A 55,476-nucleotide genomic window follows, 5' to 3' on the forward strand; every position below is an offset into this window, starting at 1 on the left:
CGTGGAAAAGTGTTCGTGCTGCAGCACTTGCAGCCAGATGAAGCGCGTGAGCAGCACCAGGAACATCAGCACGATCAGCGCGTAAGCGACGATCAGGCGCAGCTGGAACTGGCTGTCTTCGGCCTGCGGGTTCTTGAAGCGGGTGGGTTGAGGCATGGACGGTCCGCGGCGCTAGACCGCGTTATGGCGGTAGGGCATCAGCATCAGCTTGGTCAGCAGCGGCCAGAGCAGGGCGCCGATCAAGGGCGGCAGGAAATAGCCCCAGCCGACGAAGGCGGAGCCGGTGAGCATGCGCACCACCACCATGATCAGCTGGTTGGTCAGCAGCAGGCCCAGCACCACCAGCGTCTGCTGGCCCAGGTTGAACATCACCACCTGGCGCTGGCGCGCCAAGGCCAGATAGGCGGTGATCGAATAGGCCAGCGCGTGCTGGCCGAACAATCCCGCGGTGGAGATGTCGGCCACCAGGCCCAGCAAGAAGGCGGTGCCGATATTGACCCGGCGCGGCTGGTTGATCACCCAGTACAGGATCAGCATGCCGATGAAATCCGGCAGCCAGCGCGTGCTGCCGTGCGGCAGCGGGATCAGTTCGATCAGGACGGCGAAGATGAAGGTGAACAGGATGAAGCGGCGCTTCACCGGTTTGAGCAGTTCCTTGGGGCGCTCGAACGTCATCGGGGCTTACTCCTCGGCGGCGGCTTTCTTGCCGCCCCTGCTCTTTTTGACGATGGGGGCCGGTTCCGGCGGACGCGGCGGCGCCTGCTTGTCGCCCAGCACCAGCATGTAGCGGGTTTGCTGCACGCCGGCCAAGGGCGCGGTGGCGATGCGGGCGAAGGTGGCGCCCTGGTTGCGCTCCACCCGGGTTACGCGGGCCACGGGGATGCCGGCCGGATAAACGCCGTCCACGCCGGACGTGACGATGTGGTCGCCGTCCTTGATGTCCGCGCTTTGCGGCAGGTAGCGGATTTCCACGCCGCCGCCGTAGCCGTACAGGATGGCGCGTTGGCCGGTGCGGGCCACCATCACGGGTACCATCTGGTTCTTGTCTATGACCAGGGTCACTTCCGCGGTCAGCGGCTGCACCCGGGTGACCTGGCCCAAGAGGCCGCTGGCGTCCACCACCGGCTGGCCGGCTTTCAGATTGGCGTCGCTGCCCTTGTCGATGATGATTTTGTAGGAAAACGGATCGCGGCCGGTGTACAGGGTTTCCGCCATCTGCGCCTGCTGGTGGTAGCTGGACTTGATGCCGTTGAGCTTGCGCACTTCGTCCAGCTCGCGCTGCAGGGTTTGCAGCCGCGACAGCTGCGCCGACATTTCCAGCTGGCGCACGCGCAAGGCGGTGTTTTCCTGCTTCAGTTCAGTTTGGGAGCTGAGAAAATCGCTGACGTGGCGCATCGCCTGCGCCGGCATGTTCACCGCGCGCTGCACCGGGTACAGCGCCAGCGAGGTGGCTTCGCGCGCCTGTTCCATCAGGCCGAAATAGCTGTCGCCGACCAGGAGCGCCACCGAGGCGGCCACGGCCATGGCCAAGCGCGCGCCGGGCGGCGGCCCGGAGCGGAAAAAGCTGGGGGTGTTGGCAAAGTCCATCGGCTCAGACCTCGCCCCTTGACGCGGGGCGCTGTGCTTCAAAAACGGGCGCGCTTGTCGCGCGCCCGCCATCATCGCTTGCTTTACGAGCGGCCGCCGCCGCCGGAGCCGGGCTCAGGCGGTCGTCGGTCGTTCCGGTTTAGGGGACGTTGGTGAAAATGGTGCCAATCTTGTCCATCTTCTCCAGCGCCTTGCCGGAGCCGCGCACTACGCAGGTCAGCGGTTCTTCGGCCACGAACACCGGCAGGCCGGTTTCTTCGGCCAGCAGGCGGTCGATGTCTTTCAGCAGCGCGCCGCCGCCGGTCAGCACCATGCCCTTGTCGGCGATGTCGGCGCCCAGTTCCGGCGGGGTCTGTTCCAGCGCGATCTTCACCGCGGACACGATTTGGTTCAAGGGCTCGGTCAGCGCTTCCAGGATTTCGTTGGAGGACACGGTGAAGGCGCGCGGAATGCCTTCGGCCAGATTGCGGCCCTTGACTTCCATTTCACGCACTTCGGCGCCCGGGAAGGCGGAGCCTATGGTCTTCTTGATTTCCTCGGCGGTGGTTTCGCCGATCAGCATGCCGTAGTTGCGGCGGATGTAGTTGATGATGGCTTCGTCGAACTTGTCGCCGCCGACGCGGACGGAGTTGGAGTACACCACGCCGCCCAGCGAGATCACGCCGACTTCGGTGGTGCCGCCGCCGATGTCCACCACCATGGAGCCGGTGGGCTCCTCAACCGGCAGGCCGGCGCCGATGGCGGCCGCCATCGGCTCTTCGATCAGTTCCACGCGGCGCGCGCCGGCGGCCAGCGCCGAATCGCGGATCGCCTTGCGTTCCACCTGGGTGGAGCCGCAGGGCACGCAGATCACGATGCGCGGGCTGGCGGCGAAGAAGCGGTTGGGGTTCACCTTCTTGATGAACTGCTTGAGCATCTGTTCGGTGACGGTGAAGTCGGCGATCACGCCGTCCTTCATCGGGCGGATCGCCTGGATGCTGCCCGGGGTGCGGCCCAGCATGCGCTTGGCTTCCAGGCCCACGGCCAGGATGGATTTCTTGTTGGTGGGCGCGTCGCTGTGAATGGCGACGACCGAGGGCTCGTCCAGCACGATGCCTTTGGCGCGCATGTAGATGAGGGTGTTGGCTGTGCCAAGGTCAATGGCGAGGTCGTTGGAGAAGTATCCGGTCAGCGAACGAAACATTGGGCGATCCTGGTCAGTTTTCGTCATGTGGCGGACGCGCCGTCGCGTCCGCGCTTAATCTGTTGTTTGTTGTCTACTCGTACGACCCGAGTCTAACCGCCGCGTGGCAAAACGACGCTTGGCGCCCACTGGGCGACGCCGGCTAAGCGGCTTCGCCCGCTGGCCTTGCGCATCATTTTCCGACGCCGTGTCGGTTCGATAAGGCCTGCACGATCCGGCCCCGGCGCGGCGGCTTGCCGCCTGTCGGCCGCGCGGTGAAAGCGTTGCCGAAATTACGCCGTGGCGTGATGTCGATCTTGGGAGAATCAAGCGGGCTATGATACCCTATAACGCTTGAAATATTAAAGGTTTTGAACGAGGACACCATGTCGCTGACGCATCAGGATGTCGCACGAATTGCCAAGCTTGCCCGCATCAATGTCAATGAAGCGGAAATTGCCGCGACAAGCAAGCAACTCAATAATATTTTCGGCCTGATCGAACAGATGCAGGCGGTGAACACCGACGGCATCGAGCCGATGGCCCATCCGCAGGATGTCTCTTTGCGTTTGCGCGAAGATATCGTTACCGAAACCAATCAGCGCGAAGCTTTCCAGGCCGTGGCCCCGCAAGTGGAAAAGGGCTTGTTCCTGGTCCCCAAGGTCATCGAGTGATGCTCTGATTGCCTGCGCCGGTTTAGGTTCCCGCCCGCGCGGGAGGCCGGCGCCGGTCGCTGTCTGAAAGGACGGCGACGCCATTCCCGGATAGCTAAAGATTCCATTTGAAATGACACAGTCTACTTTAAAGCAACTGTCGCGGCAGCTGGCGGCCAAGGAAGTCTCCAGCCTTGAGCTGGCCACCCAATATCTGGACCGCATCGAGGCGCTGAACCCGGCGCTCAACGCGCTGGTCACCGTCGACCGCGCCAAGACCCTGGCCGAAGCAGCGGCCGCCGACGCGCGCATCGCCGCCGGCAACGCCCATGCGCTGACCGGCGTGCCCATCATCCACAAGGATCTGTTCTGCCAGCAGGGCTGGAAAACCAGCTGCGGCTCCAAAATGCTGGACAACTTCGTGTCGCCGTACAGCGCCCACGTGGTGGAGCAGTGCCAGGCCGCCGGCATGGTGACGCTGGGCCGCGCCAATATGGACGAGTTCGCGATGGGTTCGTCCAATGAGAACTCCTTCTACGGCGCCGTGAAAAATCCCTGGGATCAGAACGCGGTGCCGGGCGGCAGCTCCGGCGGCTCCGCCGCCGCCGTGGCCGCGCGGCTGACGCCGGTGGCCACCGCCACCGACACCGGCGGCTCCATTCGCCAGCCGGCCTCCCATTGCGGCGTCACCGGCATCAAGCCGACCTACGGCGTGGTGTCGCGCTACGGCATGGTGGCCTTTGCCTCCTCGCTGGATCAGGGTGGCCCGATCGCGCAGACCGCCGAGGACTGCGCGCTGATGCTGAACGTGATGGCCGGCTTCGATCAGCGCGACTCCACCTGCTTGGAGCGCGCCCGCGAAGATTACGCCCGCGACCTGAATCAGCCGCTGGCCGGCCTCAAGGTGGGCCTGCCGCGCGAATACTTCGCCGCCGGCCTCAGCGCCGACGTGGCGCGCGCGGTGGACGAGGCGGTGACGGTGCTGAAACAGCAGGGCGCGCAGGTGGTGGACATCAGCCTGCCCAATACCGAGTTGTCCATCCCGGCCTACTACGTGATCGCGCCGGCCGAGGCCTCCACCAATCTGTCGCGTTACGACGGCGTGCGCTACGGCCATCGCGCCGCCGAGTACAAGGACCTGGTGGACATGTACGAGAAGACCCGCGCCGAAGGCTTCGGCAGCGAGGTCAAGCGCCGCATCCTGGTGGGCAGCTATGTGCTGTCGCACGGCTATTACGACGCCTATTACCTGAAGGCCCAGAAAATCCGCCGTCTGATCGCCAACGATTTCAAAGCCGCTTTCGAGCAGTGCGACGTGATCCTGGGGCCGGTGGCGCCGACCGCGGCCTTCGACATCGGCGCGATGAACGACGATCCGGTGCAGATGTATCTGTCCGACATCTACACGTTGTCGGTGAACCTGGCCGGCTTGCCGGGCATGAGCGTGCCGGCCGGCTTTAGCGCGAATGGCCGCCCGATCGGCTTGCAGATCATCGGCAACTACTTCGGCGAAGCCAAGATGCTGAACGTCGCGCATCAGTTCCAACTTGCGACTGATTGGCATAGCCGCGCGCCGGTTTTGTAATTGAATGAATTAGCCGCGGAAGCGCAGAGAAGGACATGGACAAACCCCGGCTCCCAAGAGGTGGGAGAGCTAGGGGCAACCGTTTTTCTTCCGTGTTTTCCGTGTGCTTCCGTGGCAAAAAATAATAGAAGGATTTTCCAACCATGAAATGGGAAGTCGTCATCGGTATCGAGGTGCATGTGCAGCTCAATACCGTCTCCAAGATTTTCTCCGGCGCCAGCACCGCCTTCGGCGCGGAGCCGAACACCCAGGCCTCCGCGGTGGAGCTGGCCTTTCCCGGCGTGCTGCCGGTATTGAACAAGGCTGCGGTGGACAAGGCCATCCGCCTGGGCCTGGCGTTGGACGCCAAGATCAACCAGAAGAACGTGTTCGCGCGCAAGAACTACTTCTATCCCGACCTCCCCAAGGGCTACCAGATCAGTCAGATGGATCTGCCCATTGTTGAGGGGGGCAGGCTGAAAATCCTGGTGGGCGAGCAGGAGAAGGTCATCGGCGTGACCCGCGCCCATATGGAAGAGGACGCCGGCAAGAGCCTGCATGAAGACTTCCACGGCCTGTCCGGCATCGACCTCAACCGCGCCGGCACGCCGCTGCTGGAAGTGGTGTCCGAACCGGACATGCGCTCGGTGGACGAGGCGCTGGCCTATGTGAAAGCCTTGTATGCGCTGGTGACCTGGCTGGGTATCTGCGACGGCAATATGCAGGAAGGCAGCTTCCGCATGGACGTCAACGTGTCGGTGCGCCCTGAGGGCCAGCAAGCCTTCGGCACCCGCCGCGAGATCAAGAACCTCAACTCCTTCCGCTTCCTGGAGCAGGCTGCCAAATACGAAATCCAGTGGCAGATCGACACCCTGGAAGACGGCGGCAAGGTGCAGCAGGCCACTGTGCTGTTCGACCCGGACAGCGGCGAGACCCGGATGATGCGCAGCAAGGAAGACGCGCACGACTACCGCTACTTCCCGGACCCGGACCTGTTGCCGGTGCGCATCTCCGACGAGCAGATCGCCCGCATCCGCGGCGAGATGCCGGAGCTGCCGGCGGCGATGCAAGTTCGTCTGGCCGAGGCCTACGGCGTGTCCGCCTACGACGCGGCGCTGCTGACGTCCAGCCTGGCTCTGGCCCAGTATTTCGAAGCCGCGGCCAAGACCTCCGGCCAGGGCAAGCTGGCCGCCAACTGGATCAACGGCGAGATCGCCGCGCGGCTGAACCGCGACGGCAAGGAGATCGCGGATTGCCCGATCTCGGTCGAGCGCCTGGTTGGCCTGATCGCGCGCATCGCCGACGGCACGCTGTCCAGCAAGCTGGCCAAGCAGGTGTTCGACGCCTTGTGGGACAGCGAACTGTCCGCCGACGCCATCATCGAGCGCGACGGCCTGAAGCAAGTGTCCGACGTCGGCGCCATCGAGAAAATGGTGGAGGAAGCGATCGCCGCCAATCCCAAGGCGGTGGAAGAATTCCGCGCCGGCAAGGAAAAGGCGCTCAATGCCTTGGCCGGCCAGGTGATGAAAGCCTCCAAAGGCAAGGCGAATCCGGCTCAGGTGCAGGATATTCTGCGTCAAAAGCTGGCCTAATCCGGCGGAACTCCAGGGCGGCGGCGCCGATCGTGGCGCCGCCGCCCTGTTTTTGTGTTGCGGCGCGACAAGTGGTCTTGCTCTGGACTGTCCTTGGAAATATTCCCAGGCCCGGGGTGTGGTGTTTCGGAAATGGTTCGAGTGTTAACAGCTCACTTTGACTGATGTTTTTAAGCCTCTGATTTGACAAGGAATCCGCTTTTTGCCTGGTCCGCTAAGTCATTGTCTCAAAAGGTGAATTAGAACTTCTCGATGTTGACCGTGGGGAAGTTCTTTCTTATAGTGGCGGAAAGTGGGGCGAAGTGGGTGAAAGTGGGGCATTTGTCCCGGGGGGCGACGGCCCCTTAGGTTTATTCGGTCAGCGGGCTCGAAATCATGATTGGTGGCGTCAGCATCTTGTCTCTCGATAGCAAGGGGCGTTTGGCTATTCCGGCTAAACACCGCGAGACACTGCTGTCCGCTTTCGGGCACAAACTGATCGTCACCCTCGAGTCCCAAGACCACTTGCTGATCTACCCCGAACCCAACTGGCGTCCGGTCGAAGCCCGCCTGCTAGCCCTTCCCACCGGCAATCCCACTCTGAAACGTTATCAGCGCCTCGTGCTCGGCCACGCGGAAACGCTGGAAATGGACAGCGCCGGACGCATTCTGCTGCCCGCGCGCCTGCGCGATCTCACCGGACTCGACAAAGACGTCGCGCTGGTGGGCATGGGCAACCGCTTCGAGCTGTGGAATGCCGAGGAATGGGACAACCAGACCGCTGACGCCCTGGCCATCGATCAAACCGATCTGGCCCAACACCTTGGAGACTTTACGCTGTGAGCACCACCCCTTTCGTGCACCTGACGGTGCTCTTGACCGAAGCGGTCGACGCGCTCGCCATCCGGCCGGATGGCACCTACGTCGATTGCACTTTCGGTCGAGGTGGCCACAGCCGCTTGATCCTGTCGCGACTGGGGCCGCAAGGCCGCCTGATCGCCTTCGACAAGGATCCCGAAGCCATCGCCGTGGCCACGCGGCTGGCGGAGGAAGACCCGCGCTTTCAGATCGTGCACAACGGTTTTGAAACGCTGGGGCAGGAATTGGACCGCCTGGGCGTGCCCCAGGTGGATGGCGTGTTGATGGATCTGGGCGTGTCCTCGCCGCAGATCGACGACGGACGGCGCGGTTTCAGCTTCCGTTTCGACGCGCCCTTGGACATGCGTATGGATACCACCCGCGGCATCACCGCGGCCGAATGGTTGGCGACGGCAGACGAGGCCGATATCAGAGAGGTCATCAAGACTTATGGTGAAGAGCGGTTTGCTCGCAAGATCGCAGCAGCCATTGTTGCGCAAAGGGCTGACGCCCCCCTCCAGACCACGCGTGAGCTCGCCGTGCTCGTTGGGCAAAACGTCCGTACTCGGGAACCGGGTCAGGACCCCGCAACGCGTACCTTCCAAGCGATCCGGATCTTTGTGAACCGCGAGCTGGACGAACTCAAGGCGGTGCTGCCGCAGGCGGCGCGCCGCCTGGCGGAAAACGGCCGCCTGGCGGTGATCAGCTTTCATTCGCTGGAAGACCGCATCGTCAAGCAATACCTGCGCGACGCCAGCAGCGAGGAAAAGCTGCCGGCGTGGGCGATGGTGCGCGCGTCCGATATGGCCCAGCCGCCGCTGTCCACCGTGGGCAAGCCGGTGCGCGCCGGCGATGAGGAGGTGCGCGCCAACGCGCGCTCCCGCAGCGCCATCATGCGCGTGGCCGAGCGCACCGCCGCGCCGTGGCGGGAGATCGACGCATGAACAAGCTCAACGCGATACTGCTGGTCATCGTGGTGCTGTCCGCCTGGTCGGTGGTCACCTCGACCCACGTGTCGCGCAAGCTCTACAGCGATTTGCAGAAGGAACGCAAATCCGCCCAGCAGCTGGAGATCGAGTTTGGCCAGCTGCAGCTGGAGCAGAGCACCTGGGGCGCGCACGCGGTGATTGAGAAAGCCGCGTCCAGCCGCCTCGACATGCATATCCCGGACCCGCGCCAGACCCAGGTGATCTCGCCTGGGAAGGGGATGTGATGCGCACTTACTCCCCTCGCCACCAGCAACGCATCCCGGACGCCAGCCCCGCGCTGCGCATGAAGCCGGGCCGCGTGCGCTTTGTGCTGCTGATGCTGGCGCTGCTGTTCCTGGCCTTGATCGGCCGCGCAGTCTATCTGCAAGTGGTGCAGCAGGACTTCCTGCAAAACCAGGGCGAGGCGCGTTTCCGCCGCGCGCTGACGCTGGAGGCCAACCGCGGCGTGATCACGGACCGCAACGGCGAACCGCTGGCGATCAGCTCGCCGGTGCAGACCATCTGGGCCAGCCCGGCGGACATGGAGCCGGTGCCGCCGGCCAAGCTGCGCGAACTGGCGGCGATGCTGGATCTGTCGCCGGAGGAGCTGTCGGCCAAGCTGTCCGACCGCAAGAAGGAATTCGTCTACGTCAAACGCCAGATCAGCCCTGAGCTGGCCGACAAGGTGATGGCGCTGGGCGTGCCCGGCATCGCCAAACAGCAGGAATTCCGCCGCTTCTACCCGGCCGGGGAAATCGTGTCCCACATCATCGGTTTCACCGGCGTGGACGGCAAGGGCCAGGAAGGCGTGGAGCTGGCGCGCGAGAAAATGCTGGCAGGCAAGGACGGCCGCCGCGTGGTGCTGAAGGACCGCCGCGGCCACATCATCGAAGACGTCGCCGCCATCGAGCCGCCGCGCGACGGCCAGAAACTGGCGCTGGCGGTGGATCACCGCATCCAATACCTGGCTTACCGCGAGCTCAAGGCCGCGGTGGAGCTGAACAAGGCCAAGGCCGGCAGCGTGGTGGTGGTGGACGCCCACACCGGCGAGTTGCTGGCGCTGGCCAATTACCCCTCGTTCAACCCCAACAACCGCAGCGGCGTGACGCCGGAAATGATGCGCAACCGCGGGGTGATCGATCTGTTCGAGCCGGGCTCGACGATAAAGCCGCTGTCCATCTCGCTGGCACTGGAGAACGGCAAGGCCGGACTCAACACGGTGCTGGACACCCACACTTACATGATAGGCCCGGCCACCATCCGCGACGTGGCGCCGCGCCCCAGCCTGGACATTCTCGGCATCATCCAGAAATCGTCCAACGTCGGCACCAGCAAGCTGGCGCTGATGAGCTCGCCGGAGCAATCGTGGAAGCATTACGACGCGCTGGGCTTTGGCCGCGCGCCGGAAACCGGCTTCCCCGGCGAAGCCGGCGGCCGGCTGCGCGACTGGCACAACTGGCGGCCCATCGAGCAGGCGACGATGTCCTTCGGCTACGGCATCTCGGTCAGCCTGATCCAGATGGCGCGCGCCTACACCGTGTTCGCCAACGACGGCGTGATGCTGCCGATCTCGCTGTACAAGACCGCCACCCCGATGCCGGGCAAGCGGGTGCTGAGCGAAAAGACCGCGCACGAGATGCGCGATCTGCTGATCGCCAACAGCCAGCCGGGAGGCGGCGCCGTCGGCGGCCGCATCATCGGCTACAGCGTGGGCGGCAAGAGCGGCACCGCGCGCAAGCTGGAAGGCCGCGCCTATGTGGCCAACAAGCACCGCGCGCTGTTCATGGGCTTCGCGCCGGGCAAAGCGCCGCGCGTGATCGTGTCGGTGATGATAGACGAGCCCTCCGCGGGCAAATATTACGGCGGCGCGGTGGCTGCGCCGGTGTTCTCGCAGATCGCCGGCGGCGCGCTGCGGGTGCTGAACGTGCAGCCGGACGAGCCCTCCAACAACACTTTATTGCCGGAATCCACCCCGGTGCCGGTGGATTTTTGATCAGATCATGAAAAGCCGTTTGACCCCCATGCCGGACTGGAATCCGGCCGACATCAAACAATTGGGACTGCCCGTCAAACGGGTGGAGACCGACAGCCGCCGCGTGCTGCCCGGCGACGTGTTCCTGGCGTGCCCCGGCCTGCATTCCGACGGCCGCGACTACATCCAGGCCGCGCTGGCGAAAGGCGCGGCCGCGGTGTTGTGGGACGACGCCGGCGGCTTCGCCTGGAACCCGCTGTGGCAGGCGCCGAATCTGCCGGTGCCGCATCTGCGCGACCGCATCGGCATGCTGGCGGCCGAGGTCTACGGCTATCCCAGCCGCGCGCTGCGCGTGATCGGCATCACCGGCACCAACGGCAAGACCTCGATTTCCCACTGGCTGGCGCAGGCTTTCTCGCTGCTGGGCCAGAAGGCGGCGCTGATCGGCACCGTCGGCAACGGCTTTTACGGCGAACTGACCGAAACCACCCACACCACGCCGGACCCGGTGACCATCCAGCAAAAGCTGGCCGAATACCGCCGCCAGGGCGCGCACGTGGTGACCATGGAAGTGTCCAGCCACAGCCTGGATCAAAGCCGCGTCAACGGCGTGGACTTCGCCACCGCGGTGCTGACCAATCTGACTCGCGACCATCTGGACTACCACGGTTCGATGGAAGCCTACGGCGAATCCAAGAAGAAGCTGTTCTTCTGGGAAGGCCTGAAGCACGCGGTGATCAACGCCGACGATGAATTCGGCCGCCAGCTTGCCGCCGAAATCGACCCGGCTGAGACTCAGGTGGTGACTTACGGCCTGGAGCAGGGCGATGTGCGTCCGCTGGCGCTGGCCGCCACGCTGGACGGCCTGCAACTGACGGTGACCACGCCCTGGGGCGTCGCCGATGTGCGCACCGGCCTGGTGGGCCGCTTCAACGCCGCCAATCTGTTGGCCTGTCTGGCCACGCTGTGCGTCAACGGCGTCAGCCTGCGCGACGCCGCCGCGGTGATGGCGCGCATCCAGCCGGCGCGCGGCCGCATGCAGAGCGTGGGCGGCGCGCACGAGCCGCTGGTAGTGATCGACTACGCCCACACGCCGGACGCGCTGGAAAAAGCCTTGTCCACGCTGGCCGAGATCCGCCCGGAAGGCGGCCGCCTGTTCTGCGTGTTCGGCTGCGGCGGCGACCGCGATCCGGGCAAGCGCCCGATGATGGGCGCCATCGCCGAGAACATCGCCGACGTGGCGGTGCTGACCAGCGACAATCCGCGCACCGAAGACCCGCAAGCCATTCTGCGCGACGTGCTCGCCGGCATGGACGCCGCGCGCACCCACGTCGAGGCGGACCGCGAAGCCGCCATCCACTGGGCGGTGAGCCAGGCGCGCGCCGGCGACGTGGTGCTGGTGGCCGGCAAGGGGCATGAGGAATACCAGGACATCGCCGGCGTCAAGCGGCCGTTCTCCGACTTCCGCGTGGCGGAAGAAGCGCTGACCGCCTGGGGAGAGCGCGCATGATGACGCTGCTGCAGGCCGCCGAACTGGCCCGGGGCGCTTTGAGCGGCCCGGACGGCGACATCCTGCGCGTGGTGACCGACAGCCGCGAGGCCGGCCCCGGCGATCTGTTCGTCGCGCTGAAGGGCGAACGCTTCGACGCCCACGATTTCGTCGCCGAGGTGACGGCCAAGGGCGCGGCCGCGCTGGTGCGCGCGGATTTCGAGCTGTCCGGCGCCAGCCTGATCCGCGTGGACGACACCCTCCTGGCCCTGGGCCGGCTGGCCTCCGGCTGGGCGCAACGCCAGCCGGCGCTGCGCATCGGCGTCACCGGCTCCAACGGCAAGACCACGGTCAAGGAAATGCTGGCCGCTATTCTGCGCCAATATGCAGGCGCGGACGCGGTGCTGGCCACCGCCGGCAACTTCAACAACGACATCGGTCTGCCGCTGACCCTGCTGCGGCTGACGCCGGCGCATCGCTACGCGGTGCTGGAGATGGGCATGAACCATCACGGCGAGCTCCGCTATCTGACCGGCCTGGCCCGGCCGCGCATCGCGCTGGTCAATAACGCGATGCGCGCCCACTTCGGTTATTTCGGCTCCACCGAGGAAGTGGCGCGCGCCAAGGCGGAAATCTTCGAAGGCCTGGACGCCGACGGCGTGGCGGTGCTGAACGCCGACGACGCCAATCTGGCCTTGTTCCGCCGCGCGGCGGACGGCCGCCGCCAGATCGCCTTCGGCCTGGGCGCCGAAGCCGACGTCCGCGCCGTCGACATCGAACTGAGCGCCTTGAGCAGCCGCTTCACGCTGCGTTGCGCCGACGGCGAACGGCGGATCGAATTGCCGGCGCCGGGCGAACACAATGTGCGCAACGCGCTGGCCGCGGCCAGCCTGGCCGTGGCCGCCGGCGTGTCGCTGGACGACATCGCCGCCGGCCTGGCCGCCTTCGGCGGCGCCAAGGGCCGTTTGCAGCTCAAGCAAAGCCCGCGCGGTCTGAGCGTGATCGACGACAGCTACAACGCCAACCCGGATTCGATGAAGGCCGGGATCGACGTGCTGGTTCGCCTGCCGGCGCCGCGCTGCTTCGTGATGGGCGACATCGGCGAACTGGGCGAAGCCGCCGACGCGCTGCACGCGGAAGTGGGCGAGTACGCGCGGACGCGCGACGTGGACCTGCTGCTGACCTTGGGCGAGGTTTCGCGTCACGCCGCCGCCGCCTGCGGCGCGCGCGGCAAACATTTTGATTCGATTGACGAGTTGTACGAGTTTCTCGACCGGCAGTTGCCGTCGGGTGCCTCCGTTCTGGTCAAGGGGTCGCGCTTCATGCGCATGGAACGGGTGGTGGAACACCTGATGCAACAATTTAGAGAGGAACAATAACGTGCTGCTCTGGCTGGCTGAACTGCTGGGCTCCCACATCCGGGCCTTCAACGTCTTCAACTACATCACGCTGCGCGCGGTGATGGCGGCGCTGACCGCGCTGGCGATCTCCCTGCTGCTGGGGCCGTGGGTGATCCGCAAGCTGACCGAACTCAAAGTGGGCCAGGCGGTGCGCAACGACGGCCCGCAAACCCATCTGGTCAAGGCCGGCACGCCGACCATGGGCGGCTCGCTGATCCTGCTGGCCATCGGCCTGACCACGCTGCTGTGGGCGGATCTGTCGAACAAATACGTGTGGCTGCTGCTGGCGGTGATGTTCGGCACCGGCGCGCTGGGCTTTTACGACGACTGGCGCAAGGTGGTGTACAAGGACCCGAAAGGCGTGTCCGCCAAGTTCAAGATGGCCTGGCAGTCCGCCATCGCCATCGGCGCCGGCGTGTTTCTGATCGCCACCGCCAAGCTGCCGGCGTCCACCGAGCTGATCGTGCCCTTCGTCAAGACCATCTCCTATCCGCTGGGCGCGATCGGTTTTTGCATCCTGACCTATTTCGTCATCGTCGGCACCTCCAACGCGGTGAACCTGACCGACGGCCTGGACGGCCTGGCGGCCCTGCCCACCGTGATGGTGGCGGCCGGCCTGTCCATCTTCGCCTATGTCGCCGGCCACGCGGTGTTTTCCAAATATCTGGGTCTGCCCTTCATTCCCGGCGCGCACGAGGTGGTGGTGTTCTGCGCGGCGATGTGCGGTGCCTGCCTGGGATTTTTATGGTTCAACGCCTATCCGGCCCAGGTGTTCATGGGCGACGTCGGCGCGCTGGCGCTGGGCGCGGCGCTGGGCACCGTGGCCGTGATCGTGCGTCAGGAAATCGTGCTCTTGATCATGGGCGGCCTGTTCGTGGTGGAAGCGCTGTCGGTGATGATTCAGGTGGCTTCGTTCAAGCTCACCGGCAAGCGGGTGTTCCGCATGGCGCCGCTGCATCACCACTATGAGTTGAAGGGCTGGAAGGAAACGCAAGTGGTGGTGCGTTTCTGGATCATCACCATGATGTTGGTGTTGGCCGGCCTGTCCACCATCAAGCTGCGTTGAGGAAGACTATGGACTACGCGAATCGTCACGTCGTGGTGGTGGGCTTGGGAGGTTCGGGCCTGGCGGCCGCGCGCTACCTGGCCGCGCACGGCGCGCGCGTGAGCGTGGCCGACGCCAAGCCGTCGGCCGAGCGCGTGGCCGAGCTGCGCGCCTTCTTGCCGCAGGCGGAAGTGCGTGCCGGCGATTTCAGCGCCCAGACCTTCGCCGACGCCGACTTGCTGGTGCTGAGCCCGGGCGTGCCGCTGAAACACCCGGCCGTCGCCGCCTACCGCCAAGCCGGCGGCGAGGTGATCGGCGATATCGAAGTGCTGGCGCGCGCGATCCGCGGCGACGGCAGCAAGGTGATCGCCATTACCGGTTCCAACGGCAAGAGCACGGTCACCAGCCTGGCGGGCCATCTGTGTGCCGCCGCCGGCCTGGACGCGGTGGTGGCCGGCAATATCGGCCTGGCGGTGCTGGAAGCGCAGCTGGAACGCGAGCAAAGCGGCAAGCGCCCGGACGTGTGGGTGCTGGAGCTGTCCAGTTTTCAACTGGAATCCACATTTACGCTGGAGGCCGACGCCGCCACGGTGCTGAATATTTCCGAGGACCACCTGGACCGTTACGACGATCTGCTGGACTACGCCCACACCAAGACCCGGGTGTTCCACGGCGCCGGCGTCCAGGTGCTGAACCGCGACGACGCGCTGGTGCGCGCGATGGTTCGCCCCGGCCGCGCGGTCAAATGGTTCTCGCTGACAGAGGATGCCGGATACGCGTTGCGGCAGGATGACGGCCGCTACTGGCTGAGCCTGGACGGCGAGCGGGCCTTCGATTGCGCCGAGATGCGTTTGCAAGGCCTGCACAACGCCGCCAACGCGCTGGCCGCGCTGGCCTTGTGCGAAGCCGTGGGCGCGCCGCGCGCCGCGCTGCTGCAAGGACTGAAAACCTTCCATGGTTTGGAACATCGCGTCGAGCTGGTAGACGAAATCGCCTCGGTTGCGTTTATCGATGATTCCAAGGGCACCAATGTCGGCGCCACCGAGGCGGCGCTGAACGGCATGACCCGTCCGGTGGTGTTGATCGCCGGCGGCGACGGCAAGGGCCAGGACTTCGCGCCGCTGGCGCCGGCCTGCCGCCGCATCGCCCGCGCCGTGCTGTTGATCGGCCGCGACGCCGGCAAGATCCGCGCCGCGCTGTCCGCCACCGGCTTGCCCTTGCACGACTGCGAGACGCTGGAAGAAGCCACCCGCCGCGCGGCGGAACTGGCGCAGCCGGGCGACGTGGTGTTGCTGTCGCCGGCCTGCGCCAGCCTGGACATGTTCCGCAACTACGCGCATCGCGCCCAGGTGTTTATCGACGCCGTGCGCGAGTGGAAGGCGCGGCAAGCGGAGGCGACGCGGCCATGATCGTGCACGGAGCCCGGCGCTACGCCGCCATCAAGCCGTTCGACGAGGCGCTGTCCTGGGCTCTGGCCCTGCTGTTGTCGATCAGCCTGGTGATGGTGTACTCGGCGTCAATCGCCTACGCCGAGGCCGACGCGGCCACGCATAACCGCTACTTCTACCTGATCCGTCACATGATCTTCATGACGATCGGGCTGAGCGCGGCCTATATCGCCTTCCAGATTCCAACGGCGTTCTGGCAGAAGTACTCCGGCAAGATTTTCCTGATCGGACTGGTCTTGCTGGTGCTGGTGCTGATTCCCGGCATCGGCAAGATGGTTAACGGCTCGCGGCGCTGGATCAATCTGATCGTGCTGAACCTGCAGCCGTCGGAGGTGATGAAGTTCGCCACCGTGTTGTACGCGGCGGATTACACCGTGCGCAAGAGCCATTTGCTGCACAGCTTGAAGGAAGGCTTCGCGCCGATGTTCGCCGCCATGGTGGTGGTGGCTTTCCTGCTGCTGCGCGAGCCGGACTTCGGCGCGCTGATGGTGGTGATGAGCATCGCGATGGGCGTGCTCTTCCTCGGCGGCATCAATATGCGCATCTTCAGCGGGCTGGCGGTGATGGCGGTGGGCGCCATCGTGGTGTTGATCATTTCCTCGCCATATCGGCTGAAGCGGGTGCTGGGCTTCATGGACCCGTGGGACGACCCGTACGGCAAGGGCTACCAGCTGTCGCACTCCTTGATCGCCATCGGTCGCGGCGAGTGGTTCGGCGTCGGTCTGGGCGGCAGCATAGAGAAATTGTTTTACCTGCCTGAGGCGCACACCGACTTCATCATGGCGGTGATTTCGGAAGAGTTCGGCTTCATCGGCATCTGCGTGGTGGTCGGTCTGTACGCCTGGATCGTGCGCCGCGCCTTCCACATCGGTGTGGAATCGAAAAAGCTGGAGCGTTACTACCAGTCGCTGGTGGCGCAGGGCCTGGGCATCTGGCTCGGCATCCAGGTGTTTTTCAACATCGGGGTGAATATGGGGCTGCTGCCGACCAAGGGTTTGACCTTGCCGCTGATGTCTTTCGGCGGCTCGGCGATGTTGATGAATTTGATCGCGGTGGCGGTGCTGCTGCGGGTTGATTATGAAAACCGCCGCATCATGCGCGGCTACAAAGTGTAGCCGCGCATGAGCAGCGCTGTCAGGCGCCTTAGGGCGTAAGCCCGTAGGGTGGCGGTTTCTGCGAGCCCGAAGGGCGAAGCAAAAACCGGCGCATGATGCGCGGCAACGAGAGTTAACGGAACGGATAGAGATGGCGAATCGCACGGTCATGGTGATGGCGGCTGGCACGGGTGGACACATCGTCCCCGGCCTCGCCGTGGCCAAGGAATTGCAAAGCCGGGGCTGGAAGGTGGTGTGGCTGGGCACCCGCCGCGGCATGGAGAACAAGCTGGTGCCGCCGACCGGCATTCCGCTGGAGCGGCTGAACTTCCATGGCGTGCGCGGCAAGGGTCTGCTGGGCTCGCTCAAGGGCGCGCTGCAGCTGGCCGGCGCTTTCTTCAGCAGCGCGGCGCAGATTTTCCGCCACCGCCCGGACGTGGTGCTGGGCATGGGCGGCTACGTCTGCCTGCCCGGCGGCGTGATGGCGGGCCTGCTGTGGAAACCGCTGGTCCTGGTCAACGCCGACGCCGGCCTGTTGTTGAGCAATAAGGCCTTGCTGCCCTTCGCCAAGAAACTGGCCTGCGGTTTCGACGGCGACGCGGCGCGCAACGGCAAGGCGTTGGTCACCGGCAATCCGGTGCGTGGGGAGATCGAGGGCATCGCCGCGCCGGCGGAGCGCTTCGCCGGCCGCAGCGGCCCGCTGAAGGTCTTGGTGGTGGGCGGCAGCCTGGGCGCCAAGGTTTTGAATGAAACGCTGCCGCAGGCGATGGCCAAGCTGCCGGCCGACAAGCGGCCGCGACTGACGCATCAGACCGGCGAGGCGAATTTCGCCGCGGTCGAGGCCGCGTATCAGGCCGCGGGCCTGCGGGAGCAAGTGGAACTGCTGCCCTTCGTCGACGATATGCCGCAGCGCCTGGCCGAATGCGATCTGGTGATCTGCCGCGCCGGCGCGATCACGGTCAGCGAATTGTGCGCGGCCGGCGTGCCCAGCGTGCTGGTGCCGCTGGTGGTGTCCACCACCGGCCATCAGCGCGACAACGCCGAGTGGATGGCGCAGGCCGGCGCGGCCTGGCATCTGCCGCAGAAAGAATTGAACGCCGACGGGCTTGCGGGCCTGCTGGCGGGTTTGGATAGAGAGCAGTTGCTGGACAAGGCCGAACGCGCGCGCGCGCTGGCGCGTTCCGGCGCGGCCGGCCGGGTGGCCGACCTGTGCCAGCAGCTGGCCCGGGAATGACAGAGCGTCATACGAGCGCTCAAGCAGAGACACAGACATGAAACACAGGGTCAAACACATACATTTCGTCGGCATCGGCGGCGTGGGCATGTGCGGCATCGCCGAGGTGCTGCACGGCCTGGGCTTTACCGTGTCCGGCTCCGACATGGCGGAAAGCGCCACCAGCAAGCGGCTGATCGATCAGGGCATCCGCGTGTTCTACGGCCACGACGCCACCTATATGCACGGCGCCGACGTGGTGGTGACCTCCACCGCGGTCAAGGCCGACAATCCGGAAGTGCTGGAAGCGCGCGCCAACAAGATCCCGGTGATCCCGCGCGCGCTGATGCTGGCGGAACTGATGCGCTTCAAGCAGGGCATCGCCATCGCCGGCACCCACGGCAAGACCACCACCACCAGCCTGACCGCTTCGGTGCTGGGCGCGGCCGGCCTGGACCCCACCTTCGTCATCGGCGGCAAGCTGACCGCGGCCGGCACCAATGCGCGCCTGGGCTCCGGCGAGTTCCTGGTGGCCGAGGCCGACGAATCGGACGCCTCCTTCCTGCATCTGACTCCGGTGATGGCGGTGGTGACCAATATCGACGCCGACCACATGGACACCTACGACCACAGCTTCGACAAGCTCAAGCAGGCTTTCGTCGACTTCCTGCAGCGGCTGCCGTTCTACGGCCGCGCGGTGCTGTGCGTGGACGATCCCCATGTGCGCGAGATCCGCGGCCGCATCACCAAGCCGGTGACCACTTACGGCCTGGACGACTCCGCCGACATCTACGCCGAGAACGTCCGCGCCGCGGCCGGACAGATGCATTTCGACGTGGTGGTGAAGAACGGCAAGGAAGTGCGTTTCCCGGTGGTGTTGAACATGCCGGGCCGCCACAACGTGCTCAACGCGCTGTCCGCCATCGCCATCGGCCTGGAGTGCGGCGCCAGCGTGGAAGCGATCCAGCAAGGCCTGGCCGAGTTCGCCGGCGTCGGCCGCCGCTTCCAGCGTTACGGCGAAGTGCCGGCCAAGGACGGCGGCAGCTTCACCCTGGTGGACGATTACGGCCATCACCCGGTGGAAATGGCCGCCACGCTGGCCGCGGTGCGCGGCGCCTTCCCGGACAAGCGTCTGGTGCTGGCCTTCCAGCCGCACCGCTACACCCGCACTCGGGACCTGTTTGAAGACTTCGTCAAAGTGCTGTCCAGCGTGGACGCCTTGCTGCTGTCCGAAGTCTACGCCGCCGGCGAAGCGCCCATCGTGGCCGCCGACGGCCGCGCCTTGGCGCGCGCGGTGCGCGTGCAGGGCAAGGTGGAGCCGGTGTTCGTCGAGGACATCGCCGAGATGCAGCAGACCATTTTCGATCAAGCTCGCGACGGCGACGTGGTGGTGACCATGGGCGCGGGCTCCATCGGCGCGGTGCCGGCCAAAGTGGCGGCGGGCGCGTGATGATGAATGACAAGGACAAGGCAATGAAGCAGTACGGCAAGGTGGCGGTGATGATGGGCGGCAGTTCCTCCGAGCGCGAAGTGTCGCTGATGAGCGGCGCCGGCGTGCTCAAAGCCCTGCAATCCCGTGGCGTGGACGCTCACAAGTTCGATCCGTCGGAACAGCCGCTGAGCGCGCTGAAGGACGAGGGTTTCGACCGCGTGTTCAACATCCTGCATGGGCCCTTCGGCGAAGACGGCACCCTGCAGGGCGTGCTGGAAAGCATGGGCCTGCCGTATACCGGTTGCGGCGTGATGGCGTCGGCGATCTGCATGGACAAATGGCGCACCAAGCTGCTGTGGCAGGGCGCCGGCCTGCCGATCCCGGCCTTTGAACTGCTGGACGAGAACAGCGACTTCGCCGCGGTGGAAGCCAAGCTGGGCCTGCCCATCTTCGTCAAGCCGGCCACCGAGGGCTCCAGCATCGGCGTGACCAAGGTCAAGCAGCCGGGCGAACTGAAGGCGGCGTTTGAAGAGGCGCGCCAATACGACAGCATCGTGCTCGCCGAGCGTTTCATCGGCGGCGGCGAGTACACCTGCGCGGTGATCGGCGACACGGCGTATCCGACCATCAAGATCGAACCGGCGACCGAGTTTTACGACTACGACGCCAAGTATTTCCGCGACGACACCGTCTACCGTTGCCCGTCCGGCCTGAGCGAAGACGTGGAGACGCGCGCGCGCGAACTGTCGCTGGCGGCTTTCCGCGTATTGGGCGGCCGCGGCTGGGGCCGGGTGGATTTCCTGATGGACGAAGCCGGCGGCATTTACCTGTTGGAAGCCAACACCAATCCGGGCATGACCAGCCACAGCCTGGTGCCGATGGCGGCGCGGGCGATGGGCATCAGTTACGAGGATTTGTGCCTCAAGGTGCTGGATATGGTGCATGTGGGATAACCATCGGCTGCTTAGAGGCCTGGCCAATCTGATGCTGGCCGCCGCAGCGCTGATGTTGCTGTATGCAGGAGGGTTCTGGTTGACGCACGCTCCGGTGTTTCCGGTGAAGAAGATCCAGATTCGCGGCGACATGAAACGCGTGACGCCGGAACAGCTGAAGTTCATTGCCGAGCATGAGCTGTCCGGCACCTTCTTCACGCTGGACATCGACAAGACGCGGGCGGCCTTCGGCAAATTGCCGTGGGTGCGGGATGCCCAGGTGCGGCGGCGCTGGCCGGACGCGCTGGACATTTCGGTGGAAGAGCATGTGGCGCTTGCGCGCTGGGGAGAGAACGGCCTGGTCAATACCCGAGGAGAGCGGTTCGACGCCGCCAGCGACCAGGACCTGCCGGTGTTTTACGGGCCGGCGGGGGCAGAGAAGGACATGAGCGAAATGCTGGGAGGGCTGCGGCAGGATCTGGCCCCGGCGGGCGTCAAGCCGGCGGCGCTGTGGCTGTCCAGCCGCCGCGCCTGGAAAGTGGGGCTGGACAACCAGGTGCAGCTGGAGCTGGGACGCAACGACGTGAGTCCGCGCGCCCGCCGCTTCGCCCAGTACTGGAAGAGCAAATTGGCGGCGTTGCCGTATCACGTGGAATACGTGGATATGCGCTACCCGAATGGATTCGCCGTGCGGATGCCCGATTACAAGGCGCCGCCGGCCAAGGGAAACAAGTAATTAGCAGTTGGAGCGACAGGTGAGCAAACCAAAGGAAAGCAAGAACATGCTGGTTGGCCTCGACATCGGCACATCCAAGATCGTGGCGATCGTCGCAGAAGTCCTGGAGGACGGCCAACTTAATATCGTCGGCATGGGCCACACCCCGTCGCGCGGTTTGAAGCGCGGCATGGTGGTGAACATCGAATCCACGGTGCAGGCCATCCAGCGCGCGCTGGAAGAGGCGGAACTGATGGCCGACTGCAAGATTCACGAAGTGTTCGCCGGCATCGCCGGCAGCCACATCAAGAGCGTGAACTCGCACGGCATGGTGGCGATCAAGGATCGCGAAGTCACCAAGATGGACATCGACCGCGTGATTGAAACCGCGCGCGCGGTGACCATTCCGCCGGACCATCAGGTGCTGCACATCCTGACCCAGGAATACAGCATCGACGGTCAGGAAGGCGTGCGCGAACCGCTGGGCATGAGCGGCGTGCGGCTGGAAGCGAAGGTGCACATTGTCACCGGCGCGGTGTCCGCCGCCCAGAACGTGACCAAGTGCGTGCGCCGCTGCGGCCTGGAAGTGTCCGACCTGGTGCTGCAACCGATGGCCTCCGCCATCGCGGTGCTGTCGGAAGACGAAAAAGATCTGGGCGTGTGCCTGATCGACATCGGCGGCGGCACCACCGATATCGCGGTCTACGCCAACGGCGCGATCCGCCACACCGCGGTGATTCCGATCGCAGGAGATCAGATCACCAACGACATCGCCATGGCCTTGCGCACCCCGACCAAGGAAGCCGAGGACATCAAGATCCAGCACGCGGTGGCGCTGGTGGCGATGGCGGACCCGAGCCAGATGATAGAAGTGCCAGGCGTGGGCGAGCGCGGGCCGCGGCAGATGTCGCGCGCCACGCTGGCCGAAGTGGTGGAGCCGCGGGTGGAAGAGCTGTTCCAGCTGGTGCAGCAGGAGCTGCGCCGCAGCGGCTTCGAGGATTTGCTGTCCTCCGGCATCGTGCTGACCGGCGGCGCCAGCCTGATGCCCGGCATGGTGGAGCTGGCGGAAGAAGTGTTCCACATGCCGGTGCGCGTCGGCGTGCCCAAGTATGTGGGCGGCCTGGCGGAAGTGGTGAAGACCCCGCGCTTCTCCACCGGCGTCGGCCTGCTGTTGTACGGCAAGGATCAGATTCAAACGCATGCCGGCCCCAAGGTGGAGACGGCGGGTGTGGGCCAGATGTTCACGCGCATGAAGGCGTGGTTCGCTGGCAATTTCTAAGCGCTACGCGGCCGGCGCACTCGCTGGCCACGATAGCGATCGGGCAGATGTATATGAAGTCGGTAGCTCATCTTTATTGAGGAGAGGAAAATGAGCGGAATGGTCTTTGAAGTTATGCAAGAAACCGCCAATGTGGCGATCATCAAAGTCATCGGCGTCGGCGGCGGCGGTTGCAACGCCATCGACAATATGATCGACGGCAATGTGCACGGCGTGGAGTTCATCTGCGCCAACACCGACGCTCAGTCGCTGCTGCGCAACAAGTCGCCGCAGAAGCTGCAGTTGGGCAACAATCTGACCCGCGGCCTGGGCGCGGGCGCCAATCCGGAAGTGGGCCGCAGCGCGGCGCTGGAAGACCGCGAACGCATCGCCGAGATGCTGCGCGGCTCCAATATGGTGTTCGTCACCGCCGGCATGGGCGGCGGCACCGGCACCGGCGCGGCGCCCGTGGTGGCCGAAGTGGCCAAGGAAATGGGCATCCTGACCGTGGGCGTGGTCACCCGGCCGTTCGAGCACGAAGGCAAGCGCATGAAAGTGGCGCAGAACGGCATCGAGGATCTGAAAAAGCACGTCGATTCGCTGATCGTGATCCCCAATGAAAAACTGATGGAAGTGCTGGGCGACGACGTGACCATGCGCGAAGCCTTCCGCGCCGCCGACGACGTGCTCAAGGGCGCGGTGGCCGGCATCGCCGAGGTGATTACTTGCCCGGGCCTGATCAACGTCGACTTCGCCGACGTGCGCACCGTGATGAGCGAAATGGGCCTGGCGATGATGGGCTCCGCCTACGCCTCCGGCATCGACCGCGCTCGCGTGGCCGCCGAACAGGCCGTGGCCAGCCCGTTGCTGGACAACATCACGCTGGAAGGCGCGCGCGGCGTGCTGGTCAACATCTCCACCGCGCCTGGCTGCCTGAAGATGAGCGAGTATCGCGAAATCATGGGCATCGTGCGCCAGTACGCGGACGAAGACGCGCAGATCAAGTTCGGCACCGCCGAAGTGGAAGACATGCCGGAAGACACCATCCGCGTGACCTTGATCGCCACCGGCCTGGGTCAGAAGAAGACCGCGCGCAATACCGAGGAGCGTCCGGAATACATCAAGATCGTCAAGACCGGCACCGACGACCGCGCGGTGGAAGTGGTCAGCTACGACGACTTCGACACCCCGGCCATCATGCGGCAGGGCCGTCGCCGCGCCGCGCCGTCCATGGACTTCTCCAACCCGGAAGTGAGCGAAAGCTACGACATCCCGGCCTTCCTGCGCAAGCAGGCGGACTGAGGCGGAGCCGCTATAGAAGAAAGCTATTTAATACTGCAAATCAATCAATAAAGTGCGGTTTTTGACTGTGCTAGAATCGGGCATTCCCATTCGTTCGAGAAGCCCGACATGATATTGCAGCGCACGCTGAAACAAGCGATAAGCGCCACGGGTGTGGGTTTGCACTCCGGCGAGCGGGTGAAGCTCACCCTGCTGCCGGCCGCGCCCGACACCGGGATCGTCTTTCGCCGCACCGACTTGCCCGAGCCGGTGACGGTGAAAGTGGATCCATCGCTCGTCAACGACACGCGACTCTCCTCCACGCTGGTGACAGACACCGGCGTGCGTGTCGGCACGATCGAGCATTTGATGTCGGCCCTGGCGGGCTTTGGCATCGACAACCTCGTGATTGAGGTCACGGCGGCGGAGATCCCCATCATGGACGGATCCGCCGCCCCTTTCATTTACCTGTTGCAGACCGCGGGCGTGGTCGAGCAGCACGCCAAGAAGCGCTTCATCCGCGTCACCCAGACGGTGGCCGTGGAAGAGCGCGGCGTGTGGGTGAAGCTGGAGCCGCACGAGGGCTTCAAGGTCACGCTGTCCATCGACTTCAACCATCCGGCCTTCAATCTGGCGCCGCAGACGGTGGCGGTGGATTTCGCGCGTCATTCCTATACCGACGAGATCAGCCGCGCGCGCACCTTCGGCTTCATGCACGAGGTGGAGTACATGCGCAACCATGGCCTGGGCCGCGGCGGCAGCCTGGACAACGCCATCGTCATCGACGACGAATACGTGCTGAATCCGGAAGGCCTGCGTTTCCCGGACGAATTCGTTCGCCACAAAATCCTGGACGCCATCGGCGACCTCTACATCATCGGCCACCCGTTGATCGCCGCCTTTTCCGGCCACAAATCCGGCCACGCGATGAACAACAAGCTGTTGCGCAAGCTGCTGGAGACGCCGGAAGCCTGGGAATACGTCAGCTACGACGACCCGCTGGACGCGCCGTCCAGCTTCCACCGGCTGCCGGAGGTGGCCTAGCGGTGTTTGGTTTCTGGCGCCTGTGGCTGCTCGTCACCATCCTGCTGCTGGGCTGGGCAGGCGTCAGTTACCTATTGACCCGCAATCCGCTCTACCTGCGCTATCTCGGCCGCATCGCCCGCTGGAGCGGCGGCCTGGTAGTGCTGGTCAGCGCCTTCTGGCTGATTTACCGGCTGCTGTCCTAAGAGCCTGTTCAAGGTCTTGCGAGCAAGGGCGAGACAAGGCGAAAACGAGCGAAAAAGCGGAATGTACGAGTGGTACATGAGCATTTTGAGCTGGTTTTTAACGCCGTATCGCTGAAGCGCAGCAGACTTCGAACAGGTTCTAAGCGGGCCGGAGGAGTAATGAACCCATGTCAAAATTGACTCATTTCGACGCCGGCGGCCAGGCCCATATGGTCGACGTCGGCGCCAAGGCGCACAGCCGCCGCCGCGCGGTGGCCGAAGGCCGCATCCACATGTTGCCCGCCACCTTCGCGCTGGTGAAGGACGGCGGCCATAAAAAAGGCGATGTGCTCGGCATCGCCCGCATCGCCGCCATCATGGCGTCCAAGAAGGCCGCGGACCTGATTCCGCTCTGCCACCCGATCGCGCTGACCCGGGTGGCGGTGGACTTCGAACTGCTGGAGGCCGACAACGCCGTGCGCATCGAGGTCACCGCCGAATGCAGCGGCCAGACCGGGGTGGAGATGGAGGCGCTGACCGCGGCCAACGTCGGCCTGCTGACCATTTACGATATGTGCAAGGCGGTGGACCGCGGCATGGTCATCGACGGCGTGCGGCTGCTGGAGAAAGAGGGCGGCAAGAGCGGGCACTGGCGGGTGGAAGGCTGACGGTCCACGCAGGGGGGCAAACAAGAGCCTTACCTTGTATGCTGTGTATACATTGTGGTTTCTGGAGGTGTTGCCATGAGTGTCATGTCCGTGAGAGTGGCTGATGATGTCGCCCAGCAACTCGAAGCTTTGGCGCATGCGACCGGTCGCAGCAAATCATTCCTGGTGGCGCAAGCCATAGGCGATTATCTGGAGCGTGAAGCCTGGCAAGTACAGGCTATTGAGGCGGGCCTGAAGGAAGCGGATGCCGGCGATTTCGCTTCTTCCGACGAAGTGAGCGCATTCTTCGCCAAGCATGGAGCATAAGTGCGGCTCGTCTGGCTACGGAGCGCGCTGCAAAATCTCCAGCAAGAGGCGGAGTTCATCGCCGAGGAAAACCCCGCCGCGGCCGCCGCCCTGGTGAGGGCGGTCAGAGCCGCAACCAAGCATCTGGCGGATTTCCCCGAAACAGGCAGACCTGGACGCGTGCCTGGCACGCGCGAACTGGTGCTGGAAGGCTTTCCCTACCTGATTCCCTATCGGGTCAAGGACGATCAGGTTCAAATTCTCCGCATTTTCCATACCCGTCGTCGGCCGCCCAAACGTTGGTGAGTATTGGCGCTGGTTTGGGGTTTACGGCGTTTGCTGCGCGCCGGCCCGAGACGCTTGACGCCCCCGCTCGGCGGGCTTGTCCCGCCAATAGCCGGCCAAGAGCGAGCCGGAAATATTGTGCCAGACCGAGAACAGCGCGCCGGGCAAGGCCGCGAGCGGGCTGAAGTAGGCCTTGCCCAGCTGGGCGGCCAGGCCGGAGTTCTGCATGCCCACCTCGATCGCCAGCGTGCGGCACACCGATTCGTCGAAGCCCAGCAAGCGTCCTCCCCAATACCCGCCCAACAGGCCGATGGCGTTGTGCAGCATCACCGCCAGAATGGTCAGCCCGCCCACCGCGGCGATATGGTTCTTGCTGCCGGCGACGATGGCGGCGATCAGCGCGACGATGGCCAGCATCGACAACAGCGGCAGCAGCGGCTCCAGCCGGCGGACCTGGGGCGCGAAGAAACGATGGGCCAGCAGGCCCAGGCCTATCGGCAGGATGACGATCTGCAGAATGCTCAGCAGCATCGCCGCCACTTCCACCTTGATCGCCGCGTCCACGTACAGCCGGGTCAGCAGCGGCGTGGCTATCACCCCAACCAGCGTCGATAGCGAGGAAATGGTGACCGACAGCGCCACGTCGCCGCGCGATAGATAGATGATCACATTGGACGCGGTGCCGCTGGCGACGCTGCCCACCAGAATCATGCCGATGGCCAGCTGCGGCGGCATCTGGAACAGCCGCGCCAGCGCCCAGGCCGCCAGCGGCATTACCAGATAGTGCAGACCCAGGCCGGCCAGCACCGGCGCCGGCCGGCTCAGCACCCGTTTGAAATCGTCCAGCGTCAGCGTCAGCCCCATCGCGAACATGATCACCGCCAGCAGCAGACCGGTATGCGGCAGCAGCGGAGTGAACGCCGCCGGCCGCTGGTAAGCGACGGCGGACAGCAGCAAGGCCCATAGCGGGAACAGACGGGTGATTGTGGCGAGCACGGCGACTCCTGGCGGCGGACGATGCGCCCATCATAGGCGATGCGCCCCGGTGTCTGGCAAGTCCGCGCGCGCATGGCTGATCCAGCGTCAGCCGTCGGCTGCGCAATCGTCTTTTGCCAGCGGCGGCGCGGCGCGGTTTAATCGGGTCTTCGATTCCATGGAGCGCGCGATGCAAGCGACGATTGCCGGCAAGACCGTGGCCGACTGGCGGGCCAGCCACCCCTTATTGACGCCCTTGATGGCCTTGCAGCCTTTGAGCTGGTTCAACCCCGCGCTTGCGCCGGCGGCGGAAGCGCTGGCCGACGTGGGTCTGAGCCGGGCCGACGTCGCGGACGCCGATGCGCGCTTGCGCCGTTTCGCGCCCTATCTGGCGCGGGTGTTTCCGGACGCGGCCGCCAGCGGCGGCATCATCGAATCGCCGCTGCTGCCGCTGCCGGCGATGCGCGCGGCCTTATGGGCCGAGGCCGGGTTGGCGGACGGCGGCGGCCTGTGGCTGAAGGCGGACAATCTGCTGCCGATTTCCGGCTCCATCAAGGCGCGCGGCGGCATTTACGAGGTATTGAAGCACGCGGAAAGCTTGGCGCTGAGTCATGGCCTGCTGCGGGAGGGGGACGACTACGCCGGACTGGACAGCGCCGAGGCGCGGGCCTTCTTCGGCGGCTACCGGGTAGCGGTGGGCTCCACCGGCAACCTGGGCCTGTCCATCGGCATCATCAGCGCCAAGCTGGGCTTCCAGGCCAGTGTGCATATGTCGGCGGACGCGCGACAGTGGAAGAAGGACTTGCTGCGCAGCCATGGGGTCGAGGTGGTCGAGTATCCGTCCGATTACAGCGTGGCGGTGGCCGAAGGCCGCAAACAGGCGGCGTCCGATCCGCGCTGTCATTTCGTCGACGACGAGAATTCAGTCAATCTATTCCTTGGTTACGCGGTGGCGGCGGAGCGTCTGCGCGACCAATTGGCGGAGCAGGGCGTCCGGGTGGACGCCGAACACCCGCTGCTGGTGTATCTGCCCTGCGGTGTCGGCGGCGGGCCGGGCGGAGTCGCTTTCGGCCTCAAGCTGGCTTTCGGCGACGCCGTGCATTGCCTGTTCGCCGAACCTACCCACGCGCCCTGCATGCTGCTGGGCGTTTACACCGGGCTGCATGATGAGGTGGCGGTGCAGGATTTCGGCATCGACAATCTGACCGCCGCCGACGGCCTGGCGGTTGGCCGACCGTCCGGCTTCGTCGGGCGCGCGATGCAGCGGCTGATAGACGGCTATTACACGGTGGACGATGGCGAGCTCTACCGCTTGCTGGCCATGCTGGAGCGCGAGCAGGGCTTGCGGCTGGAGCCGTCGGCGCTGGCCGGCATGCCGGGGCCGCTGCGGGTGTTGAGCGAGACCCAGGGTTACCGCCAGCGGACGGGCTTGAGCGCGGAGCGGCTGTCGCGCGCCAGCCATCTGGTGTGGGGCACCGGCGGCGGCATGGTGCCGCCGGCGGAAATGGACACCTATCTGGCGGAAGGCCGGCGGCGGCTGTCGGCGTGAACGATGCTGGCGATATGCTGAATCTTCCCCCGCGCGCCGGCGTCCGGCTGGACGGCGCGCAATGGTCCAATCTGCACACCTTCGCGGCGGCGGCGCGGCATCTGAGCTTCGCCCGCGCCGCCGAGGAACTGTGCCTGAGCGCCAGCGCGGTCAGCCATCGCATCGCTCGGCTGGAACGGGCGCTGGGTACCCGCCTGTTCCTGCGGCTGACCCGCAGCCTGAGGCTGAGCGAGGACGGCGAACGCATCTATCAGGCCTGGCTGGCCGGTCAGGCTCAGCTGGAGGCGGCGCTGAATCCGCAGGACGACGCCGAGCCGGCCGGCGCGGTGGCCTTGTATGCGCGGCCTTCGCTGGCGCAATGCTGGCTGGCGCCGCGGCTGGCGGATTTCGCCGCGCGCTATCCGCGCATTGCGCTGGACATCCGCAGCGGCAACGAGATGGTGGACTTCCGCGCCTGGAATATAGACCTGGCGCTGTATTACTCGGCCGGCGAGTTTCCCGGCCTGGACGCGCAGCGTCTGATGGACGAGCAGGTGGCTCCGGTGTGCAGCCCTGAGTACGCGGAGCGGCACGGTCTGCGCGACAACCCGGCGGCCCTGGCCGCATGCCTGCTGCTGCACGACGCCCAGGCCTGGGAACGGGCGGCTCACGACGCCGAATGGCGGGAGTGGGCGCGGCGGCAGAACGTGGCCTTGCCGCCGCGGGGCATCAGCTTCGACCGTTCCGACCTATGCGCGCAGGCGGCCGCGCATCACGCCGGCGTGGCGCTGGGTCGGCGTCGCTTGGTGCAGCGGCAGCTGGAACGCGGCGAACTGATGCTGCCGCTGGGGCCGTTTCAACCGCTGGGGCCGCAGGCTTATTACCTGGTGCGCGCGCCGCAAGCGCCGTCGCCGCGGGTGCGGGCGGTGATGGACTGGCTGCGGGTTTGCGCGGCGGATTAGGCGTCCTTCCCCTTTTCGCGCCCGCCCTCTCGCGCGCCTTCCCGGCGGCGTGCTAGTCTGCTTCAGTTCAATGTCATGTCTGCCGCGGGAGGCGCTTGATGATCACTCTGTATCAGTTCGGCCCGGCCATGGGCTTGGTGGACCCCAGTCCCTTCGTGATGAAGGCGGATCTGCTGCTGAAGCTGTCGGGCCTGTCCTACCGCCGCGTGCGCGGCGATATGCGCAAGGCGCCCAAGGGCAAGCTGCCTTATATCGACGACGACGGCCAGATCGTGGCGGACTCCACGCTGATCCGCCTGCATCTGGCGGACAAGCACGGCCTCACGCTGGACGCCGGTCTCAGCGAGGCGCAGAAGGCGCTGGCCTGGAGCGTGGACTGCATGCTGGGCGATCATTTCTACTGGGGCATCGTGCATGAACGCTGGATGGTGGACGAACACTTCGCGCGCGGGCCCAGCGTGTTTTTCAAAGGCGTGCCGGCCTTGCTGCGCGGCTTGGTGACGACGCTGGTGCGGCGCAAGGTGCGCGCCAATCTATGGGGGCAGGGCATGGGCCGTTTCAGCGCGGCGGAGCGCCTGCGGCTGCTGGAGGCGGACGTGGCGGCGCTGTCGGCTCTGCTGGGCGACAAACCCTATTTCATGGGCGAGACCGCCACCTGGATAGACGCCAGCGTTTACGCCTTCGTCAGCGGCGCCTTGACCGATGCGATGGGGGAAACCCCGTCGCGGGCGCTGGTGGCGGCGCGGCTGAATCTGGCGGCCTACGCGGAAAGACTGAGGGCCGAGTTTTACAGTGGATAGGCCGGCTGGGTCCGCCGCGCCGCAGTAAGAACCTGTTTACGATCTGCTGCGCGTCATGAAGCGTTGCGCGGTGAGGACAAGCTCAAAATGCTCATGTACCACGTGTACATTCTGTTTTCTCAGCCGTTTTCGCCTTGTCTCGCCTTAGCTCGCGAGAGCGTAAACACGTTCTAAGACAAAAACAAAGGGGAAAACATGAAGATGAGTAGACTGCTGCCCTTGGCGGCCTTGCTGTGCGCGGCCGGCGCCTGGGCGGACGGCGGCCTGGATTACGGCCGTTACGGCATTGATTTGAACGGCATCGATCCGGCGGTGAGAGTACAGGACAATCTGTCGCTGCACGCCAATGGCCGCTGGATCCAGCGCACGGTGATTCCGGCCGAGCGTTCCTCGGCGGGCGTGGCGGAGGCCTTGGCGGACCGCAATCTGGAACGGCTGCGCCAGTTGATCGAACAGGCCGGGCAGGGGACGGATGCCGAGGCGGGGCAGATCGCCGCGCTGTATCGCAGCTTCATGGACGAGGACGTCGTCGCCCGGCGCGGGCTGGAGCCGCTGCGCGAATCGCTGCGGGCCGTGGCCGGTCTGGGCACGGCGGCGGAGGCGGTCCGCTATATGGGCCGCCTGCAGGATCAGCCGGTGGATACGCCGTTCCGCTTCTATGTCGGCCAGGACCCCAAGGATTCCGCCGCCTACCTGGCCGGCGTCGGCCAATCCGGTCTGGCGATGGACCAGGACTACTATCTGGGCAAGTCCGCCGACTTCGCCGCCGCGCGTAAGGCCTATTTGAGTTATCTGGAGCGGCTGTTCGCACTGGCGGAACTGGACCAGCCGCAAAGCCGCGCCCGCGACGTGCTGGCTTTCGAGACCCGGCTGGCGAAAATCCAGTGGACCAATGTCGAGAACCGCGACATCCAGAAAACCTACAACAAGCTGAGCCTGGCCGAGTTGGCGCGCCGGCAGCCCGGCTACGATTGGCCGGCCTTGCTGGCCGACGCCGGCCTGGACGCCGCCAAGCAGTTGAATCTGGACCAGCCCGGCTATCTGAGCAAGCTGGCGCCGCTCTTGCGGGCCGCGCCCGCGTCCACGCTGCGCAACTACCTGCTGGCGCGCACGCTGGACGCTTACGCGCCCAGCCTGACGCCGGCCTTCGTCGACGCCCACTTCGACTTCTACGGCAAGACCCTGGAAGGCCGCAAGCAGAACCGCCCGCGCTGGAAACGCGGCGTGGGCATGGTGGAAAGCGGCCTGGGCGAGGCGCTGGGCAAACTCTATGTGGCGCGTTATTTCACGCCGGAGGCCAAGCGCCAGGCCGACGAACTGGTGCGCAATCTGCTGCAGGCCTACGACCAGTCCATCGACACTCTGGACTGGATGAGCGTCGCCACCAAGCGCCAGGCCCATATCAAGCTGTCCAAGTACACGCTGAAGATAGGCTATCCGGACAAGTGGCGCGATTACGGCGGCCTGCAGCTGGCGCCGGACGATCTGGCCGGCAATGTGCGGCGCATCGCGGTGTTCAACTACCGCTATATGAGCGGCAAGCTGGGCCAGCCGGTGGATCGCAAGGAATGGAGCATGACGCCGCAGACGGTGAACGCCTATTACAATCCGGCTAATAACGAGATCGTGTTCCCGGCGGCCATCCTGCAGGCGCCGTATTTCGATCCCGGCTTCGATCCGGCGGTCAACTACGGTAGCATAGGCGCCACCATAGGCCACGAAATCAGCCATGGTTTCGACGACCAGGGCAGCCAGTTCGACGGCGACGGCAATATGCGCAACTGGTGGACGGCCAGCGACAAGGCGCGCTTCAAGGCGGCCACGCGCAAGCTGGTCAAGCAGTACGACCGCTACCAGCCGGTGCCCGGCCACCATGTCAACGGCGAACTGACCCTGGGCGAGAACATCGCCGACAACGCCGGCCTGGAAGTGGCCTACAAGGCCTATCATCTGGCGCTCGCCGGCAAGGACGCGCCGGTGCTGGACGGCATGAGCGGCGACCAGCGTTTCTTCATCGCCTTCGCCCAATCCTGGCGCAGCAAGAGCCGCGACGAAGCCACGCTCAAACAGCTGGTGTCGGACCCGCACACGCCGGACCTGTGGCGGCCCATCGGCACCGCCAGCAATATGGAGCCGTTCTACCAGGCCTTCGGCGTCAAGCCGGGCGACAAGATGTATCTGTCGCCCAAGCAGCGCTTCCATTTGTGGTGGTGAGCCATTCCCGGATCGTAAACCGGTTCTCAGACTGAGCGTTTGAGCTGGCCGGGCGTAAGCCCGGCATGGCGGCGGAACATGGCGATGAAGGCGCTGTCCTGCGCATAGCCCAGTTCCGCCGCCACCCGGCTGACGCTTTCCCCCTCGGCCAACAGTCGGCTGGCCTCCATCATTTTCAATTGCCGCCGCCAGGCGCTGAAGCTGAGCCCGGTCTGTTGCTGGAACAACCGGTTGACGGTGCGGGCGCTGGCGCCGGCCTGGGCGGCCAGATGCTCCAACGTGGCCTCGTCGCCGGGCTGCTGCAATAGCTGCTCGGCAATGCGCAGCAGCCGCCGGTCTTGCGGCAGCGGCAGGCTCAGCGCCTGCTCCGGCGCGCGGCCGGCCTCGTCCAGCAACACCTCCACCAGCCGCTGCTGCGCCGGCTCCAACGGCGACAGCGGCCATTCCGCCACCCGTACGATCAATTCCCGCAACAGCGGGCTGACGGCGATGATCTGCGGCCGCCGCGGCAGCGCGGGATAGACGACCGGATCGAAGTACAGGCTGCGATAGGCGAAAGGCTTGCCGGTTTCGGCCTGATGCCACAGCCCCGAGGGAATCCAGGCGGCCATTGTCGGCGGCAGCACGCAGCGGGTGTGGCCGATGCGGATTTGCAGCACGCCGCTGACCGCGTACATCAGCTGCGCGCGCCAGTGGCGGTGCAGGCCGGAGTCATGCGGCGCCGGCGCGTCTATGGCCATGCCGACGATGGGATCGGCGAGCTGGTCCGGGTCTGGCGCCGTGGCGGGCAGGTAGCGCGGCATCTTGTCCGATTCTCAATGTTTTGTGGCTATCCATCGATAATAGGCGTGCCTTCATCCTCCTACAATCCCTGTTCGTTGTTTTTAGGAGGACAAAATGAAAACCGCGATCCGGGCGGCGCCGCTGGCGCTGCTGATTGTATTGCTGGGTTTCCCGCAATTGAGTGAAACCATTTACGCGCCGGCCTTGACCGAGATCGCCCAGGCTTACCATGTCAGCGCCGGTCAGGCGCAGTTGACGATGAGCGTCTACTTTCTGGCTTTCGCCTTCGGCGTGGTGTGCTGGGGCCGGCTGGCCGATCTATACGGACGGCGGCCGGCCTTGCTGGCCGCCCTGGCCTGTTACGGCGCGGGCGCGGTGCTGGCGGTGATGAGCCGCGATTTCACCGCGCTGCTGCTGGCCAGGCTATTGCTGGCCTTCGGCGCCAGCGCGGGTTCGGTTGTGGTGCAGACCATGTTGCGCGACCGTTACCAGGGACCGGCGCTGCTGACGGTGTTCGCCACCGTCAGCGCGGTGTTGTCGCTGTCGCCGGCCTTGGGCCCGCCGCTGGGCGCTTTGCTGGTGGCCGGTTTCGGTCATCAGGGCGTGTTCGCCGCCTTGTGCGGCTTGGCGGCGCTGTTGCTGCTGTTGTCCTGGAAGCTGGCCGGCGAGACCCGGCCGGCGGACCTGCCGCCGCCGGCGGCCTTGGGCGCGGTGGCGGCCAGGATGGCGCGAGATCCGCGGGTGCTGGCCACGGTATGGCTGGTGGCCGGCTTCAATCTGCTGCTGTTCGGCTTTTACACGCTGGCCCCGTTCACGCTGCAATTGCTGGGCATGCCGGCCTGGTTGTTCGGCCTCAGCGGTTTGCTGGTGGCCGCCGGCGGCCTGTTCGGCGGCGCGGTCAATCGCCGGCTGGCGGCGCGAGGCGGCGCGGAACGCTTGCCGCGCCTGGCCTTGATGGCCGCCGGCGCGGCGGCCCTGGTGCAGTTGCTCAGCGGCTGGCCGGGTCTGCTGTCGACCGTGGCCGTCGGCGTGCTGTTGCTCAGCCAACTGGCGATTTCCGCGGCCTTCGGCTGCGCGATTCCGCCGCTGCTGGCGGGCGCCCTGCGGGATTACCGCCAAGTGCAGGGCACGGCCGGCGCCTTATTGGGCCTGATGTACTACCTGCTGATCGCCGGCGGTCTGGGTTTGCTTGGTGCGGCTTATCAGCCGTATGTCTTGTACCAGCCCATGGCCATGGCGCTGCTGTGCGCGGCGATGTGGCCGGTGGCGCGGCGATTGAATCGGTAGGGAGTTGAATATTCTGTCTGCTTCATGGCATTGTGTTGAAAATTTCAAACAGCCATGGAGAGCAGAGCGATGAAACAGGCCAGCGATATCATTGTGTTCCAGCGTCACGACGTGGCGCTGGAATCGTTTGTGGCGGCCGAGGATCGCCGCGTCGCCGGCGAATGCCGGCAAAGCGTGGCCAACCATTATTCCGATCCCAGCGGGCAGTTCCACGCCGGCATCTGGAGCGGCGGGCTGGGCTGCTGGAAAGTGCGCTACAGCGAACACGAGTTCTGCACGCTGTTGCAAGGACGAGTGAAGGTCAGCGACGAGGCCGGGAACAGCGTGGAGTTGAAGCAGGGCGATCACTTCGTGATCCCCGCGGGCTTCGTCGGCACCTGGCAGGTGCTGGAGCCGGCGTGCAAGACTTACGCGGTGTTCGAAGCGCGACAGGCCGAGTGAGCCGCGACAAGCAACAGCCCCGCATTGCGGGGCTGTTTTTCGTGGCGGCGGGCCGAGCTTAAAAGGTGAAGCCGGCGCCGATATACATGCCGTCGGCAAGACGACGATTGCGGTTGTTGTCCTTGCGCTCGATGTCGAAGTAGCGATAGCCGGCTTCCACGGTGAACGGTCCAATGGGGTTCCAGCGCACGCCGGCGGCCAGGTCGCTGACGTTTTTGACGCTGCCGCTGGCCATGCTGTCGCCGGCGTAATAGGCCTGGCCGTAGAGGCTGAGCTTGGGCGCCAGCTGGATGTTGGCGCGGCCGCCGAGCAAGGCGGCGGTGCCGGAACCGCTGTCCGGGTTCAGGCCCATCAGCTTGCCGCCGCCGGCCAGGGTGACCGGGCCCAGCGGAATCGCGAACTCCAGGCCGGCGCCGCCGGCGTTGCCCTTGTGGTCGCTGTTCAGGTAGTCGATGGAAAGCCCCAGGCCCAGGCCCTGCGGGGTGCGGCTGAATTGCTGGAAGTCCTTGCCGGCGATAAAGCTGTAATCGGCGGCGTGGGCGGCCGCGGTCAGGGCGAGCAGCGCGGCGGCGGCGCTCAGATGCAGAGTTTTCATGGGTCACTTCTCTTGGGTGAGTTAGACAACAAGGGAAGTGACCGCTTTTTAAGTAACAAGTTCGGCGAGCCGCCAAATATTCGAGTGTGAATTATTCACTGGCCAGCAAATTCTCCAGCTCCAGCAGCCGGGTTTTGAGGGCGGCCACTTCCGCTTCCAAGGCGGCGACGCGGCCGGCGATGCCCACCTCGATCACGCCGCAGCCGTTGTCGCCGGCGGCCGGCAGCGATTGCGGCTCGCCGCTGAGCAGATGGGCCCAGCGCGCCTCGCGCTCGCCGGGCTGGCGCTCCAGCTTCAGCACCAGCGGCGGGTATTTGTCGGCCAGCGCGTTGAGAGCGGTTTCCACTTCTTCCACGCCGCTGAAGCCGTAGATGCGGCCGGAACGGGTGCGGATTTCCGCCGAGGTTTGCGGTCCGCGCAACATCAGCAGGGCCAGCGCCGCCAGCCGCGCGCCTTCGATATTCCATTCGTAATTGAGCCTGTGCTCGTATTTGGCCACCCGGCTGCCGGCCGGCAGCCGCTCGCTCGCCAGCTTCTTGGCGATCAGGCTGTCCAGCGCCGCGCTGATGTCCGCTTCGGACAGCTGCATCACCGGTTCGCGGCTGGTCAGCTGGTTGCAGGCCGAGGCCAGGCCGTTCAAGGTCATCGGGTAGGCGTCCGGGGTCAGCGCCTGTTTTTCCACCAGGGCGCCCAGCACGCGCACTTCATGCGCTTCCAGTTGATGTGTATCCATCCATGTCTCCGCTTGAGGCTGCCGACGCCGGGGGCGACGGCTGGCCGGATTGGCATTTAGCGATTCTAGCGCGGTTGGCGGGCCCTACGCACGGTGAGATCATGGTCTTGGCTTGACAGCGGCCGGCGCGCTTGCCACGCTGTGCGGTTTTTGTCGATGGTGGGGAGGGTGCGATGACGCGAGTGGACGTGTTGCTGGTGGAACTGGGCCTGGCGGCTTCGCGCACGGCGGCGCAGAATCTGATCGCCGCGGGGCGCGTCCGTTGCGACGGCGCGCCGGTGAGCAAGCCCAGCCAGAAATGCGCGCCGGGCAGCCGCTTCGAGATCGCCGCCGATCCCTCCGATCGTTTCGTGTCGCGCGGCGGCTTGAAAATGCTGGGCGCGCTGGAGTCGTCCGGCCTGGACCCGCGCGACGCGCTGGCGCTGGACGTGGGCCAGTCCACCGGCGGTTTCAGCGACTGCCTGCTGCAGCAGGGCGCGCGGCGAGTGGTGGGCGTGGACGTGGGGCACGATCAATTGCATCCGCGGCTGCGGACGGACGCGCGCCTGCGTTATTTCGAAGGGGTGAACGCCAGGGCGCTGGACCACGCGGCCCTGTTGGCGGCCAACGAGGGCTTGCCTTTCGACCTGATGGTGTGCGACGTGTCCTTCATTTCGCTGACCCTGGTGCTGCCCTCGGCGCTGCCCTTGATCCGTCCCGGCGGTCACCTGCTCAGCCTGGTGAAGCCGCAGTTCGAGGTGGGGCGCGAAGGTTTGGCCAGGGGCGGCATCGTACGCGACGAGAGCCTGTACCCGCGCGTGCGGGACAAGATCAGCGAGGCGGTGCGGGAGCAGGGCTTTGAGCTGCTGAAGTGGTTCGACAGTCCGATCACCGGCGGCGACGGCAACCGCGAGTTCTTCATCTACGCGCGCAAGCGCTGAGCGGCGCGAGGCGACGCCTTGTTATGATGAAGGCATCGCCAGGGCCGCGCGTCGCGGTTATTATTCCGCTTGGCCGAACTCGCTTTGCTCGCTGCGCAGAACCATGACGGGACAGTTGGCGCGGCGCAGCAGGTTCTGGGCGAAGCTGCCCAACAGCAGATGGGCGATGCCGCTGCGGCCATGAGTGCCGAGCACGACCAGGCCGGCTTTGTGGCTGTCCGCGTAGCGCACCAGTAGTTCCGCCATGTCGGCGCCGCCGTCCCAGCTTTCCGCCATGTGGATCTGCACCTGTTCCACGCCGGCTTCCACCGCCTGTTTGCGCGCCTGTTCCAGCACGCGGTTGCCGTCGCGGAAGGCTTGATCGTGCAGTTCGTGGGTGCCGAGCAGGCCGACGCCTTCCACCGCCAGATCGCGCAGGCTGGCGATGTGGAATAGGGTCAGGCTGGCTTTGCAGAACTTGGCGACGCGGATGGCTTCCAGCAGCGCCTTGTCCGAATTGCTGCTGCCGTCCAGCGCGGCGATGATGTGTTGGTACATGTCCGATGTCCTTTATGGCTGGTGAGACAGGGGGATTATCGTGACAGCATATCGCGGCGGGCGACCCAGGCCAAGCCGGCATGAACCGGGTTTGACCTGGCGCAAGGCGTTGACGGCGGGGCGAGGCGGTGTTTTACAATGACATCCTCAGTTAAAGGTTTGATTTGAAATGTTTGTTTTTCTATTGATCGTGGGCGCGTGTTTGCTGGCTTTGCTGGGGTGGATTGTGTACTCGCGCCGCGCGCCGCGCCAGGTCACGAGGACGCGCGCCGAGGACAAGGTGTACGCCTTGAATACCCAGATCCGCAGCGTGGAGCCGCCTGAGCATTCCACCGGGGCGGCCTTCGGCGTGTTGCTCAAGGCCGCGCGCGGCGACCGCGCCGCGGTGGAAAAGTGGATCGTGGCCGAGCAATACCGCGGCAGCGTGCCGGTCAGCCGCGAGGAGGCGATCGAACTGCTGGCGCGGCGGCTGCTGTTGAGCCGCAACTGAGGCGCTTGGCGCGAGACAATGCAAACAGGCCCGCATCAGCGGGCCTGTTTGCATTGGTCAATGGGTTCTCAGGCCAGCAGACCCAGGTATTGACGCTCCCACGGCGTGATCTGGCTGTGGTAGTGAGTCAGTTCCACCTCCTTCACCGCCAGATAGGCGGCGCTGAACTCCGCGCCGAACAGCTGCGCGGCGGCGTCGCCGCCGGCCATCGCCTCGCAGGCGGCGTCCAGGGTATTGGGCAGGCTGGCGCGTTCGCTCTTGAACACATTGCCGGTGGCGGGCTCGCTGGGCTGCAAGCGGCCTTCTATGCCCAGCAGGCCGGCGCCCAGGCTGGCCGCCAGCGACAGATAGGGGTTGGCGTCGCAGCCGGGCAGCCGGTTTTCCACGCGGCGGCCTTCCGGGCCGGACACCGGCACCCGCAGCCCCACCGAACGGTTGTCCAAGCCCCAGCTCAGATTGACCGGCGCGGCCATGCCTTTGACGAAGCGGCGGTAGGAATTGGGGCTGGGGCAGAACAAGGGCATCAGTTCCGGCAGATAACGCTGCAGGCCGGCGATGAAGCCGTAGAAGGTTTCCGAGGCTTCGCCGTCGGCGCGGCTGAAGACATTGTCGCCATGCTGGTCCACCACGCTTTGGTGCAAGTGCATCGAACTGCCCGGCTGGCCCGGCAGCGGCTTGGCCATGCACACCACGCTGAGGCCGTGGCGGTTGCCTATCTCCTTAAGCGCGGTCTTGAACAGGAAGGTTTGGTCGGCCAGCGCCAGCGCGTCGCCGTGTTTGAGGTTGATTTCAAACTGGCTGGGGCCCATTTCGTGGACGAAGGTGTCGGTGGCGATGCCCAGCATTTCGCAGGCGCGGTAGAGGTCGTCGAAATAGGCTTCCAGATCGTTGAGCGAGGAGAAGCTGAAGGAGTCGAAGCCGGCTTCGCGGCGGCCGCTGCGCAGCGTGGGCGGCTGAAACGGCTGCTGCGGGTCGCCGTGGGCGGCGAAGATGTAGAACTCCAGCTCCGGCGCCACCACCGGCGTCCAGCCGAGCGCCGCGTAGCGCGTCAGCACCGCTTTCAGCGCCGAGCGCGGCGCCAGCGGCGCCAGGCTGCCGTCGTGGTCCACGCAGTCGCAGATCACGCTGGCGCGCGGGGTCTTGGCCCACGGCACCTGGCGCAGGGTGGCGAAATCCGGAACCAGGGTGACGTCCGGATCGTGCTCGCCGTAGTAGCGGTAGTCCGGGAATTCGCCGATGCAACTTTGGATGGGCACCGCCCGCGCGATGCGCAGCGGCTGTCCCTTGATGAAGGCCTTGGCCGGCAAGGTTTTGCCGCGGGCAAAACCGTGCACGTCGGCGAAAGCCAGTTCTACGTCACGAACATTCTGTTGAATCAGCCATTCGGCCAAGTCCGCCGGGATGGTGGCCTGGGACATGAATCTCTCCCGATGCGCTTGCGCATTATTGTTTGCATGTTTGGGTCTGTCTGTCCGTGGCTTTGTTTTATTTTTGGAGCGTTTGCTCTGCGCACATTATGCCATCAGGCAGGGGCGGGAGGGCAAGCCCGGAATGAAGGCGGCAAAAAGCCCCGGCGGAGCGGGGCTTGGGGAAGGCTGGGAAGGGGTTTACGATCGCGAGCTAGGGCGAGACAAGGCGTTGCGGCCGAGAAAGCGGAACGTACTCGTGGCGCATGCGTACTTCGACTTTGTTTTCAACGCCGTATCGCCGCCAACAGGCTCTTAGAGGCGGAAACGGCCCACGGTCTGTTGCAGGGTGTCCGCCTGCTGATCGATGGCGCGAACCGCCCCCACCGCGTTGCTGACCGAATTCTGGGTTTCCTCCACCACGCCGGCCACCTGCTCGACGTTGCCGGCGATATTGGTGCCGGCCTGGCTCTGCTCGCCCATCGCCACCACCACATTGTGCACATGCTCCAGCGCCTGGCTGGCCTGCTTGCTGATGGCGTCCAGCGTCTGGGCCGCCTGCTGCACCTGCTCCACACCGCCTTCCACCGCCGGGCGGATGTCGTCCATCTGGCTGGACACGCTGCCGGTTTCGCTGACCACCGCCTGCACAATGGTGGAGATCTCGTCGGTGGCGGAGGCGGTGCGCTCGGCCAGCTTGCGCACTTCGTCCGCCACCACCGCGAAGCCGCGGCCCATCTCGCCGGCGCGCGCCGCTTCGATCGCCGCGTTCAGCGCCAGCAGATTGGTCTGGTTGGCGATGTCGCGGATGGTTTCGGCAATGCCGCTGATGTTGCGGGTGCGTTCGGCCAGCTTGCCCACCATATCGCTGGCGCTATGCACTTGGCCGGCGATGTTGCGGATGCCTTCGGCGGCCCGCGCCGCCAGCGCTTCGCCCTGGCGCGCCAGCTCCACGGTGTCGCGCGAGCCGGATTCGGTGTCGCGGGCGCTGGCGGTGACGTGGTCTATGCTCACCGACAGCTGCTCGATGGCGGCGGCGGCGGAACTGGTGGAGGAGCTGGCCACGCCGGAAACGTCGTGCACCTTGTCCATATCGCTGGACAGCTGACGGCTGGCCTGGTTGATATTGGTGGCGGCGAGGCTAATCTCCTCGATCATCTGGCGCAGTTTCAGCTGCATTTCGCGCATTGCCGCCAGCAGGCTGTGCGGCGGGCCCTGCACCACGATGTCGGTGCCCAGATCGCCGTCGGCGATGGCCTTGACCACCTGAGCCGCGTAGTTGGGATCGCCGCCCAGAGACTGCATGATGCTGCGCGAGACCAGCAGGATCAGGCCGGCCAGCGTGATCACGCCGATGGCGGCGATGATCAGCAGCGTGCGCGCCTGGCTCCAGAACAGCTGGTCGATATCGTCGATGAAGATGCCGGTGCCCACCATCCAGCCCCAGGGCTCGAAGCGCACCACGCCGTTGAGTTTGGGAAACTCCCCCTTGCTGCCCTTGCGCGAGGTCTGGATGGTCACCAGGCCGTAATGCTCTTTCTGCAAGGCCTCTTCATAGACCGCCACCGTGGTGCGGCCGTCCGGCAGCGTGCTGCCCATGTCCACCTTGCCCACCCGGTCTTTGTTGGGGTGGAACATCACCACGTTTTGCGGATTGCGGCCGAAGAAGTAGATGTCGTCCACCTTGAGCGCGTTGAGGGCGGCGATGGCTTGTTTTTGGGCGTCGGCGCGCGGCAGGCCTTTTTCCTCCAGTTTCTGGAAGTGGCTCATGGTGCCTTCCGCCATGCGCAGCAGGTGGGTGATTTGCTCGCGCTTTTCCTGGCCCAGCGTGGCTCGGGTGGAGAGCAGCGCCACGGCCGCGATGCTGAGCAGCGCCAGCAGGCTGGCCGCCATGATGATGAACAGTCTGGTATTGACCCGCATGATGTTCGCTTTTCGAAGGTGGATGTCTGATTGTGGGCTGTCGGCCCTGTCTTTGCCGGCGGCAAGGACAGGGCCGGGATTATCGCCTGTTCTAGTATGGTTTTATGACATTACAAGCAACAAGATCAAGGGTTTGGTATTAATACGGAAGGATGAACGCCGCCGGCGGCGGCGTTGCGACGGGGTTTTCAGTCGTGGACTTGCAGCCGGCCGCTGGCGATGGCGGCCTTGAACACCTGGTAATCGGCTTCCACCTGGTCGGCGTAGGCCAGCGCGTAGCCGGCGATGGCCTGGTCCAGCTTGTCGCTGTCGCCCACATAGCCGGCCAGTTGGGCGGCTTGGCCGCCGGATTTGGAGTGCGCGCGCGCCAGCGCCCAGGCGCAGGCCTGGCCGTAGGCGGTCAGCGCTTCCGGCGTGGCAAAGGCTTCCAGCGACGGCGCGGCCTTCATGTCGCGCAACTGGCGCACGTAGAAGTGACGGCCGGCCGGGCCGGTGGTCCAGCCCAGGAACAGATCGCTGGCCGCCTGCATCAGGCGCTGGCCGAACACCACCCGCTTGCCCTGATGGCCGTGCACGCAGGCCTGGGTGTAAGGTTCCAGCACCGAGGGGCGCGCCTCCTTCAATTGCAGGAACAGCGGCTGGTCGAAGTTGTCCTGCAACAGCATCACCAGACAGCGGGTGCCCACGCTGCCCACGCCCACCACCTTGAACGCGCAATCCACCAGCCGGAAGCGCTCCAGCAACTGACGGCGGTCTTCCTTCAAGGTGTCGATGTAGTTGTCCAGCATCGGCTTGACCAGGGCCTCGGCGTCGTCGGCGGACAGCCAGCTGTCGTCGTTGTCCAGCAGGGTGTTTTTGTCGTGCAGATGGAAGATCACCGGCGGGTTGTCGCGCAGCCGCAGGGTGCCGTCCTCCAGCTCCGTCATCTTGGGCAGCAGTTTTTCCTGGGTCTGGTGTCTGGCCTTGTCGGACAGCTTGAGCATTTGCTGGCGGATGGCGTCGGTGGGCGCGCGCTCCAGCAATTGTTCGAAGCCCACCTTGGTGTACCACAGCTCCAGTTGTCCCATGCGGGCGTATTCGTTGACGCGGCGGCGGTAGACCTCGCTGGCGCGGCACACCATGTCCCGCGCCTGGCTTTCGCTGAAGCCCTGGCCGCGCGCGGCCAGCACCAGGCTGACCGCCAACCGTTTCAGATCCCATTCCCACGGACCGTGGTGGGTTTCGTCGAAGTCGTTGATGTCGAAGATCAGCTGCCGTTCAGGGGAGGCGAAGAAGCCGTAGTTCATCAGGTGGGCGTCGCCGCAGATCTGCAGCTTCAGGCCGCTGGAGGGATTGGCGGCCAGATCGGCGGCCTGGATCATGGCGAAGCCGCGGAAAAAGGTGAAGGGCGAAACCTGCATCCGGCTGTAGCGCAGCGGAATCAGGCCCTGCACCCGGCCCTGCGAGGTGTGCTCCACCATGGCGAGGATGTCGCGCGGCGCGCTGAGCCGGTTTTCGGCTTGCAGCGTGCGAGAGCAGGCTTGGCGCAGCGCCTTGCCGGCGGCGTAGTGCAGTTCGTACTTGGCGTGGTAATTGGACATGCGGGCTCCTGGACGAAGATCTCTTGTCCAGTGTAACCGCTGGAGAATTTTTGTCAGCGGGACTGGCTGTCAAACGCCGGCTCCGCTTATCCACAAGCTTGTCCCCGTTTCATCCACATTACACACAGCGCGCCGTGGGTTTCAAAAGTTGTACACAAGCGGAAAAGGCAAGCGGACGCAATCAAACCGGGGGTCTGCCGGAGGCTTTTTAATGTTATCCACAGTTTTGCGCACAGTTTGCGCACACTTTCCACAGCCGTGGAGCCGCGGCCGGCGCTGTCCACAGCCCGGCCGGGGAGGGACTCAGGCGCGCTGAGCGCAGTCCGTGACCAGCTTGCGCCATGCCTTGCTGTAACTGAGGCCATGGGTGTTCACCGTCAGCTTGCTGGCGTCGCCGTCCGGGCGGATGAGGATTTCCAGCCCGTCTTTCTGGGTGGCCGGATTGGTCAGACGCACGGTCTCGCCGCCGTCTCGGCCACGCTCGCGTTCGATGTATTCGCTGGGAATGCGCAGCTTGCGCATGCGTTCGTCCAGGCAGCTGGCCACGGCGGGCGGCGAGGCCTTGGCCTTCAGCGTGGCGACGGGGTCGCTCAGATTGGCGAGCGCAGGCATGACCGCGCAGCTCAGGGCGACGCCCAGCGCGGCTTGAAGCAATAGGGATTTGCAGTGTTCGATCAGAATGGGCATGGCGTTCTTGCGTCGGGACGGGATATGGGGTTGGAAGCCCGGCGCCGCGCGCAAGTTCGAGTTAGGCCGGTTGCAGGTGTTAAGGAGTTTGAGACGGCGGAGCCGCGGCGGACTGGGCGTCGCTTATTCAGCCATGCAGCGCGGCGGATTCGCCGACGATGGCGAGCAGCAGCCAGATTTGCCAATAACTGCTGCGCGCCAGCGAGTCGGCGCCGCGCAGTTCCAGACTGCGCTGGATGCGCAGCTGGCTTTGCCAGCGCATCAGGCCGCGCGAAGCGCGGACTTCCAGCAGCAGCAGCGGGGCCAGGGTCAGCAGTTTGAGCATGAACAACGGTTGTTGCAGCCGGGCGGGGTCCAGCGAGAGCAGGCCCAGGCCGCTGACCGTCCACAGCGTCAGCGCCAGCAGCCACCAGCGGTGGCAGCGAAACAGCTGCGGGGTCTGATTGGGGAATTGCTGCTGGCGCAGCAGGCCGGCTCGGCTCCAGAGGGCGGCCAGGCCGGCGCCCAGAGCCAGTAGATGCAAGCTTGCCAGCAACCAATGCCACAACATGGTCCGACTCCCGCCCCCAAGAGATGCCCTACACGGTAAACAGGGGCGAGGCGGCTGGCAAGCTTATTCGGCTAGCCGTTTGACCGGCGCGGGGCTCAGCCGTCGAAGCGCTGGCCGGCTTGAGCGCGGCGCAGGAAATCCAGCATCGCCGGCACGCGCTCGGAACCCTCGACCGGGGACCAGGCGGCCAGGTTCTGGTCCTGCAGCGGCAGATACGGGCCGTGCTTGACTTCGAACACCACGCTGCCCGGTTGCAGCGACACCACCGAGTGCCAGGTGTTGGCCGGCATTTCGAAGACGCGCGCGCCGTCCGCGCCCAAGCGATGGCGGCCTTGCACCACGCCGGCCTCATCGAAAACGATCACCTCAAAGGCGCCGCTGAGCGCGATCAGCATCTCCCAGCTGTGGTCGTGGCGGTGCGGGCGGACATAGGTGTCCGGCTCCATGGCGATGGCCAGGCGCTGGATCGGGTCTTCCAGCTGGACGTGGAAATTCTGGTTGGCGCGCAGGCGCGGCGCACAGGCGGCTTTGGCCGACAGCGCGGCCAAGTCTTGTTGGTTCAGGGTCAGCATGGAATCGCCCGGTATGGAAGCAAAGCAGCGATTATCAATGAAAACGCCGCCGGCAGCGAGGCCGGCGGCGTAGCGAAAGCCGCTCAAGCAAGCGGCCTTCGATGCGGCGGGATCAGGAGCGGATATGGCCGTCGCCCAGCACGATCCACTTTTGGCTGGTCAGACCGGTCAGGCCCACCGGGCCGCGCGCGTGGATCTTGTCGGTGGAAATGCCGATTTCCGCGCCCAGCCCGTATTCAAAGCCGTCGGCGAAGCGGGTGGAGGCGTTGACCATCACGCTGGCGGAGTCCACCTCGCGCAGGAAGCGGCGGGTGCGGCCGTAGTCTTCGGACACGATGGCGTCGGTATGGTGGCTGCCCCAGTGGTTGATGTGTTCGATGGCTTCGTCCAGATCCTTGACCACCTTGACGGCCAGGATGGGCGCCAGGTATTCGCTGGCCCAGTCCTCTTCCCCGGCCGGGCGCACCTTGTCGCCCAGGATGGCGCGGGTGCGTTCGCAGCCGCGCAACTCCACGCCTTTTTCCCAATAGGCCGCAGCCAGGCGCGGCAGGATGAATTCCGCGAAGGCGGTGTGCACCAACAGGGTTTCCATGGTGTTGCACGTGCCGTAGCGATGGGTCTTGGCGTTCAGCGCGATGTCGAAAGCCTTGTCCGGGCTGGCGGTGTCGTCGATGTAGACATGGCAGTTGCCGTCCAGATGCTTGATCACCGGCACCCGCGCCTCGGCGCTGATGCGGGCGATCAGGCCCTTGCCGCCGCGCGGCACAATCACGTCCACGTATTGCGGCATGGTGATCATCTCGCCCACCGCGGCGCGGTCGGTGGTGGCCAGCACCTGCACCGCCTCGGCCGGCAGGCCGGCTTCGCGCAAGCCCTCGTGCACGCAGGCGGCGATGGCCTGATTGCTGTGGAAGGCCTCGGAGCCGCCGCGCAGCAGCGCGGCGTTGCCGGATTTCAGGCACAGGCCGGCGGCGTCGGCGGTGACGTTGGGGCGGGCCTCGTAAATGATGCCCACCACGCCCAAGGGCACTCGCATCTTGCCCAGCTGGATGCCGGAAGGACGGTAGGCCATCTCGCTGACCTCGCCCACCGGGTCCGGCAGCGCGGCGATTTGGCGCAGGCCTTCGGCCATGCCGGCGACGGTATTCTCGTTCAAGGCCAGGCGGTCCAGCAGCGCCGGCTCCAGGCCGGCCTTGCGCGCGGCCTCCATGTCCAGAGCGTTGGCGGCCAGCAGCTGCGCCTGCTCGCGCAGGATGGCGTCCGCCATCGCCAGCAGCGCGCGGTTCTTCTGCGCGGTGTCGGCGCGGGCCAGTTCGCGGCTGGCTTTGCGGGCGGCCTTGCCCGCCTGTTGCATATAGTCTTTGACGTTCATCGTGGAAACTTCCGAGAGCCAGAATAGAGGATTGACTCTGAGAGTAAACCAAAGCGGGGAGGGCGGCCAGAGCGGTGCGCGCGCGGCTGGAGCGCGCGGGAATGCGAAGAGGGTGGGGCGGGCTTGTTAGATGATTGAGGGATAAGAGTATTTCACAATATTATTTATGGATATAACAGTCCTTGGGTATAGTCGGGAACATCTCGGGAACATCGCCGATCATCCATTCAGAAAAGGTCTGTCCATGAAGCTCCGTCTCGCCCTGGCCGCCCTGTTGCTGGCCGCGTCAGGCTCCGCGCTGGCCGACGCCACATTGCTCAACGTGTCCTACGACGTGATGCGCGACTTCTACAAGGACTACAACCCGGCCTTTCAGAAAGCCTATAAGGCCAAGACCGGCGAAACCGTCACCCTGCAGCAGTCGCACGGCGGCTCCAGCAAGCAGGCGCTGGCGGTGGCCAACGGCCTGGCCGCCGACGTGATCACCATGAACCAGGCCACCGATATCGACCTGCTGGCGGGCAAGGGCCTGGTGCCGTCCAACTGGGCCAGCCGCCTGCCCAACCACGCGGTGCCGTTCACCTCCACCATCGTGTTCCTGGTGCGCAAGGGCAATCCGCAGCAAGTGCGCGACTGGAGCGATCTGGCCAAGCCGGGCCTGAAAGTGGTGATCCCCAATCCCAAGACTTCCGGCAACGGCCGCTACAGCTATCTGGCGGCCTGGGGCTATGCGCTGAAACAGCCGGGCGGCAACGAGGCCAAGGCCCAGGATCTGGTGGGCCGCATCTTCAAGAACGTGCCGGTGCTGGACGGCGGCGGTCGCGCCGCCACCACCACCTTCATGCAGCGCCAGATTGGCGACGTGCTGGTGACCTTTGAAAACGAGGCGGAAATGATCGCCCGCGAATTCGGCCGTGGCGGCTTTGAACTGGTTTACCCCAGCGTGTCCGTGCTGGCCGAGAACCCGGTGTCCGTGGTGGACAAGGTGGTGGACCGCAAGGGCAGCCGCAAGCAGGCGGAAGCCTATCTGCAATACCTGTGGAGTCCGGAAGGCCAGAAGCTGGCCGCCGACAACTACCTGCGGCCGCAAGACCCGGCGGTGGCCAAGCAGTTCGCCGCCCGCTTCCCGGCGGTGAAAACCTTCACCGTGGCCAGCGTGTTCGGCTCCTGGACCGCGGTCAATCAGAAGCACTTCGCCGACGGCGGCAGCTTCGACCAGATCTTCAGCAAGAAATGAGCGCGTGATGGCGGCCAGCGGCTTCAATCTGATCAATAAGCGCCACTCGGTGCTGCCCGGCTTCGGCCTGTCCTTCGGCATCACCCTGTTCTGGCTGGGCCTGATCGTGCTGCTGCCCTTCGCCGCGCTGCTGTGGTCGGCGCACGGCATGGGCTGGGCGGCCTTCGTCGACGCGGTGGCCCATGAGCGCGTGGCCGCCGCCATCCGCCTGTCCTTCGTTTCCGCCGGCATCGCCGCGCTGATCAATCTGCTGTTCGGTTTCCTGGTGGCCTGGGTGCTGGTGCGCTACCGCTTTCCCGGCAAGCGGCTGATAGACGCGCTGGTGGACCTGCCGTTCGCGCTGCCCACCGCGGTGGCCGGCATCGCGCTGACCACGCTGTACGCGCCCAACGGTTGGATAGGCCAATACCTGGAGCCGCTGGGCCTGAAAGTGTCGTTCACCCCGCTGGGCATCATCGTGGCGCTGACCTTCATCGGCCTGCCCTTCGTGGTGCGCACGGTGCAGCCGGTGCTGGAAGACCTGGAGCGCGAACTGGAAGAAGCCGCCACCTGTCTGGGCGCCGGGCGCTGGGACATTTTCCGGCGCGTGATCTTCCCGGCGGCCTTGCCGGCCTTGATCACCGGCGGCGCAATGGCCTTCGCCCGCGCCACCGGCGAATACGGCTCGGTGATCTTCATCGCCGGCAATATCCCGATGGTGTCGGAGATCGCTCCGCTGATCATCGCCGCCAAGCTGGACCAGTTCGATCAAAACGGCGCGGTGGCGGTGGCGCTGGTGATGCTGGCCATCTCCTTCCTGTTCCTGTTCGCCATCAACCTCATCCAATGGTGGGCCGCGCGCCGCCACGGCGCGGGTAAATGATATGCAAAGCCTGACCACTGAATCGCGCACGGTGCGCTATCTGCTGACCGGCCTGGCCTTGGCCTTCTTGTTCCTGTTCCTGCTGGTGCCGCTGCTGGCGGTGTTTTGGGAAGCCTTCCGCAAGGGCTGGGACCTGTACCTGGCCGCGCTGGTGGAGCCGGACGCATGGGCGGCCATCAAGCTGACGCTGACCGCCGCCGTCATCGCCGTGCCGCTGAACCTGGTGTTCGGCGTGGCGGCGGCCTGGGCCATCGCCCGTTTCGAATTCCGCGGCAAGAGCTTCCTGACCACGCTGATCGACCTGCCGTTCGCGGTGTCGCCGGTGGTGGCCGGCCTGATGTACGTGCTCTTGTTCGGCGTCAACACCGCGCTGGGCGGCTGGCTGCAACAGCACGGCCTGCAAGTGATCTTCGCCGTGCCCGGCATCGTGCTGGCCACCGTCTTCGTTACCTTCCCCTTTGTGGCCCGCGAGCTGATCCCGCTGATGCAGGCCCAGGGCGCGGACGAGGAGCAGGCGGCGCTGGTTCTGGGCGCCTCCGGCTGGCAGACCTTTTGGCGCGTCACGCTCCCCAATGTCAAATGGGGCCTGCTCTACGGCGTGATCCTGACCAATGCCCGCGCAATGGGGGAATTCGGGGCGGTCAGCGTGGTGTCCGGCCATATCCGCGGCCAAACCAATACCATTCCGCTGCATGTGGAAATCCTGTACAACGAGTACAACTTCGTCGGCGCCTTCGCCTGCGCTTCGCTATTGGCCTTCCTCGCCCTGGTCACCCTGGGCGTCAAGAGCCTGGTGGAGTGGCGGATGGCGCGACAGAGCGACGCCGCCGCGGAACGCAGCGCGGCCGCTCGCCTGGCCGCCGCCGGCCGCGCCATAGCCAAGGACCAGCCCGCATGAGCATAGAAATCCGCAATATCCGCAAACAGTTCGGCGATTTCGTCGCGCTGGACAATGTCAGCCTCAACGTGGAAGCCGGCGAACTGCTGGCGCTGCTGGGGCCGTCCGGCTGCGGCAAGACCACCTTGCTGCGCATCATCGCCGGCCTGGAACAGCCGGACGCCGGGCAGGTGCTGTTTTCCGGCGCCGACGCCACCCACACCCATGTGGCCGAGCGCGAAGTGGGCTTCGTGTTCCAGCATTACGCGCTGTTCCGCCACATGACGGTGTTCGACAACGTGGCCTTCGGCCTCAGCGTCAAGCCGCGCAAGAGTCGGCCCGGCAAGGACGAGATCCGCGACAAAGTGATGCAGCTGCTGAAAATGGTGCAGCTGGACTGGCTGGCGGACGCCTATCCCGGCCAGTTGTCCGGCGGCCAGCGTCAGCGCATCGCGCTGGCGCGCTCGCTGGCGGTGGAGCCCAAGGTGCTGCTGCTGGACGAACCCTTCGGTGCGCTGGACGCCAAGGTGCGCAAGGACCTGCGCCGCTGGCTGCGCGATCTGCACAACGATATGCACATCACCAGCGTGTTCGTCACCCACGATCAGGAAGAAGCGCTGGAAGTGTCGGACCGGGTGGTGGTGATGGACCACGGCCACATCGAGCAAGTGGGCCGTCCGGACGATATCTACGAAAACCCGGCCACGCCCTTCGTCACCCAGTTCCTGGGCGATGTGAATTTGTTCCACGGCCGCATCGAGCGCGGACAGTTGCAGATCGGCGGCTACGCCCATGCGCTGGAAGGGCTGAGCCTGGCCAGCGGCGACGAGGCGGTGGCCTATGTGCGCCCGCATGATCTGGACCTGTCGCGCCAGGCCGACGGCGCGCTGGCGCAGGGCACGGTGGAGCATATCCACGCGGTGGGGCCCATTGTGCGGGTGGAGCTGGTGCAGGCCGACGGCCGGAGCATTGAGGCGGCGGTGAGCAAGGAGCGTTATCGCGAGTTGGGCGTTTTGCCCGGCGACAACCTGTATGTGACGCCGAAGAAGTTGTCGGTGTTCGCCAAGCAGGAAGGTCAGGATTACGTGATTTGAGCGCTTGTCGCTTCCATTCAAAACGCCCCGGAAGTCGGGGCGTTTTTTTTGTAAGATGGCTGGGTCTAGCTTGTTGGTGGGTATCGCCTATCGGCTCCACCCACCCTACAAACTGCCTGCCGTAGGGTGGGTGGAGCGTAGCGATACCCACCGCAAGATGCTTAGCGGTTTCGCAGGCGGATGCGGCGGAAGCGCGCTTCCAAATCAATCCGCTGTCCCAGCGCCAGGTAGAGCTGGTGTTGGCTATCCACATGGCGGTAGACCCGGACCCGGTCGGCGCCCAGCAGCATCATGATTTCCAGATAGTTGAAGAAGCCCATCCACTGGCCGCGTCCGGCGCGGTCGTCAAAATCGATGTCGCGGGCCACGCGGCTGAGCAGGCCTTTGCCGACATATTCGCGGTTGTCCTTCATCCATTGCAGCAGGTGGGCCGCGCATTCGCGGCCGTAGGCGCTGTCGGCGGGGTAATCCTTACGGGGCGTAGGCATTTGCCAGTAATGCCGATAGGTGCGGCCGGGGCAGAAACGGACGAAGGGGAGAAGCGCTTCCTGCTGCTCCAGCGAGTGCAGTTTGTAGCGGCGACGACGGGGGAAGTTGTGAGGATGTTGCATGGTGTTTCTCCTGTAATGACACAAGATGAAGCACCTGATCCCAAAGCAGAGGGAACAGGATTGGCGTCTAAACAAATCAAATAGTTGAAAATGGAGGCTTATAGCCCACCATGCGTCTGCCAAGTAGCACGCTCATGATAAAACCAAGCTCACACCGGAAAGTGTGAGCCCTCTGTCAACTTACGGGACGCCAATCCCGTGTGCCGCTTGTGGGCGGCAACGTGGGAATTGTTCCTGAGGGAGTGCTTGGGGTCAAGGTGGGGTGGTTGGTTCAGCCAGGTGCGTGGGAGAGGATGGGGCAAGCGCGTGGCGGGATTGGCGTACCGAGTGAGCCCCAAACCGGTGAGTGCATTACACTCTCCCGCCATGCGCCCGCCAAATGACGTAGCAAGGTTGGGATTGTTGCCGAGGGTAAGAGGTGGATCAAGGCGGCGTGGTTGCTTTGGCTAGGTGTGTGGGTTTTGTATCCGCTGCGCGAGTGATGGTTTAGGTGCGGCTTTCCGCGCTGACCGAGCGAGGCAAGCGCAGCGTCGCGAGGGAATAAGATGGAAAGGGGGCGGGCCGCCGCCCCCTTTCATCCCCCGCCGTTCCCCTGGACGCGAAACCCGGAGCGCGCCCCGAGGGGACACTTGGGCGCTACACGAGGTGGTCTGCTCTCATACAAAAAGATCAATGATGGATCCCTTTTGGGGATAACTATCCAATTCCACCCGATCTGTGGATATCTCCAAAGAGCCAAGGAGAAACCACGTATCCGACGCGCCCTGGGTCCCTTCAAGCCTGCCGTCGGGCGGCAGGCCCGAGGTTTTAGCTACGCAGAAACTTCGCTTCGCTCGTTTTAAGCGGCTGCCTGTTCGAGCACCGCGACGTTAGCGCGCCATCACTGAGCGAATCGAAGATTCGCACGTAGAGAGTTCAGCGCGGAAAGCGGCACCCAAATTATCACCCGCAAAGCGGATGCAATAACCCCCTCACGCAAACGCCAAAGCCCCGGTCAAATCCCCCGGCGGCTGCGCGCCGCGCGCGCGGAAGGCCGCATTGCGCGCGCTCACCCCTTCCAGCTCCGGCAAATCGTGCAGCCGGCTAATGAAACGGATGATGGACGTCGTATCGTAAAAGGTGTGATCCACATGCCCACGCTTGGCGAACGGCGAGGCGATGATTGCCGGAATCCGCGAGCCCGGCCCCCAGCGGTCCCCCTGCGGCGGCGCCACATGGTCCCACCAGCCGCCGTTCTCATCGTGGGTGATCACCACCAGCATATGCTTCCACTGCGGCCCGCTCATCAAATGCTGCAACACATTGGCCACATGACGGTCGCCGGACTCCACGTCGGAATAACCGGCGTGCATGTTCAGATTGCCCTGCGGCTTGTAGAAGGCCACCGCGGGCAGTTTGCCGGCCACGGCGTCGGCGATGAAGCGGTTGGAAATCGGGCTGTCGCCCAGGCCGCCGTCCAGCAGATGGCGCTCGCGGGCGGCGCTGCCGGGTGCGAACTGGCGGAAGTAGTTGAAGGGCTGGTGGTGGTACTGGAAGTTGGGCGCGTCGCCGCCGCCCTTGCCGTCCAGCGCCGCCTGCCAGCTGCCGCCGTACCAGGCCCAGTCTATGTGCTTCTCGGACAAGAGGTCGCCTATGGTGCGGTAGCTTTGCGGCGGCAGGGTGCTGGGATCTTGCGGGTCGGCGTAGCGCTTGTCGCCGCCTTCCGCCGGCCGTACAAAGCTGGGCTGGTAGGGCGGGGCCATGGTGTTGACCGCGTAGCCGTCCGGGGTGATGGCGCCGTTGTTGACGAATTTGGGCGGGCCGTCCAGCGCGGAGGCCGGGGATTTGGGGTCCAGCGCCAACTGGTGGCCGGTGGGCCCGTCGGCCAGTACGGCGATTTTCTTCTTGGCCGGGGTCTGGGCGGCGTTGAAGTATTCCGGGGTGCGCGCGGAGATCAGGAATTGGTGGTTGAGGTAGGAGCCGCCGAAGGCCGCCATGAAGAAGTTGTCGCACAGGGTGAAGCGACGGGCGATCTGCCATTGGTTGAGCGTGCGTGCGGTGTCCGGGTAGTGGCCCATCACCAGCGCGCCGGAATCGGCCCAGGCGACGAACTGGTCGTTGCGGCCGTCGTTGATCTGCATCTGGTTGTGATAGAACAGATGACAGAGATCGCGGGTGATCACCGCCTCCGGCAGCGGCTGGCCTTCGGCGTCCTTTAGCGGGAAGGGCGCGTTGGGCAGGCCGTGGATGTCTTTTTCTTCGATGAAGTAGCGCTTGCCGGCCACGGTCTGGCCGGTGGGCACCAGGCCGCCCCAGATCTTGGGCAGGCCGGACAGCGGCTGACCGTCGCGGTCGCGTTGCTGCGTCTGTTCCGGCTTGACCGCGCTCAGCGGCTGGGCCACGCCGGGGAAGTTGCCGTAGAGGTTGTTGAAGCTGCGGTTTTCCAGGTAGATCACCACCACGTTTTTGATATTGGCCTTGAGCAGGGCGTCCAGCTTGCCGCGGCGCGGGTGGCTGCTGGGCGCGGCGGCGGCGGGCAAGGCGCAACTGGCGCCGATGGCGGCCAGGCCTTCGAACAGGCGGCGGCGGGAGGGGTCTTGCGGGGCGTCCGTTTCGGCTGGCAACGAGCTGTCCTGTTCATCGGCGGCGGTCATGATGCGTCCTTGTCTGAGAGCATGCGGTGTTGTCCATCATCCCGCCGCCGTGTTGCGGCAGGATGTCGGCGTTTAGTCGGCGCGCAGCGCGGCGGCGCGCGCTTCCGCCAACGGCTGGCGAATTTCCTCCGGCAGGAATTCGCGGAACAGCGTGTCCGCCGGCGGCTCCTCGCGTAGCAGTTCTATCGGGTCGCGGCCGTCTATGCTGCCGAGATTGGGCGCGTGAACGAAGTAGCCCAGCAGCCGTTGCAGCCGCGGCGGCAGCGTGCGGGCCAGTTCGCGGGAAACGGCGAGATATTGGTTTTCCGCCTGGCGCAGCCAGCCCAGGTTGTAGCTGATGACCACGCCGGTGCGCGCTTGGTCGCTGTGGTTGGCGCCGCCGCAGTGGGTCAGCGAGCCCAGGTAGATCAGCACCGAGCCGGCGGGCATGGCGGCGCTGATGACTTCTTCCGGACGGGCTTCGCGCGGCTCGGGCCAGCGGTGGCTGCCGGGCACGACGCAGGTGGCGCCGTTCTGTTCGGTGAAGTCGTCCAGCGCGTACATGCAGTTGATCATTTTTTCCGATCCGGGCGCGGTGCCGGGGAACATCAGATCGTCGCTGTGCAGGAATTGGCGCGGTTCGCCGGGGCCGATGCTGATGGCCTGGGTCAGATTGAGCTGGTATTCGCGGCAGCCGCGCAGCAGGAAGGCGTCCATCACTTGCAGGATCAGCGGATGGGCGGCGAGTTCTCGGGTGACGGGCACGCGTTCGATCAGACCGCTGATCCTGCGCGTGGCGTAGCCGTAGAAATCGCCCTGACAGGGGGCGGAGCGGTCCAGCAACGGTTGCAGCTGGGCGCGGAACTGGGCCAGGCTTTCCGGGGTCAACAGCTGTTCTATCACGATGCCGCCGTCTTGTTCTAACGCGGCGATCAGGGTTTCCGGCGCGGTGTCCGGGCGGAAGCGTTGCAGGCTGGGCATGTGGTGGATTCCATCGTTTTATCTAATGAACCGGCGGCCGGGCCGCGGCGGTGTGGATGTCGAGCGATGTTATCTTCCGGATAGTCGTCGTGTTTGTGGAGCCGGCCTTTAGATCAGGTGGCGGACTATCTATGTAGTGAATGTATTTATTAATGTGAATGGGCGCTTGCCGCAGCTTGTGCGCGGCGGAGCGTCACCTTACCCTGGGCCTTCTCCGCCACCTAGTTTTGGAGTCCACATGAGTGTGTCTTTGTTGAGCCGTTACGCTTTCTTCTCCTGTTGCCTGTTGTTCACCTTGTTCAGCCTGCCTTTCGTCCATTACGAGTGGTTGTGGCCGTTCACGCTGGCGGCGGCCGCGCTGACGCTGCTGGGGGTGTTCGATCTGCTGCAAACCCGTCACGCGGTGCGGCGCAATTACCCGATTCTGGGCAATATCCGCTACCTGGTGGAAAGCATCCGTCCGGAAATCCGCCAGTATTTGCTGGAGTCCGACCGCGAGCAGCTGCCGTTTTCGCGCGCGCAGCGCTCCCTAGTGTACGCGCGGGCCAAGAACGAGGGCGCGGACAAGCCGTTCGGCACCTTGATCGATGTGTACCAGCCGGGCTTCGAGTTCATCAGCCATTCGATGCGGCCGGCGCCGCTGAGCGATCCGGCCGGTTTCCGCGTGGAGATCGGCGGCCCGCAGTGCGCGCAGCCGTATTCGGCGTCTCTGTTCAATGTGTCGGCAATGAGTTTCGGCGCGCTCAGCGCCAACGCCAT

55 protein-coding genes (2 of these 55 only partly in view) are annotated in these 55,476 nt (G+C 65.2%); 36 read left to right on the forward strand and 19 right to left on the reverse strand.

Annotation, left to right across the window (positions count from 1 at the left end; genetic code table 11):
- From mrdA to AB1Z25_RS00560, 4 genes are all read right to left on the reverse strand, one after another.
- Positions 1-156, reverse strand: partial view of a penicillin-binding protein 2 gene (mrdA, locus tag AB1Z25_RS00545; protein WP_107797807.1) — the beginning only. It extends 1,785 nt beyond the left edge of the window; 156 of the gene's 1,941 nt are visible here — the first part of the coding sequence; the start codon lies at positions 154-156; the stop codon falls past the left edge of the window.
- A gap of 15 nt (positions 157-171) precedes the next feature.
- Positions 172-675 (reverse strand): rod shape-determining protein MreD, encoded by a 504-nt coding sequence (mreD, locus tag AB1Z25_RS00550; RefSeq protein ID WP_107797808.1) that lies wholly within the window; start codon positions 673-675, stop codon positions 172-174.
- 6 nt (positions 676-681) lie between these two features.
- Positions 682-1,587 carry a rod shape-determining protein MreC gene (mreC, locus tag AB1Z25_RS00555; protein ID WP_107797809.1) on the reverse strand — a complete coding sequence of 302 codons (906 nt, stop codon included), beginning with the start codon at positions 1,585-1,587 and terminating at the stop codon, positions 682-684.
- A gap of 139 nt (positions 1,588-1,726) precedes the next feature.
- Positions 1,727-2,770 (reverse strand): rod shape-determining protein, encoded by a 1,044-nt coding sequence (locus tag AB1Z25_RS00560; protein ID WP_043592385.1) that lies wholly within the window; start codon positions 2,768-2,770, stop codon positions 1,727-1,729.
- A 365-nt stretch (positions 2,771-3,135) separates the two neighbouring features.
- On the opposite strand from AB1Z25_RS00560, the gene gatC reads away from it, so the two are divergent.
- From gatC to AB1Z25_RS00675, 23 genes are all read left to right on the forward strand, one after another.
- Positions 3,136-3,423 carry an Asp-tRNA(Asn)/Glu-tRNA(Gln) amidotransferase subunit GatC gene (gatC, locus tag AB1Z25_RS00565; protein WP_043592439.1) on the forward strand — a complete coding sequence of 96 codons (288 nt, stop codon included), beginning with the start codon at positions 3,136-3,138 and terminating at the stop codon, positions 3,421-3,423.
- Between the two features lie 112 nt (positions 3,424-3,535).
- On the forward strand, positions 3,536-4,987 hold the full coding sequence (gatA, locus tag AB1Z25_RS00570) for an Asp-tRNA(Asn)/Glu-tRNA(Gln) amidotransferase subunit GatA (protein WP_235084979.1): 1,452 nt from the start codon (positions 3,536-3,538) through the stop codon (positions 4,985-4,987).
- Between the two features lie 143 nt (positions 4,988-5,130).
- Positions 5,131-6,558 carry an Asp-tRNA(Asn)/Glu-tRNA(Gln) amidotransferase subunit GatB gene (gatB, locus tag AB1Z25_RS00575; protein ID WP_486636382.1) on the forward strand — a complete coding sequence of 476 codons (1,428 nt, stop codon included), beginning with the start codon at positions 5,131-5,133 and terminating at the stop codon, positions 6,556-6,558.
- Positions 6,559-6,933: 375 nt separating this feature from the next.
- Positions 6,934-7,380, forward strand: a complete 447-nt coding sequence (gene mraZ, locus AB1Z25_RS00580) for a division/cell wall cluster transcriptional repressor MraZ (protein WP_107797812.1) — start codon at positions 6,934-6,936, stop codon at positions 7,378-7,380.
- Positions 7,377-8,339 (forward strand): 16S rRNA (cytosine(1402)-N(4))-methyltransferase RsmH, encoded by a 963-nt coding sequence (gene rsmH / locus AB1Z25_RS00585; protein WP_486636383.1) that lies wholly within the window; start codon positions 7,377-7,379, stop codon positions 8,337-8,339. The genes mraZ and rsmH overlap by 4 nt, the downstream gene beginning before the upstream one ends.
- Entirely contained in the window at positions 8,336-8,608 is a 273-nt protein-coding gene (gene ftsL, locus AB1Z25_RS00590; protein WP_107797814.1) for a cell division protein FtsL, read from the forward strand. The genes rsmH and ftsL overlap by 4 nt, the downstream gene beginning before the upstream one ends.
- Positions 8,608-10,356, forward strand: coding sequence for a peptidoglycan D,D-transpeptidase FtsI family protein (locus AB1Z25_RS00595; protein ID WP_486636384.1), 1,749 nt, complete (start codon positions 8,608-8,610; stop codon positions 10,354-10,356). The genes ftsL and AB1Z25_RS00595 overlap by 1 nt, the downstream gene beginning before the upstream one ends.
- Positions 10,357-10,363: 7 nt before the next feature.
- Positions 10,364-11,845, forward strand: a complete 1,482-nt coding sequence (locus AB1Z25_RS00600; protein ID WP_107797816.1) for a UDP-N-acetylmuramoyl-L-alanyl-D-glutamate--2,6-diaminopimelate ligase — start codon at positions 10,364-10,366, stop codon at positions 11,843-11,845.
- Positions 11,842-13,203 (forward strand): UDP-N-acetylmuramoyl-tripeptide--D-alanyl-D-alanine ligase, encoded by a 1,362-nt coding sequence (locus AB1Z25_RS00605; protein ID WP_486636385.1) that lies wholly within the window; start codon positions 11,842-11,844, stop codon positions 13,201-13,203. The genes AB1Z25_RS00600 and AB1Z25_RS00605 overlap by 4 nt, the downstream gene beginning before the upstream one ends.
- A 1-nt stretch (position 13,204) precedes the next feature.
- The gene (mraY, locus tag AB1Z25_RS00610) at positions 13,205-14,290 is read left to right on the forward strand and encodes a phospho-N-acetylmuramoyl-pentapeptide-transferase (protein WP_107797818.1); all 1,086 of its coding nucleotides are present in this window, start codon (positions 13,205-13,207) and stop codon (positions 14,288-14,290) included.
- A gap of 8 nt (positions 14,291-14,298) precedes the next feature.
- On the forward strand, positions 14,299-15,678 hold the full coding sequence (gene murD / locus AB1Z25_RS00615) for a UDP-N-acetylmuramoyl-L-alanine--D-glutamate ligase (protein WP_227106469.1): 1,380 nt from the start codon (positions 14,299-14,301) through the stop codon (positions 15,676-15,678).
- Positions 15,675-16,832 (forward strand): putative lipid II flippase FtsW, encoded by a 1,158-nt coding sequence (gene ftsW, locus AB1Z25_RS00620; RefSeq protein ID WP_486636386.1) that lies wholly within the window; start codon positions 15,675-15,677, stop codon positions 16,830-16,832. The genes murD and ftsW overlap by 4 nt, the downstream gene beginning before the upstream one ends.
- Positions 16,833-16,962: 130 nt before the next feature.
- Positions 16,963-18,045, forward strand: coding sequence for an undecaprenyldiphospho-muramoylpentapeptide beta-N-acetylglucosaminyltransferase (gene murG / locus AB1Z25_RS00625; protein ID WP_227106471.1), 1,083 nt, complete (start codon positions 16,963-16,965; stop codon positions 18,043-18,045).
- A gap of 37 nt (positions 18,046-18,082) precedes the next feature.
- Complete coding sequence (gene murC / locus AB1Z25_RS00630) at positions 18,083-19,474, forward strand: UDP-N-acetylmuramate--L-alanine ligase (protein WP_235084966.1); 1,392 nt, start codon at positions 18,083-18,085, stop codon at positions 19,472-19,474.
- Positions 19,475-19,497: 23 nt separating this feature from the next.
- Positions 19,498-20,409 (forward strand): D-alanine--D-alanine ligase, encoded by a 912-nt coding sequence (locus tag AB1Z25_RS00635; protein WP_486637336.1) that lies wholly within the window; start codon positions 19,498-19,500, stop codon positions 20,407-20,409.
- The gene (locus AB1Z25_RS00640) at positions 20,399-21,124 is read left to right on the forward strand and encodes a cell division protein FtsQ/DivIB (RefSeq protein ID WP_019102324.1); all 726 of its coding nucleotides are present in this window, start codon (positions 20,399-20,401) and stop codon (positions 21,122-21,124) included. The genes AB1Z25_RS00635 and AB1Z25_RS00640 overlap by 11 nt, the downstream gene beginning before the upstream one ends.
- A gap of 46 nt (positions 21,125-21,170) precedes the next feature.
- On the forward strand, positions 21,171-22,382 hold the full coding sequence (gene ftsA / locus AB1Z25_RS00645; RefSeq protein WP_197081372.1) for a cell division protein FtsA: 1,212 nt from the start codon (positions 21,171-21,173) through the stop codon (positions 22,380-22,382).
- Between the two features lie 90 nt (positions 22,383-22,472).
- Complete coding sequence (ftsZ, locus tag AB1Z25_RS00650) at positions 22,473-23,663, forward strand: cell division protein FtsZ (protein ID WP_039755403.1); 1,191 nt, start codon at positions 22,473-22,475, stop codon at positions 23,661-23,663.
- Positions 23,664-23,774: 111 nt separating this feature from the next.
- Entirely contained in the window at positions 23,775-24,686 is a 912-nt protein-coding gene (lpxC, locus tag AB1Z25_RS00655) for a UDP-3-O-acyl-N-acetylglucosamine deacetylase (RefSeq protein ID WP_199225982.1), read from the forward strand.
- Positions 24,687-24,688: 2 nt separating this feature from the next.
- Positions 24,689-24,871 (forward strand): hypothetical protein, encoded by a 183-nt coding sequence (locus tag AB1Z25_RS00660; RefSeq protein WP_486636387.1) that lies wholly within the window; start codon positions 24,689-24,691, stop codon positions 24,869-24,871.
- Between the two features lie 167 nt (positions 24,872-25,038).
- On the forward strand, positions 25,039-25,518 hold the full coding sequence (gene moaC, locus AB1Z25_RS00665; RefSeq protein WP_486636388.1) for a cyclic pyranopterin monophosphate synthase MoaC: 480 nt from the start codon (positions 25,039-25,041) through the stop codon (positions 25,516-25,518).
- A gap of 75 nt (positions 25,519-25,593) precedes the next feature.
- Positions 25,594-25,824 carry a type II toxin-antitoxin system RelB family antitoxin gene (gene relB / locus AB1Z25_RS00670; RefSeq protein ID WP_107797825.1) on the forward strand — a complete coding sequence of 77 codons (231 nt, stop codon included), beginning with the start codon at positions 25,594-25,596 and terminating at the stop codon, positions 25,822-25,824.
- Entirely contained in the window at positions 25,825-26,109 is a 285-nt protein-coding gene (locus AB1Z25_RS00675; RefSeq protein ID WP_166451145.1) for a type II toxin-antitoxin system RelE/ParE family toxin, read from the forward strand.
- A gap of 21 nt (positions 26,110-26,130) precedes the next feature.
- Here the strand turns inward: AB1Z25_RS00675 and panS are convergent, their stop codons facing one another.
- Complete coding sequence (gene panS, locus AB1Z25_RS00680; protein WP_486636389.1) at positions 26,131-27,084, reverse strand: ketopantoate/pantoate/pantothenate transporter PanS; 954 nt, start codon at positions 27,082-27,084, stop codon at positions 26,131-26,133.
- A gap of 169 nt (positions 27,085-27,253) precedes the next feature.
- On the opposite strand from panS, the gene dsdA reads away from it, so the two are divergent.
- From dsdA to AB1Z25_RS00700, 4 genes are all read left to right on the forward strand, one after another.
- Positions 27,254-28,612 carry a D-serine ammonia-lyase gene (dsdA, locus tag AB1Z25_RS00685; RefSeq protein WP_486636390.1) on the forward strand — a complete coding sequence of 453 codons (1,359 nt, stop codon included), beginning with the start codon at positions 27,254-27,256 and terminating at the stop codon, positions 28,610-28,612.
- Between the two features lie 14 nt (positions 28,613-28,626).
- A complete protein-coding gene (gene dsdC, locus AB1Z25_RS00690) occupies positions 28,627-29,553 on the forward strand; it encodes a DNA-binding transcriptional regulator DsdC (RefSeq protein WP_486636391.1) in 927 nt (308 codons plus the stop codon).
- A gap of 98 nt (positions 29,554-29,651) precedes the next feature.
- Positions 29,652-30,353 carry a glutathione S-transferase family protein gene (locus AB1Z25_RS00695; protein ID WP_486636392.1) on the forward strand — a complete coding sequence of 234 codons (702 nt, stop codon included), beginning with the start codon at positions 29,652-29,654 and terminating at the stop codon, positions 30,351-30,353.
- A 195-nt stretch (positions 30,354-30,548) separates the two neighbouring features.
- Positions 30,549-32,567: a M13 family metallopeptidase gene (locus AB1Z25_RS00700; protein WP_486636393.1), complete on the forward strand. Its 2,019-nt coding sequence runs from the start codon at positions 30,549-30,551 to the stop codon at positions 32,565-32,567.
- A 26-nt stretch (positions 32,568-32,593) separates the two neighbouring features.
- On the opposite strand, the gene AB1Z25_RS00705 is transcribed toward AB1Z25_RS00700, so the two are convergent.
- Positions 32,594-33,370, reverse strand: coding sequence for an AraC family transcriptional regulator (locus AB1Z25_RS00705; protein WP_486636394.1), 777 nt, complete (start codon positions 33,368-33,370; stop codon positions 32,594-32,596).
- Positions 33,371-33,464: 94 nt separating this feature from the next.
- Between AB1Z25_RS00705 and AB1Z25_RS00710 the strand changes: the two genes are divergently transcribed.
- The gene (locus AB1Z25_RS00710; protein WP_486636395.1) at positions 33,465-34,637 is read left to right on the forward strand and encodes an MFS transporter; all 1,173 of its coding nucleotides are present in this window, start codon (positions 33,465-33,467) and stop codon (positions 34,635-34,637) included.
- 69 nt (positions 34,638-34,706) lie between these two features.
- Positions 34,707-35,078 (forward strand): cupin domain-containing protein, encoded by a 372-nt coding sequence (locus AB1Z25_RS00715; RefSeq protein ID WP_235084944.1) that lies wholly within the window; start codon positions 34,707-34,709, stop codon positions 35,076-35,078.
- 58 nt (positions 35,079-35,136) lie between these two features.
- Here AB1Z25_RS00715 and AB1Z25_RS00720 read toward each other — a convergent pair whose 3' ends face one another.
- Together AB1Z25_RS00720 and AB1Z25_RS00725 are read right to left on the reverse strand one after the other, a co-directional pair.
- Complete coding sequence (locus AB1Z25_RS00720; protein ID WP_107797835.1) at positions 35,137-35,673, reverse strand: YfaZ family outer membrane protein; 537 nt, start codon at positions 35,671-35,673, stop codon at positions 35,137-35,139.
- A gap of 91 nt (positions 35,674-35,764) precedes the next feature.
- Positions 35,765-36,406, reverse strand: coding sequence for a YceH family protein (locus tag AB1Z25_RS00725; RefSeq protein ID WP_107797836.1), 642 nt, complete (start codon positions 36,404-36,406; stop codon positions 35,765-35,767).
- 173 nt (positions 36,407-36,579) lie between these two features.
- Here AB1Z25_RS00725 and AB1Z25_RS00730 point away from each other — a divergent pair, with 173 nt between their 5' ends.
- A complete protein-coding gene (locus AB1Z25_RS00730) occupies positions 36,580-37,326 on the forward strand; it encodes a TlyA family RNA methyltransferase (protein WP_107797837.1) in 747 nt (248 codons plus the stop codon).
- Positions 37,327-37,386: 60 nt separating this feature from the next.
- Here the strand turns inward: AB1Z25_RS00730 and AB1Z25_RS00735 are convergent, their stop codons facing one another.
- Positions 37,387-37,863 (reverse strand): universal stress protein, encoded by a 477-nt coding sequence (locus AB1Z25_RS00735; protein ID WP_107797838.1) that lies wholly within the window; start codon positions 37,861-37,863, stop codon positions 37,387-37,389.
- A gap of 169 nt (positions 37,864-38,032) precedes the next feature.
- Here AB1Z25_RS00735 and AB1Z25_RS00740 point away from each other — a divergent pair, with 169 nt between their 5' ends.
- On the forward strand, positions 38,033-38,353 hold the full coding sequence (locus tag AB1Z25_RS00740) for a hypothetical protein (protein WP_146176546.1): 321 nt from the start codon (positions 38,033-38,035) through the stop codon (positions 38,351-38,353).
- A 68-nt stretch (positions 38,354-38,421) separates the two neighbouring features.
- Here AB1Z25_RS00740 and AB1Z25_RS00745 read toward each other — a convergent pair whose 3' ends face one another.
- From AB1Z25_RS00745 to AB1Z25_RS00775, 7 genes are all read right to left on the reverse strand, one after another.
- Positions 38,422-39,771, reverse strand: coding sequence for a glutamine synthetase family protein (locus tag AB1Z25_RS00745; RefSeq protein ID WP_486636396.1), 1,350 nt, complete (start codon positions 39,769-39,771; stop codon positions 38,422-38,424).
- Positions 39,772-40,074: 303 nt separating this feature from the next.
- Positions 40,075-41,682 carry a methyl-accepting chemotaxis protein gene (locus AB1Z25_RS00750; RefSeq protein WP_107797841.1) on the reverse strand — a complete coding sequence of 536 codons (1,608 nt, stop codon included), beginning with the start codon at positions 41,680-41,682 and terminating at the stop codon, positions 40,075-40,077.
- A gap of 188 nt (positions 41,683-41,870) precedes the next feature.
- Positions 41,871-43,262 carry a DUF2252 domain-containing protein gene (locus AB1Z25_RS00755; protein ID WP_107797842.1) on the reverse strand — a complete coding sequence of 464 codons (1,392 nt, stop codon included), beginning with the start codon at positions 43,260-43,262 and terminating at the stop codon, positions 41,871-41,873.
- Positions 43,263-43,565: 303 nt separating this feature from the next.
- A complete protein-coding gene (locus AB1Z25_RS00760) occupies positions 43,566-43,949 on the reverse strand; it encodes a hypothetical protein (protein ID WP_227106488.1) in 384 nt (127 codons plus the stop codon).
- Positions 43,950-44,076: 127 nt separating this feature from the next.
- Positions 44,077-44,499 carry a DUF2214 family protein gene (locus AB1Z25_RS00765; RefSeq protein WP_235084933.1) on the reverse strand — a complete coding sequence of 141 codons (423 nt, stop codon included), beginning with the start codon at positions 44,497-44,499 and terminating at the stop codon, positions 44,077-44,079.
- A gap of 95 nt (positions 44,500-44,594) precedes the next feature.
- A complete protein-coding gene (locus AB1Z25_RS00770; RefSeq protein WP_107797845.1) occupies positions 44,595-45,071 on the reverse strand; it encodes a WbuC family cupin fold metalloprotein in 477 nt (158 codons plus the stop codon).
- Positions 45,072-45,183: 112 nt separating this feature from the next.
- Positions 45,184-46,443: a glutamate-5-semialdehyde dehydrogenase gene (locus AB1Z25_RS00775; protein WP_486636397.1), complete on the reverse strand. Its 1,260-nt coding sequence runs from the start codon at positions 46,441-46,443 to the stop codon at positions 45,184-45,186.
- Between the two features lie 244 nt (positions 46,444-46,687).
- On the opposite strand from AB1Z25_RS00775, the gene AB1Z25_RS00780 reads away from it, so the two are divergent.
- From AB1Z25_RS00780 to AB1Z25_RS00795, 4 genes are read left to right on the forward strand one after another with little or no spacing between them, the layout of a single operon-like run.
- Positions 46,688-47,680: a sulfate ABC transporter substrate-binding protein gene (locus AB1Z25_RS00780; protein WP_486636398.1), complete on the forward strand. Its 993-nt coding sequence runs from the start codon at positions 46,688-46,690 to the stop codon at positions 47,678-47,680.
- A 7-nt stretch (positions 47,681-47,687) separates the two neighbouring features.
- Positions 47,688-48,542, forward strand: coding sequence for a sulfate ABC transporter permease subunit CysT (gene cysT / locus AB1Z25_RS00785; protein ID WP_048408327.1), 855 nt, complete (start codon positions 47,688-47,690; stop codon positions 48,540-48,542).
- A 1-nt stretch (position 48,543) separates the two neighbouring features.
- Positions 48,544-49,440 (forward strand): sulfate ABC transporter permease subunit CysW, encoded by an 897-nt coding sequence (gene cysW / locus AB1Z25_RS00790; RefSeq protein ID WP_048408326.1) that lies wholly within the window; start codon positions 48,544-48,546, stop codon positions 49,438-49,440.
- A complete protein-coding gene (locus AB1Z25_RS00795; protein ID WP_486636399.1) occupies positions 49,437-50,513 on the forward strand; it encodes a sulfate/molybdate ABC transporter ATP-binding protein in 1,077 nt (358 codons plus the stop codon). Before cysW ends, AB1Z25_RS00795 begins: the two co-directional genes overlap by 4 nt.
- Before the next feature lie 161 nt (positions 50,514-50,674).
- Here the strand turns inward: AB1Z25_RS00795 and AB1Z25_RS00800 are convergent, their stop codons facing one another.
- The 3 genes from AB1Z25_RS00800 to AB1Z25_RS00810 form a co-directional block, all read right to left on the reverse strand.
- Entirely contained in the window at positions 50,675-51,124 is a 450-nt protein-coding gene (locus AB1Z25_RS00800) for a hypothetical protein (RefSeq protein WP_486636400.1), read from the reverse strand.
- 971 nt (positions 51,125-52,095) lie between these two features.
- Positions 52,096-53,757, reverse strand: a complete 1,662-nt coding sequence (locus AB1Z25_RS00805; RefSeq protein ID WP_486636401.1) for an acid phosphatase — start codon at positions 53,755-53,757, stop codon at positions 52,096-52,098.
- Between the two features lie 72 nt (positions 53,758-53,829).
- A complete protein-coding gene (locus AB1Z25_RS00810) occupies positions 53,830-54,717 on the reverse strand; it encodes a phytanoyl-CoA dioxygenase family protein (RefSeq protein ID WP_486636402.1) in 888 nt (295 codons plus the stop codon).
- A 238-nt stretch (positions 54,718-54,955) separates the two neighbouring features.
- Here AB1Z25_RS00810 and AB1Z25_RS00815 point away from each other — a divergent pair, with 238 nt between their 5' ends.
- Positions 54,956-55,476, forward strand: the 5' portion of a protein-coding gene (locus AB1Z25_RS00815; protein ID WP_486636403.1) for an FMN-binding glutamate synthase family protein. 1,090 nt of this gene lie beyond the right edge of the window; 521 of the gene's 1,611 nt are visible here — the first part of the coding sequence; its start codon is at positions 54,956-54,958; its stop codon lies off the right edge, out of view.

The sequence above is a fragment of the Chromobacterium sp. HL1 genome, assembly GCF_057418835.1.

Coding starts and splice junctions, on each gene's coding strand:
- murD (WP_227106469.1), top strand. CDS start 14,299: ATGGACTACGCGAATCGTCACGTCGTGGTGGTGGGCTTGGGAGGTTCG.
- AB1Z25_RS00800 (WP_486636400.1), bottom strand. CDS start 51,124: ATGCAACATCCTCACAACTTCCCCCGTCGTCGCCGCTACAAACTGCAC.
- AB1Z25_RS00640 (WP_019102324.1), top strand. CDS start 20,399: ATGTGGGATAACCATCGGCTGCTTAGAGGCCTGGCCAATCTGATGCTG.
- ftsZ (WP_039755403.1), top strand. CDS start 22,473: ATGAGCGGAATGGTCTTTGAAGTTATGCAAGAAACCGCCAATGTGGCG.
- AB1Z25_RS00560 (WP_043592385.1), bottom strand. CDS start 2,770: ATGTTTCGTTCGCTGACCGGATACTTCTCCAACGACCTCGCCATTGAC.
- moaC (WP_486636388.1), top strand. CDS start 25,039: ATGTCAAAATTGACTCATTTCGACGCCGGCGGCCAGGCCCATATGGTC.
- dsdA (WP_486636390.1), top strand. CDS start 27,254: ATGCAAGCGACGATTGCCGGCAAGACCGTGGCCGACTGGCGGGCCAGC.
- AB1Z25_RS00735 (WP_107797838.1), bottom strand. CDS start 37,863: ATGTACCAACACATCATCGCCGCGCTGGACGGCAGCAGCAATTCGGAC.
- AB1Z25_RS00600 (WP_107797816.1), top strand. CDS start 10,364: ATGAAAAGCCGTTTGACCCCCATGCCGGACTGGAATCCGGCCGACATC.
- gatB (WP_486636382.1), top strand. CDS start 5,131: ATGAAATGGGAAGTCGTCATCGGTATCGAGGTGCATGTGCAGCTCAAT.
- cysT (WP_048408327.1), top strand. CDS start 47,688: ATGGCGGCCAGCGGCTTCAATCTGATCAATAAGCGCCACTCGGTGCTG.
- AB1Z25_RS00765 (WP_235084933.1), bottom strand. CDS start 44,499: ATGTTGTGGCATTGGTTGCTGGCAAGCTTGCATCTACTGGCTCTGGGC.
- AB1Z25_RS00725 (WP_107797836.1), bottom strand. CDS start 36,406: ATGGATACACATCAACTGGAAGCGCATGAAGTGCGCGTGCTGGGCGCC.
- cysW (WP_048408326.1), top strand. CDS start 48,544: ATGCAAAGCCTGACCACTGAATCGCGCACGGTGCGCTATCTGCTGACC.
- mraZ (WP_107797812.1), top strand. CDS start 6,934: ATGATTGGTGGCGTCAGCATCTTGTCTCTCGATAGCAAGGGGCGTTTG.
- AB1Z25_RS00720 (WP_107797835.1), bottom strand. CDS start 35,673: ATGAAAACTCTGCATCTGAGCGCCGCCGCCGCGCTGCTCGCCCTGACC.
- dsdC (WP_486636391.1), top strand. CDS start 28,627: ATGCTGAATCTTCCCCCGCGCGCCGGCGTCCGGCTGGACGGCGCGCAA.
- AB1Z25_RS00770 (WP_107797845.1), bottom strand. CDS start 45,071: ATGCTGACCCTGAACCAACAAGACTTGGCCGCGCTGTCGGCCAAAGCC.
- AB1Z25_RS00760 (WP_227106488.1), bottom strand. CDS start 43,949: ATGCCCATTCTGATCGAACACTGCAAATCCCTATTGCTTCAAGCCGCG.
- ftsA (WP_197081372.1), top strand. CDS start 21,171: ATGCTGGTTGGCCTCGACATCGGCACATCCAAGATCGTGGCGATCGTC.
- AB1Z25_RS00810 (WP_486636402.1), bottom strand. CDS start 54,717: ATGCCCAGCCTGCAACGCTTCCGCCCGGACACCGCGCCGGAAACCCTG.
- mreD (WP_107797808.1), bottom strand. CDS start 675: ATGACGTTCGAGCGCCCCAAGGAACTGCTCAAACCGGTGAAGCGCCGC.
- AB1Z25_RS00750 (WP_107797841.1), bottom strand. CDS start 41,682: ATGCGGGTCAATACCAGACTGTTCATCATCATGGCGGCCAGCCTGCTG.
- AB1Z25_RS00795 (WP_486636399.1), top strand. CDS start 49,437: ATGAGCATAGAAATCCGCAATATCCGCAAACAGTTCGGCGATTTCGTC.
- mreC (WP_107797809.1), bottom strand. CDS start 1,587: ATGGACTTTGCCAACACCCCCAGCTTTTTCCGCTCCGGGCCGCCGCCC.
- gatA (WP_235084979.1), top strand. CDS start 3,536: ATGACACAGTCTACTTTAAAGCAACTGTCGCGGCAGCTGGCGGCCAAG.
- AB1Z25_RS00775 (WP_486636397.1), bottom strand. CDS start 46,443: ATGAACGTCAAAGACTATATGCAACAGGCGGGCAAGGCCGCCCGCAAA.
- AB1Z25_RS00755 (WP_107797842.1), bottom strand. CDS start 43,262: ATGTCCAATTACCACGCCAAGTACGAACTGCACTACGCCGCCGGCAAG.
- ftsW (WP_486636386.1), top strand. CDS start 15,675: ATGATCGTGCACGGAGCCCGGCGCTACGCCGCCATCAAGCCGTTCGAC.
- AB1Z25_RS00780 (WP_486636398.1), top strand. CDS start 46,688: ATGAAGCTCCGTCTCGCCCTGGCCGCCCTGTTGCTGGCCGCGTCAGGC.
- murC (WP_235084966.1), top strand. CDS start 18,083: ATGAAACACAGGGTCAAACACATACATTTCGTCGGCATCGGCGGCGTG.
- AB1Z25_RS00700 (WP_486636393.1), top strand. CDS start 30,549: ATGAAGATGAGTAGACTGCTGCCCTTGGCGGCCTTGCTGTGCGCGGCC.
- AB1Z25_RS00745 (WP_486636396.1), bottom strand. CDS start 39,771: ATGTCCCAGGCCACCATCCCGGCGGACTTGGCCGAATGGCTGATTCAA.
- AB1Z25_RS00695 (WP_486636392.1), top strand. CDS start 29,652: ATGATCACTCTGTATCAGTTCGGCCCGGCCATGGGCTTGGTGGACCCC.
- AB1Z25_RS00595 (WP_486636384.1), top strand. CDS start 8,608: ATGCGCACTTACTCCCCTCGCCACCAGCAACGCATCCCGGACGCCAGC.
- AB1Z25_RS00605 (WP_486636385.1), top strand. CDS start 11,842: ATGATGACGCTGCTGCAGGCCGCCGAACTGGCCCGGGGCGCTTTGAGC.
- AB1Z25_RS00705 (WP_486636394.1), bottom strand. CDS start 33,370: ATGCCGCGCTACCTGCCCGCCACGGCGCCAGACCCGGACCAGCTCGCC.
- gatC (WP_043592439.1), top strand. CDS start 3,136: ATGTCGCTGACGCATCAGGATGTCGCACGAATTGCCAAGCTTGCCCGC.
- ftsL (WP_107797814.1), top strand. CDS start 8,336: ATGAACAAGCTCAACGCGATACTGCTGGTCATCGTGGTGCTGTCCGCC.
- AB1Z25_RS00715 (WP_235084944.1), top strand. CDS start 34,707: ATGAAACAGGCCAGCGATATCATTGTGTTCCAGCGTCACGACGTGGCG.
- AB1Z25_RS00635 (WP_486637336.1), top strand. CDS start 19,498: ATGAAGCAGTACGGCAAGGTGGCGGTGATGATGGGCGGCAGTTCCTCC.
- AB1Z25_RS00805 (WP_486636401.1), bottom strand. CDS start 53,757: ATGACCGCCGCCGATGAACAGGACAGCTCGTTGCCAGCCGAAACGGAC.
- murG (WP_227106471.1), top strand. CDS start 16,963: ATGGCGAATCGCACGGTCATGGTGATGGCGGCTGGCACGGGTGGACAC.
- AB1Z25_RS00710 (WP_486636395.1), top strand. CDS start 33,465: ATGAAAACCGCGATCCGGGCGGCGCCGCTGGCGCTGCTGATTGTATTG.
- relB (WP_107797825.1), top strand. CDS start 25,594: ATGAGTGTCATGTCCGTGAGAGTGGCTGATGATGTCGCCCAGCAACTC.
- AB1Z25_RS00740 (WP_146176546.1), top strand. CDS start 38,033: ATGTTTGTTTTTCTATTGATCGTGGGCGCGTGTTTGCTGGCTTTGCTG.
- AB1Z25_RS00730 (WP_107797837.1), top strand. CDS start 36,580: ATGACGCGAGTGGACGTGTTGCTGGTGGAACTGGGCCTGGCGGCTTCG.